The sequence below is a fragment of the Sphingomonas sp. T1 genome (assembly GCF_902506585.1).
Lineage (GTDB): Bacteria > Pseudomonadota > Alphaproteobacteria > Sphingomonadales > Sphingomonadaceae > Sphingomonas > Sphingomonas aerolata.
This window is the reverse complement of record NZ_LR733876.1, coordinates 1-56,347: the sequence shown is the minus strand read 5'-3', so window position 1 is coordinate 56,347 and position 56,347 is coordinate 1. Positions and strand designations below refer to the sequence as shown.

The 56,347-nt window shown below is 64.3% G+C and carries 58 protein-coding genes (1 of these 58 cut by a window edge); 34 read left to right on the top strand and 24 right to left on the bottom strand.

From position 1 onward, the window contains the following. The 5 genes in view from GV027_RS17845 to GV027_RS17825 are tightly spaced (at most 57 nt apart) and all read right to left on the bottom strand, a layout consistent with a single transcriptional unit that may run on beyond the window. A protein-coding gene (locus GV027_RS17845) for an efflux RND transporter permease subunit (RefSeq protein ID WP_151989791.1) crosses the window boundary here: on the bottom strand, positions 1 to 54 show its 5' portion. 3,165 nt of this gene lie to the left of the window's left edge; the window shows 54 of its 3,219 coding nt (coding positions 1–54); its start codon is at positions 52 to 54; its stop codon lies off the left edge, out of view. A gap of 4 nt (positions 55 to 58) precedes the next feature. Continuing rightward, positions 59 to 1,231 (bottom strand): efflux RND transporter periplasmic adaptor subunit, encoded by a 1,173-nt coding sequence (locus GV027_RS17840; protein WP_151989792.1) that lies wholly within the window; start codon positions 1,229 to 1,231, stop codon positions 59 to 61. Next, complete coding sequence (locus tag GV027_RS17835; RefSeq protein ID WP_151989793.1) at positions 1,228 to 2,541, bottom strand: TolC family protein; 1,314 nt, start codon at positions 2,539 to 2,541, stop codon at positions 1,228 to 1,230. The genes GV027_RS17840 and GV027_RS17835 overlap by 4 nt, the downstream gene beginning before the upstream one ends. Positions 2,542 to 2,598: 57 nt before the next feature. Next, positions 2,599 to 2,931 (bottom strand): hypothetical protein, encoded by a 333-nt coding sequence (locus GV027_RS17830; protein ID WP_151989794.1) that lies wholly within the window; start codon positions 2,929 to 2,931, stop codon positions 2,599 to 2,601. Between the two features lie 32 nt (positions 2,932 to 2,963). Further along, positions 2,964 to 3,614, bottom strand: coding sequence for a cation transporter (locus GV027_RS17825; RefSeq protein WP_151989795.1), 651 nt, complete (start codon positions 3,612 to 3,614; stop codon positions 2,964 to 2,966). A 70-nt stretch (positions 3,615 to 3,684) separates the two neighbouring features. Here GV027_RS17825 and GV027_RS17820 point away from each other — a divergent pair, with 70 nt between their 5' ends. Beyond that, on the top strand, positions 3,685 to 4,077 hold the full coding sequence (locus GV027_RS17820) for a MerR family transcriptional regulator (protein ID WP_151989796.1): 393 nt from the start codon (positions 3,685 to 3,687) through the stop codon (positions 4,075 to 4,077). A gap of 320 nt (positions 4,078 to 4,397) precedes the next feature. On the opposite strand, the gene GV027_RS17815 is transcribed toward GV027_RS17820, so the two are convergent. Further along, complete coding sequence (locus tag GV027_RS17815) at positions 4,398 to 4,781, bottom strand: MerR family DNA-binding protein (RefSeq protein ID WP_151989797.1); 384 nt, start codon at positions 4,779 to 4,781, stop codon at positions 4,398 to 4,400. After that, positions 4,778 to 7,039: a heavy metal translocating P-type ATPase gene (locus GV027_RS17810; protein ID WP_234422476.1), complete on the bottom strand. Its 2,262-nt coding sequence runs from the start codon at positions 7,037 to 7,039 to the stop codon at positions 4,778 to 4,780. The genes GV027_RS17815 and GV027_RS17810 overlap by 4 nt, the downstream gene beginning before the upstream one ends. Here GV027_RS17810 and GV027_RS21295 point away from each other — a divergent pair. Both GV027_RS21295 and GV027_RS17805 read left to right on the top strand, forming a co-directional pair. Continuing rightward, the gene (locus tag GV027_RS21295; protein WP_201302697.1) at positions 6,989 to 7,135 is read left to right on the top strand and encodes a hypothetical protein; all 147 of its coding nucleotides are present in this window, start codon (positions 6,989 to 6,991) and stop codon (positions 7,133 to 7,135) included. The two genes, GV027_RS17810 and GV027_RS21295, sit on opposite strands and share 51 nt — an antisense overlap. A gap of 318 nt (positions 7,136 to 7,453) precedes the next feature. Next, positions 7,454 to 7,786, top strand: coding sequence for a four-helix bundle copper-binding protein (locus tag GV027_RS17805; RefSeq protein ID WP_145147227.1), 333 nt, complete (start codon positions 7,454 to 7,456; stop codon positions 7,784 to 7,786). A gap of 34 nt (positions 7,787 to 7,820) precedes the next feature. On the opposite strand, the gene copD is transcribed toward GV027_RS17805, so the two are convergent. Together copD and copC are read right to left on the bottom strand one after the other, a co-directional pair. Further along, entirely contained in the window at positions 7,821 to 8,750 is a 930-nt protein-coding gene (copD, locus tag GV027_RS17800; protein WP_151989798.1) for a copper homeostasis membrane protein CopD, read from the bottom strand. Positions 8,751 to 8,752: 2 nt separating this feature from the next. Then, positions 8,753 to 9,124: a copper homeostasis periplasmic binding protein CopC gene (gene copC, locus GV027_RS17795; protein ID WP_151989799.1), complete on the bottom strand. Its 372-nt coding sequence runs from the start codon at positions 9,122 to 9,124 to the stop codon at positions 8,753 to 8,755. A gap of 119 nt (positions 9,125 to 9,243) precedes the next feature. Between copC and GV027_RS17790 the strand changes: the two genes are divergently transcribed. From GV027_RS17790 to GV027_RS17730, 13 genes are all read left to right on the top strand, one after another. Continuing rightward, a complete protein-coding gene (locus GV027_RS17790; RefSeq protein ID WP_151989800.1) occupies positions 9,244 to 9,516 on the top strand; it encodes a hypothetical protein in 273 nt (90 codons plus the stop codon). Next, positions 9,513 to 9,953 (top strand): periplasmic heavy metal sensor, encoded by a 441-nt coding sequence (locus GV027_RS17785; protein WP_151989801.1) that lies wholly within the window; start codon positions 9,513 to 9,515, stop codon positions 9,951 to 9,953. Before GV027_RS17790 ends, GV027_RS17785 begins: the two co-directional genes overlap by 4 nt. Further along, positions 9,950 to 10,543, top strand: a complete 594-nt coding sequence (locus GV027_RS17780) for an RNA polymerase sigma factor (protein ID WP_151989802.1) — start codon at positions 9,950 to 9,952, stop codon at positions 10,541 to 10,543. Before GV027_RS17785 ends, GV027_RS17780 begins: the two co-directional genes overlap by 4 nt. A 46-nt stretch (positions 10,544 to 10,589) precedes the next feature. Then, positions 10,590 to 12,566 carry a copper resistance system multicopper oxidase gene (locus tag GV027_RS17775; RefSeq protein ID WP_151989803.1) on the top strand — a complete coding sequence of 659 codons (1,977 nt, stop codon included), beginning with the start codon at positions 10,590 to 10,592 and terminating at the stop codon, positions 12,564 to 12,566. 65 nt (positions 12,567 to 12,631) lie between these two features. Continuing rightward, on the top strand, positions 12,632 to 13,780 hold the full coding sequence (locus GV027_RS17770) for a copper resistance protein B (protein ID WP_151989818.1): 1,149 nt from the start codon (positions 12,632 to 12,634) through the stop codon (positions 13,778 to 13,780). Further along, a complete protein-coding gene (locus GV027_RS17765; protein WP_151989819.1) occupies positions 13,771 to 14,526 on the top strand; it encodes a PepSY domain-containing protein in 756 nt (251 codons plus the stop codon). The genes GV027_RS17770 and GV027_RS17765 overlap by 10 nt, the downstream gene beginning before the upstream one ends. Further along, positions 14,523 to 15,116, top strand: a complete 594-nt coding sequence (locus GV027_RS17760) for a DUF305 domain-containing protein (protein WP_409349185.1) — start codon at positions 14,523 to 14,525, stop codon at positions 15,114 to 15,116. Before GV027_RS17765 ends, GV027_RS17760 begins: the two co-directional genes overlap by 4 nt. An 81-nt stretch (positions 15,117 to 15,197) precedes the next feature. Next, positions 15,198 to 15,572 carry a DUF305 domain-containing protein gene (locus tag GV027_RS17755; RefSeq protein WP_151989804.1) on the top strand — a complete coding sequence of 125 codons (375 nt, stop codon included), beginning with the start codon at positions 15,198 to 15,200 and terminating at the stop codon, positions 15,570 to 15,572. A 184-nt stretch (positions 15,573 to 15,756) separates the two neighbouring features. Beyond that, positions 15,757 to 16,077 carry a DUF411 domain-containing protein gene (locus GV027_RS17750; protein ID WP_236559361.1) on the top strand — a complete coding sequence of 107 codons (321 nt, stop codon included), beginning with the start codon at positions 15,757 to 15,759 and terminating at the stop codon, positions 16,075 to 16,077. Positions 16,078 to 16,563: 486 nt separating this feature from the next. Next, positions 16,564 to 17,793 (top strand): TolC family protein, encoded by a 1,230-nt coding sequence (locus GV027_RS17745; RefSeq protein ID WP_151989806.1) that lies wholly within the window; start codon positions 16,564 to 16,566, stop codon positions 17,791 to 17,793. Between the two features lie 11 nt (positions 17,794 to 17,804). After that, the gene (locus tag GV027_RS17740; protein WP_234422475.1) at positions 17,805 to 19,259 is read left to right on the top strand and encodes an efflux RND transporter periplasmic adaptor subunit; all 1,455 of its coding nucleotides are present in this window, start codon (positions 17,805 to 17,807) and stop codon (positions 19,257 to 19,259) included. Next, positions 19,256 to 22,396 (top strand): efflux RND transporter permease subunit, encoded by a 3,141-nt coding sequence (locus tag GV027_RS17735; protein ID WP_159513019.1) that lies wholly within the window; start codon positions 19,256 to 19,258, stop codon positions 22,394 to 22,396. The genes GV027_RS17740 and GV027_RS17735 overlap by 4 nt, the downstream gene beginning before the upstream one ends. After that, positions 22,393 to 22,719, top strand: coding sequence for a copper-binding protein (locus GV027_RS17730; RefSeq protein ID WP_159513018.1), 327 nt, complete (start codon positions 22,393 to 22,395; stop codon positions 22,717 to 22,719). Before GV027_RS17735 ends, GV027_RS17730 begins: the two co-directional genes overlap by 4 nt. 238 nt (positions 22,720 to 22,957) lie before the next feature. Here GV027_RS17730 and GV027_RS17725 read toward each other — a convergent pair whose 3' ends face one another. The 4 genes from GV027_RS17725 to GV027_RS17710 form a co-directional block, all read right to left on the bottom strand. Next, a complete protein-coding gene (locus tag GV027_RS17725) occupies positions 22,958 to 24,907 on the bottom strand; it encodes a cytochrome c/FTR1 family iron permease (RefSeq protein WP_159513029.1) in 1,950 nt (649 codons plus the stop codon). Positions 24,908 to 25,057: 150 nt separating this feature from the next. Further along, the gene (locus tag GV027_RS17720) at positions 25,058 to 26,122 is read right to left on the bottom strand and encodes a retropepsin-like aspartic protease (RefSeq protein WP_236559360.1); all 1,065 of its coding nucleotides are present in this window, start codon (positions 26,120 to 26,122) and stop codon (positions 25,058 to 25,060) included. Positions 26,123 to 26,395: 273 nt separating this feature from the next. Beyond that, on the bottom strand, positions 26,396 to 27,169 hold the full coding sequence (locus tag GV027_RS17715; RefSeq protein WP_159513016.1) for a transporter: 774 nt from the start codon (positions 27,167 to 27,169) through the stop codon (positions 26,396 to 26,398). A gap of 67 nt (positions 27,170 to 27,236) precedes the next feature. Next, positions 27,237 to 27,635, bottom strand: coding sequence for a MerR family transcriptional regulator (locus GV027_RS17710; RefSeq protein ID WP_145147252.1), 399 nt, complete (start codon positions 27,633 to 27,635; stop codon positions 27,237 to 27,239). Positions 27,636 to 28,001: 366 nt separating this feature from the next. Here GV027_RS17710 and lpdA point away from each other — a divergent pair, with 366 nt between their 5' ends. Then, positions 28,002 to 29,411: a dihydrolipoyl dehydrogenase gene (gene lpdA / locus GV027_RS17705; protein WP_159513015.1), complete on the top strand. Its 1,410-nt coding sequence runs from the start codon at positions 28,002 to 28,004 to the stop codon at positions 29,409 to 29,411. Then, positions 29,408 to 31,540: an NAD(+) synthase gene (locus GV027_RS17700; protein WP_159513014.1), complete on the top strand. Its 2,133-nt coding sequence runs from the start codon at positions 29,408 to 29,410 to the stop codon at positions 31,538 to 31,540. The genes lpdA and GV027_RS17700 overlap by 4 nt, the downstream gene beginning before the upstream one ends. A 63-nt stretch (positions 31,541 to 31,603) precedes the next feature. On the opposite strand, the gene arsH is transcribed toward GV027_RS17700, so the two are convergent. The 9 genes from arsH to merC form a co-directional block, all read right to left on the bottom strand. Then, a complete protein-coding gene (gene arsH / locus GV027_RS17695) occupies positions 31,604 to 32,347 on the bottom strand; it encodes an arsenical resistance protein ArsH (RefSeq protein WP_159513013.1) in 744 nt (247 codons plus the stop codon). A gap of 30 nt (positions 32,348 to 32,377) precedes the next feature. Further along, entirely contained in the window at positions 32,378 to 32,701 is a 324-nt protein-coding gene (locus GV027_RS17690; protein WP_151989808.1) for a YnfA family protein, read from the bottom strand. Further along, complete coding sequence (locus GV027_RS17685; protein ID WP_151989809.1) at positions 32,698 to 33,984, bottom strand: arsenic transporter; 1,287 nt, start codon at positions 33,982 to 33,984, stop codon at positions 32,698 to 32,700. Before GV027_RS17685 ends, GV027_RS17690 begins: the two co-directional genes overlap by 4 nt. Further along, positions 33,984 to 34,412 (bottom strand): arsenate reductase (glutaredoxin), encoded by a 429-nt coding sequence (arsC, locus tag GV027_RS17680; RefSeq protein ID WP_151989810.1) that lies wholly within the window; start codon positions 34,410 to 34,412, stop codon positions 33,984 to 33,986. Before arsC ends, GV027_RS17685 begins: the two co-directional genes overlap by 1 nt. An 11-nt stretch (positions 34,413 to 34,423) precedes the next feature. Continuing rightward, entirely contained in the window at positions 34,424 to 34,756 is a 333-nt protein-coding gene (locus GV027_RS17675; RefSeq protein ID WP_151989811.1) for an ArsR/SmtB family transcription factor, read from the bottom strand. Between the two features lie 84 nt (positions 34,757 to 34,840). Continuing rightward, a complete protein-coding gene (locus GV027_RS17670; protein ID WP_151989812.1) occupies positions 34,841 to 36,190 on the bottom strand; it encodes a dihydrolipoyl dehydrogenase family protein in 1,350 nt (449 codons plus the stop codon). A gap of 57 nt (positions 36,191 to 36,247) precedes the next feature. Continuing rightward, positions 36,248 to 36,412 (bottom strand): GDCCVxC domain-containing (seleno)protein, encoded by a 165-nt coding sequence (locus tag GV027_RS21835; protein WP_302675749.1) that lies wholly within the window; start codon positions 36,410 to 36,412, stop codon positions 36,248 to 36,250. 56 nt (positions 36,413 to 36,468) lie between these two features. Beyond that, positions 36,469 to 36,792: a mercury transporter MerT gene (locus GV027_RS17660; protein ID WP_183937707.1), complete on the bottom strand. Its 324-nt coding sequence runs from the start codon at positions 36,790 to 36,792 to the stop codon at positions 36,469 to 36,471. Between the two features lie 83 nt (positions 36,793 to 36,875). After that, on the bottom strand, positions 36,876 to 37,415 hold the full coding sequence (gene merC, locus GV027_RS17655) for an organomercurial transporter MerC (RefSeq protein WP_151989815.1): 540 nt from the start codon (positions 37,413 to 37,415) through the stop codon (positions 36,876 to 36,878). On the opposite strand from merC, the gene GV027_RS17650 reads away from it, so the two are divergent. Continuing rightward, positions 37,414 to 37,809, top strand: coding sequence for a MerR family transcriptional regulator (locus tag GV027_RS17650; protein ID WP_151989816.1), 396 nt, complete (start codon positions 37,414 to 37,416; stop codon positions 37,807 to 37,809). The genes merC and GV027_RS17650 overlap by 2 nt on opposite strands. 114 nt (positions 37,810 to 37,923) lie before the next feature. Here GV027_RS17650 and GV027_RS17645 read toward each other — a convergent pair whose 3' ends face one another. Continuing rightward, the gene (locus GV027_RS17645) at positions 37,924 to 38,508 is read right to left on the bottom strand and encodes a recombinase family protein (RefSeq protein ID WP_159513012.1); all 585 of its coding nucleotides are present in this window, start codon (positions 38,506 to 38,508) and stop codon (positions 37,924 to 37,926) included. A gap of 390 nt (positions 38,509 to 38,898) precedes the next feature. Between GV027_RS17645 and GV027_RS17640 the strand changes: the two genes are divergently transcribed. From GV027_RS17640 to GV027_RS17625, 4 genes are all read left to right on the top strand, one after another. Next, on the top strand, positions 38,899 to 40,083 hold the full coding sequence (locus GV027_RS17640; RefSeq protein WP_151992504.1) for a tyrosine-type recombinase/integrase: 1,185 nt from the start codon (positions 38,899 to 38,901) through the stop codon (positions 40,081 to 40,083). Positions 40,084 to 40,723: 640 nt separating this feature from the next. Then, the gene (gene repC / locus GV027_RS17635) at positions 40,724 to 42,076 is read left to right on the top strand and encodes a plasmid replication protein RepC (protein WP_151992016.1); all 1,353 of its coding nucleotides are present in this window, start codon (positions 40,724 to 40,726) and stop codon (positions 42,074 to 42,076) included. A gap of 183 nt (positions 42,077 to 42,259) precedes the next feature. Then, complete coding sequence (locus GV027_RS17630; protein WP_151992017.1) at positions 42,260 to 43,147, top strand: replication initiator protein A; 888 nt, start codon at positions 42,260 to 42,262, stop codon at positions 43,145 to 43,147. A gap of 92 nt (positions 43,148 to 43,239) precedes the next feature. Continuing rightward, positions 43,240 to 43,515, top strand: a complete 276-nt coding sequence (locus GV027_RS17625) for a hypothetical protein (RefSeq protein WP_151992018.1) — start codon at positions 43,240 to 43,242, stop codon at positions 43,513 to 43,515. Here GV027_RS17625 and GV027_RS21830 read toward each other — a convergent pair. Then, positions 43,482 to 44,429: a lytic transglycosylase domain-containing protein gene (locus tag GV027_RS21830; RefSeq protein ID WP_328799505.1), complete on the bottom strand. Its 948-nt coding sequence runs from the start codon at positions 44,427 to 44,429 to the stop codon at positions 43,482 to 43,484. The genes GV027_RS17625 and GV027_RS21830 overlap by 34 nt on opposite strands. A gap of 188 nt (positions 44,430 to 44,617) precedes the next feature. Between GV027_RS21830 and GV027_RS17615 the strand changes: the two genes are divergently transcribed. The 11 genes from GV027_RS17615 (at position 44,618) to GV027_RS17570 (ending at position 56,241) form a co-directional block, all read left to right on the top strand. After that, on the top strand, positions 44,618 to 45,295 hold the full coding sequence (locus tag GV027_RS17615) for a ParA family protein (protein ID WP_151992019.1): 678 nt from the start codon (positions 44,618 to 44,620) through the stop codon (positions 45,293 to 45,295). A 188-nt stretch (positions 45,296 to 45,483) separates the two neighbouring features. Continuing rightward, positions 45,484 to 45,606 carry a hypothetical protein gene (locus tag GV027_RS21735; protein WP_260171709.1) on the top strand — a complete coding sequence of 41 codons (123 nt, stop codon included), beginning with the start codon at positions 45,484 to 45,486 and terminating at the stop codon, positions 45,604 to 45,606. A 40-nt stretch (positions 45,607 to 45,646) separates the two neighbouring features. Further along, positions 45,647 to 46,483: a DUF7146 domain-containing protein gene (locus GV027_RS17610; RefSeq protein ID WP_151992020.1), complete on the top strand. Its 837-nt coding sequence runs from the start codon at positions 45,647 to 45,649 to the stop codon at positions 46,481 to 46,483. A gap of 59 nt (positions 46,484 to 46,542) precedes the next feature. Next, entirely contained in the window at positions 46,543 to 50,784 is a 4,242-nt protein-coding gene (locus GV027_RS17605) for a strawberry notch family protein (protein ID WP_159513011.1), read from the top strand. A 137-nt stretch (positions 50,785 to 50,921) separates the two neighbouring features. Further along, a complete protein-coding gene (locus GV027_RS17600; RefSeq protein WP_159513027.1) occupies positions 50,922 to 53,003 on the top strand; it encodes a ParB/RepB/Spo0J family partition protein in 2,082 nt (693 codons plus the stop codon). Positions 53,004 to 53,104: 101 nt separating this feature from the next. Continuing rightward, positions 53,105 to 54,067 carry an ArdC family protein gene (locus tag GV027_RS17595; RefSeq protein WP_159513010.1) on the top strand — a complete coding sequence of 321 codons (963 nt, stop codon included), beginning with the start codon at positions 53,105 to 53,107 and terminating at the stop codon, positions 54,065 to 54,067. 24 nt (positions 54,068 to 54,091) lie between these two features. Next, the gene (locus tag GV027_RS17590; protein ID WP_159513009.1) at positions 54,092 to 54,580 is read left to right on the top strand and encodes a hypothetical protein; all 489 of its coding nucleotides are present in this window, start codon (positions 54,092 to 54,094) and stop codon (positions 54,578 to 54,580) included. Beyond that, positions 54,577 to 54,771, top strand: a complete 195-nt coding sequence (locus tag GV027_RS17585; protein ID WP_236559358.1) for a hypothetical protein — start codon at positions 54,577 to 54,579, stop codon at positions 54,769 to 54,771. Before GV027_RS17590 ends, GV027_RS17585 begins: the two co-directional genes overlap by 4 nt. A 65-nt stretch (positions 54,772 to 54,836) precedes the next feature. Next, positions 54,837 to 55,481, top strand: a complete 645-nt coding sequence (locus GV027_RS17580) for a hypothetical protein (RefSeq protein WP_159513008.1) — start codon at positions 54,837 to 54,839, stop codon at positions 55,479 to 55,481. A gap of 5 nt (positions 55,482 to 55,486) precedes the next feature. Then, positions 55,487 to 55,924, top strand: coding sequence for a hypothetical protein (locus GV027_RS17575; RefSeq protein ID WP_159513007.1), 438 nt, complete (start codon positions 55,487 to 55,489; stop codon positions 55,922 to 55,924). A gap of 26 nt (positions 55,925 to 55,950) precedes the next feature. Continuing rightward, positions 55,951 to 56,241, top strand: coding sequence for a hypothetical protein (locus tag GV027_RS17570; protein ID WP_159513006.1), 291 nt, complete (start codon positions 55,951 to 55,953; stop codon positions 56,239 to 56,241). Positions 56,242 to 56,347: the final 106 nt, after the last annotated feature.

Below are 56,347 nucleotides of genomic sequence, written 5' to 3'. Positions count from 1 at the left end.
GAGCAGGACGAGCCAGCGCTTCTCAACCGCCCAATTGACGATGCGAGCGATCATGACATCAATCCTCGTGCGCCGCTTCGCCCTTGCCGAGTTCGGCCTTGAGCGTGAAGCTGCCGGTGGTGGCGATCTGCTCCTGGCCGGTCAGGCCCGAGCGGATGATGACGGTATCGCCGGCCGCGTCGCCGAGCGTGACCGGGGTCGACTGGAACCCCTTGGCCGTACGGACGAAAACGACTGATTTGCCTTCGACCGTCTGCACTGCCGTCGTCGGCACGCGGACCGCATTGCTGCCTCCGCTACCGCTGAGTTGGACCGCAGCGGTGACGGGCTCGCCGACGCGCCACTGACCGCCACCATTGTCGAGCGTCGCGATGACCGGCACCTGCCGTGTCTGCGGATCGAGGGCTGGCGACACGAAACTGATTCGAGCGCTCGCCTGCCGCCCCGGCGCCGTCACGGTAACAATATTACCTGGCTTCACCCGGCCGGCATCTTCTGGCCTGAGGTTGAGCGCCAGCGACACCCGGCTGAGATTGGCGATGCGATAGAGTTCGCTGTCTGCTGCGACCGTCTGCCCTAGCACGACCGGTCGGGCGATGACCTGACCGCCGATCGGCGCGACGATGCCGAGCCGGTTGAGCCCGCCCCCGCCCCCGCCCGCTGCCGACACCTGGCTCTGCGCCTGCCGGTAGGCGATACGTGCTTCGATTGCCGCGGTGCGCGCGGCGATCAAATCCTGCTCGGGCGACACGCGCTGCGCGAACAGCCGCTGCTCGCGGCTGAGATTGGAGTTGGCAAGCGCGAGCCGGGCACGCGATGCCTCGACCTCACCCTTGAGCTGTGCGGCCTCGCGGCTTTCGATGACGGCGATCGTCTGCCCGCGCCCGACCGATTGGCCGAGGTTGCGCGTGAGTGCCACGACACGCCCGCCGATTGCGGCCGAAACGACCTGCGTCCCCTGCGGGTCGCCCTCAATCGTCGCCGGCAGTTCGATCGTCCCCGCACCGCCCGTGAGCGGGCGACCGATCTGGACGCCCGCCGCGGTGATCTGGTCCGCCGAGAGCGTTACCGCACCCTCATCGGCATGGGCGGCTTCGTTACCGCCGGCTTCGGCACCTGCGCTGGTTTCGTTTCCGGCAGTCTCGTTGCCGCCTTCGGAGCTGCTGCCACAGGCCGCGAGCAACAGGGCAAGGCCGAACGGCAGAACGCCGCCCGTCAGGATGGTCTTCATCGGTCGGTTCCCCCGGTGTTGGTGGTCGGCGCAGGCGCGGTCAGCCGCTCCAATCGCGCACGGGCATTCTGATAGTTGGCGAGCGCGTCGATCGCGGCGACGCGCGTCTCGGCGAGCGTGCGTTCGGCATCGAGGAGATCCAGCTGGCCGAACTTGCCCTCGCGGTAGCCGATCCGCGCGATCCGCGCGGCCTCTGCTGCTGCTGCCAGCGCCGGCCCGACCGCAGCGCGCGCGGTCGTTGCCGCATTGGCGGCTTCGGCTTGCGCGTCGGTGATCGCCTGCTCGACGTCGAGCGCGGTTACGCGCCGCACCGCTTCGGCGCGCGTCCGCTCCGCCGTCGCCTGCGCGATGGCGGCGCGGCCGTTGTTGAAGAGCGGGATCGGGATCGAGATCGCGAACACCGCGGCGGTATCGTTCGTCGCTTCCAGCCGTCGGAGCGCCGGTCCGACGTTGATGTCGGGTACGCGGTTGGCGCGCGCGAGCCTGATGCCGGCATCGGCGATGGCAAGATCGGCATCCGCCGCCGCCAGCGCCAGCGTGCCGGCAGTCTGTAGCGGTGCTGCAGGGCCGAAGGTCGCCGGCGGCAACCGGTCGAGCAAGCCTGCGTCGAGCGTGCCGTCGATCGGACGGCCGAGCCGCCGCGCGAGATTGGTCCGTGCCGCCTCGGCGAGCCGGGTCAGCCGCTCGACATTGGCATCGGCATTGATACGCGCGACATCGGCGCGCTGTTGCTCCAGCGGCGACGCTCGCCCCGCCTGGACGCGCACCGCAGCCCCCCGCAGCACTTCGGCCGCGATCCGTGCCTGGTCGCGCGCCGTCACCAGCCGGCGTTCGGCCGCGATTGCCTCGACATAGAGCTGTGTGACCTGGACGCGGATATCGGCCGCGACGATCGCGCTCTGGAGTTGCGCACGTGATATTTGCGCGTCGGCAACAGCAACGCGGGCACCGCGCTTGCCGCCAAGCTCGATCGGGATCGCGACCCCCACCGTCGTCTCCGCGCTCCGCACGCCCCGATAAGGACCGGAGCCGACGACGTTCTCGACCTGCCCTTGGAAGACGGGGTTCGGCCGGAGCCCGGCCACCGTGCGGGCCGCCTGCGCCGCCTCGACCGATGCAGTAGCAGCGGCACCCGATGGCGCTGCTCCGCCCGCGGCAGACACCGCCTGATCGAGCGAGAAGCCGGGGAGCGGTTGCGCCGCGGTCGGCGTTTCAGACGGGGTGGCCGCCTGCGGCGCCGCCTCCTGTTGCGCCTGCGCTATCGATGCGCAGGACGCCGCGGCCAGCATGGCCGCGAGCATTGTTTTCATGAAATATCGATCCTGACAGAACACGTCGGGCCGGCAGATGCCGGCGAGCGGGTGTCGTCAGGCGGCCGGGGGCCTCAGCGCGGGATCGACGAGATGCGACGCGATGGCACTGGCGGGTGCGGGGAACGGATGCAGACCGTCAGCGCATGCCATCAACGGCAGCGCGTTGCTCGCTGGCAGGTTCAGTAACTGTCCGTGGCAGGTGGCATGGTGGTGCGGCACCGCCTTGTCGGCATCGCCTTGCGATTGATCGGCGTCGCCGTCGCTATGCACTGTGCCGCTGCACTCGATAGTCACCGGCCCTGCAACCTCGCGCGCGTGCACGGTCGCCGTCATCACCAGGGACGACGCAATCATGACGAGCAAAAGGGACCAGAGCCTGCGCAGCATTTCAGGCCGTCTAGTCGAAATACGTCCGAGTGTCATCGCAAGACTTCCGGTGCTACCGGCCGGGTCTCTCGCCATGCCGGGATCGCTTCGGCGAGAACACGCCACGCTGACCGCAGGAAGATGAGCGCGATGACGCCGCCCACCGCGATATCGGGCCATGCCGCGCCGGTCATGGCGATAAACCCGGCCGCAATAAGTACGCCGACGTTTGACGCCACGTCGTTGCGCGAGCACTCGAACGTGCTGGACATATTCACGTTCTCCGACCGGAATCGCCACAGCATCGCGAGGCAGGTCAGGTTGGCGACGAGCGCGGCACCGCCGAACGCCAGCATTAGTGAAGACGAGGGCGAAACGCCGTTGACCACCTTGTCGACGATCTCGAATACGACCGCGATGCCAAACATGAGGATGATGCCGCCCTTGGCCAGTGCCGCCCCGGCTTCCCAGCGGGGGCCGCGGCTCAACGCATAGAGGCTGAGTGCATAGACCACGGCATCGCCGAGCATGTCGACTGAGTCCGCCATCAGTGCGGACGACCGCGCGAACACCCCCCCGCCGAACTCGGCAACGAACATAACGAAGTTGATAACCATGACGGCGATCAGCACGCGTCGTTGATCGGTCTTACGGCCGAACTGCGCGATCGTGTCGCCTTTCCTGGAACAGCAGTCGTCCGCCATGATGCACTCGATTCGTGTGTCGGACCCCCCATATGCACCCTCATGTCACTAGAGGGTCAAGGGCTCATCCATGAAGATCGGCGATATTGCGAAGCGCACCGGGCTGAAGGTCGAGACCGTCCGCTTTTACGAGGGTGAGGGTTTGATCGCTGCACCGCGTCGGAGCGGGGGCAATTACCGCCTTTACGATGAGTCGCACCTTGATCGCCTGACGTTCATCAAGCGCTCGCGCGACTTGGGCTTTACGCTCGATCAGGTGCGTGACCTGCTCCGCCTGGCGGACGATCCGCGCGGATCGTGCGATGCAGTTGACGAGATGGCGGTGCTGCACATCGCAGAGATCGACCACAAACTCGCCGGCCTACAGACGCTGCGTGAAGAGATCGTCAAATGGGGGCGCTGCGACGCCACAACGATCGCCGAATGCCGGTTGATCGACGCGTTATCTTCACGGCTACCTTGAGCATTGGCTCGACAATGTCATCCAAAGTAAATTCGTTCGCCCCGCTCGAGTCGGTTCAACGAGAAGCCGGAAATGATCGGAAGAACCATAAGGATAAATTGAGGTGACCACCCGGCGCGGCGCGCCTTGGACGAGGAGGACGACGCCGAACTTCGGCGGCGTGTGGCTGGGAAGCAGACCATTAGCCAGATTGTCCGCGAGTTGGGTCGCACGATGGACACAATCCGCGGTCGTGTGGCGACTTTGCGGATCACGCTTCGCTTTTCGCAACGCCCGTGGCGGGACGGCGTTGCTCGTCGCGCCAGCGAGTAGGCGCGACCCTATGCTTCCATACGGCGAAGGATCGGGCAGTCCGGTCGATCATCTCCGTGGCAGCGGTTCACCAGGTCCAGCAGCGTCGATCGCATAGCTTCGAGCGTAGCCGCCTTACGCCCAAGTTCATCGGCGCGCGCCTGGGCGAGCATCTTTACTTCGCTGCTCGAACGGCTGCGATCCGACCAGAGGCCGAGGAGTGTGCGGATCTCCTCGATCGGGAACCCCAGATCGCGCGCATTGGCAATGAAGCGCAGCCGGTGAACATCGGCCTCTGAATAATCCCGGTAGCTCCCGCGCCGAGGCGGCGCAGGCACGAGGCCGATTTTCTCATAGTGGCGGATCATGCGCTGAGAGACGCCGCTGGCGTCCGACGCCGTTCCGATGTTCACAACTTCACCGCGTTGAGCCGCAGCGCGTTCAGAACGACAGTGAAAGACGAGAGCGCCATCGCCGCACCGGCTAGCATCGGCGAGAGCAGAATGCCGGCGACGGGATAAAGCACCCCCGCCGCGACCGGCACGCCGATGCCGTTGAACAGGAACGAGAAGAACAGGTTCTGGCGGATATTGCGCATCGTTGCGTGGGCGAGCTTGCGCGCCCGCACGATCGCCGACAGATCGCCGCGCGTGAGCGTCATGCCGGCGCTTTCGATCGCGACGTCTGTTCCCGTGCCCATCGCCAGACCCACGTCCGCAGCGGCAAGCGCCGGGGCGTCATTGATACCGTCGCCGGCCATCGCGACCTTGGCGCCGCTTGCCTTCAACTCGCCTATGATGCGCGCTTTGTCTTCCGGCCGCAGATCGGCGCGTACGTCATCGAGACCGCCTACCGCGCGCGCGACCGCATCCGCGGTCCCACGATTGTCGCCGGTGAGCATGACGACGCGCAATCCCTCTTTGCGCAGCGCGGCAATGGCGTCGCGCGCCGATGCCCGCACCGGATCGGCGACCGCCAGCAAGCCAGCGAGCGCCCCATCGATCGAGACCAGGATGACACCCGCGCCTTCGCTACGATGGCGATCAGCCGCGGCATCGACCGGCTTGGGATCAGCGCCGATCCGGCTCATTTGCGCGGCATTGCCGATGACGACCGAGCGGCCGTCGACCGTGGCGCTGACACCCAGGCCGGTTTGCGAGGCGAAGTCCGCTACCTTGCCGAGCTGCAATGCCCGCTCTTTGGCGGCAACGACGATCGCGTGAGCGAGCGGGTGTTCGGATTGCCCTTCGACGGCCGCGGCAAGCGCGAGCATGTCGTTTTCCGCGACTGCGCCGACCGTCTCGAACGCGACCAGCTTAGGCTTGCCTTCCGTGAGCGTGCCCGTCTTGTCGATGACGAGCGTATCGACCTTCTCTAGCCCCTGTAAGGCTTCCGCATTCTTGACAAGCACCCCGGCTGTCGCGCCGCGCCCGGTGCCGACCATGATCGACATGGGTGTGGCGAGCCCGAGCGCGCACGGACAGGCGATGACCAGCACGGCGATAGCGTTGAGCAGGGCATGGCCCATGCGCGGCTCAGGGCCGACTAGCGACCATACCACGAACGTCACCACCGAGATCAGCACGACCAGCGGCACGAACCATCCCGACACCCGATCGGCGACCGCCTGAATCGGGGCGCGGCTGCGCTGCGCTTCGGCGACCATGCGGACGATCCGCGCCAGCATCGTATCCGCGCCGACGGCGCGGGCTTCCATAATCAGGCTACCCGTGCCGTTGACGGTGCCCCCCGTGACGGCCGCCTCAACTTCCTTGAGGACCGGTGCAGGCTCGCCGGTGAGCATGGATTCATCGACCGACGAACGGCCTTCGACCACCACGCCATCGACCGGAATCGCTTCGCCGGGACGGACCCGCAGCCGATCGCCAGCGGCGACGTCGGCAAGACCGACCTCTTCCTCGGAGCCGTCAGTCCGCAGCCGCCGAGCTGTCTTGGGAGCGAGATCCAGGAGGGCTCGGATCGCGCGCCCGGTTGCCGCCCTGGCGCGCAGCTCGAGCACTTGCCCGAGCAGCACCAGCGTCACCACGACGCCGGCCGCCTCGTAATAGACCGGAACCATCCCACCGTGCATCCGGAACGTCGCAGGGAACAGGCCTGGCGCGAGCGTCGCGACCACGCTGTAGAGGAAGGCCGCGCCGACCCCGATTGCGATCAGCGTGAACATATTGAGATGGCGGGTCCGGATCGAGGTCCACCCTCGCTCGAAAAACGGCAAGCCCGCCCACAGCACGATCGGTGCGGTTAGCGCGAGCTGGACCCACGGCGAGACCGTGGGGCTGACGACATTGATGCCGAGCATCTCGGCAAACATCGAAACGACGAGGAGCGGGATCGTCAGTGCGCCGGCCACCCACAGCCGGCGTGTAAAATCGACCAGCTCGGGGTTGGGTGTGTCGTCGAGCGATGGTTCTTCGGGCTCGAGCGCCATGCCACAGATAGGGCACGTGCCCGGCCCCTCTTGGCGGACTTGCGGGTGCATCGGGCACGTCCACATCGCGCCCGGCGTCGCTGTTGGCTCAGCTTTTGGCTTATCGCCGAGATAGGCGTTCGGATCAGCCACGAACTTGGTCCGGCACCCGGCGCTGCAAAAATGATATTCATGGCCGGCGTGCTCGGCATGGTGCGCCGTTTTCGCCGGATCGACCGTCATGCCGCACACCGGGTCCGTTGCCTTGGTCGCGTCGCCGGGCACCTTGGGTCCCGAACAGCAGCCACCCATTTTGCCGGCCTGCTCGACTGGCACTGACGCGGTAGAGGCCCCAGAGCAGCATGAAGCGGGCGCGGCAGCCGGCTCGGCTGACTTTGCTGAGCAGCCGCAACCCCCGGTATGGGCATGAGAATGAGGATCGTTCATGGCGTAACTCCTTCGACCCGAAGGCATGTAGGGTCTGACACCGTGTCAGGGTCAAGGCCGATCGAGCTTAACCCGCGACAGTGCGCCCAAGCCGCCTAATATGAGCTACGCGGCCGAAGGCGTTGCCCCTCGAAAAGGGCCAAGCAGGCGAGGGAAAATGCGATCTGGCGCGTATCCCCTTTAAGGCGGGGATAAGACGGAGAATGACTGATGCATCAGATGGACCCGGCGATGAAGGCGTGCATGGACGCCTGCCACGAATGCCATATCACCTGTCTTTATATGGCGATGAACCACTGCCTTGAGGCAGGTGGGAAGCACGCCGAGCCGCAGCACATGAAAATTATGGCCGATTGCGCGCAGATTTGCGCAGTCGCGATCGACTTCATGGCCCGCAAGTCCGAACACCATCGTCATATCTGCCGCGAGTGCGCCGAGATTTGCCGGGCGTGCGCGGCGAGTTGCGAAGGGCTCGCCGGCATGGAGGATTGCGTCGCGGCCTGTAACCGTTGCGCCGAGGAATGCGAGAAGATGGCCGCCTGAGCGGCGAGGCGGGCGGCATTAGGCCGCCCGCCCCTCACATCGCCGAAGCGGGCGGTTCGAGTGTTCCCAGCCATGCGACGAGCGCCAGGATCGCCACCGCGCAGCTCGCCTCAACTGCGAGGCTGCGCCGCAGGCCGCGAAGCGCGCCATGATGATCGACCGCGGTGATCGAGCGCTCGAACGCCGGCGTAAGCCGAAAGCGGTTGAACGACGCAAGCGTGAGCATCGCGCCGAAGAGGACGAGCTTGGCGATCAGAAGCTGGCCGTAGACCGTAGCGGCGAGGTTCGGCAGATTGGCAACGCCGACCAGCAACCAGGCATTGACGATCCCGGTGACGGCAATCGTGCCGACCATTATCGTGCCCACCAAGCCAAACCCGTGCAGTGCGCGGTGCGTCAGGGTCAGATGGGCGGCGTCGACGCGACCGGCCGGCCGAGCGACGAGAAGCACGAGCCCGAGCAGGGCTCCGGCCCAGGCCCCGCCAGCGAGCAGGTGGAGAATGTCCGCGCCCAGATGCACCCAGCCGACTGCGCCCTCGTCCATCGCGCCGTGCCCTGCCCAAGCAAGCGTGGCGAGCGCCACGCCCGCAGCGAACGCCACTAGGCCGAGCAGAGCCGCGCGACCGGCCGCCACGAGGGCCGCGATCGAGGCCACCACGAGCGCAGCCACGCGCGCTTCCCACGCGGTGCCCGTCGCGGACCCGGAGAGGAGCATCCCGACCGCCTCCTGATCGACCGGCCAGAGCGGCGCCCCGGCCATCGCAGCCGCGAGCAGCGCGAGGCCGATCCCGGAGAACAGGAGGCCGAGCAGGCCGCTTCCGACGAGCCAGGGCCGCAGTGCGAGCGCATCGGCGCGCTCGCGGGCCTTGAGGCCATAGAGACTGAAAGCCGACAGGCCGAACAGCCCGCTCAGTGTCGCATAGAGCGCGAAGCGGACCGCGATCAGCGGCCAGTCGGTGTCCACCGTTACTTGACCGCGAAGGCGAAGTTGCCGGCCACCCGGTGCGTGTCGCCGGAAACCACGTGCCACGCGACGCTGTAGCGGCCCGGTGCGAGCGGCCCCTTGGGCGTGACGACGAGCGTGCGGCCATCCTCCGCGACCCCAGCCGCAGTCGCAACCTTCATAGGCGGGTGCGCGGTGCCCCGATGCGCGGTCATTATCAGATCCGCGCCCGAGAACTTCGGCATCAGCTTTTCGCTGAACCGAAGCGCGAGACGCGCGGGCTTGGCGACCGTCGCGTTCGGCGCCGGTGAGGCGGACAGCAACTTAGGGTGAGCCTGGGCGGCGCTGGCGAGCCCGAGAATGGCAAGGGCGGCAGGGACTAGGGCGCGACGCATGAGGTTACTCCGTGGTGTTCTGTCCATTCTACGCGGCGCAGGTGCGCACCCCTCACGCTAGCGATGAGGGATGATGGGCAGCGCTGCGTAACCAGTGTTAGAGGGGCGGAGTGGAAAACATGGATGATCTGGACAGAGCGTTGGCGAGGTTGGCGGGAGCACCTGTTCCGGCCGCTCTGGACGACGTCGAAGCACGTGTTCTCGCGCGCATTGGCACCCGGCCGGTCGTGCGGCAGGCCGGGCTCGGCATTGGTGTGGTGGCGGTCGCGGCATTGGCGATCGGCATGATCGGCGCCGAATTGCCGGCGACCGCGAGCCCCGCGGTGTCGCTCGCACCGCTCGGTGGGGCTTCGCCGCTCGCACCCTCAACTTTGCTGATCGGCGAGCCATGACCTCGACCAAGCGCGTCGTTCTGTGTGTCGTCCTCGCCTTTGTCGCGGCGATCGGGGGCGTGTTCGTCGGACGTGCGCTGTTGCCCCATCCCAAGCAGCCGGGTGCCGCGCTGCACGAGGTCCTGCACCACAAGCTCGCGCTCGATGCCGATCAGCAGGCAAAGCTGAAGGTTCTGGAGGACCGGTTCGCGGTGCAACGGCGCGCTCTCGAGCTGGAGTTGCGCGCGACCAATGCCCGGCTCGCCGAGGCGATCGAGGCCGAGCACGGCAACGGCCCGCGGGTCACGGCCGCGGTCGATCAGAGCCATGCCGCGATGGGCGAGCTGCAGAAGGCTACGTTGGCGCACATCTTCGCCATGCGGCAGCTTCTGCGAGCCGATCAGACCTCCCAATTCGATGCTGCGGTGGTGAAGGCGCTCACCGACGGCCAGGGGTGAGCCTCGATTGGACCACGCTGTCCGATGGCGAGCTGGCGACGCTCAGCATTGCCGGTCGGCAGGCCGCTTTTGCCGAAATCGTGCGGCGCTACCAACAGCCGGTGTTCCGGCTCGCGCGGGCTTGCGTCGGCGAACCGGACGAGGCGCTCGACCTGGTGCAGGAGACGTTCGTCGCCGCACACCAGGCTCTCCCGCGCTACGACGGACAGCGCGCCATGAAGGCGTGGCTTTCGACGATCGCGATCAACAAGTGCCGTGACTGGGCGCGAAAGCGCACGGTGCGCCGGTTCTTCTCCTTTGCGGTTCCCATCGATCGCCGCGCCGAAGCTGTGGTGGACGATCGGGTTGCGGTCGACGACGGCGCAGCCGACCGCCAGGAGTTGGACCGGGTGACAGGTGCCATTTCGACCCTGCCCATGAACCTCAAGGAAGCGCTGGTGCTGCGCACTATCGAAGGTTTAAGCCAAGCCGAAACCGCCGAGGTGTTGGGGATCAGCCAGAAGGCTGTCGAAACCCGCCTTTACCGTGCCCGTTCGCGCCTCCTCGAAAAGTTGAGCGCCGAACAAGGGATGGCCGCGCGGGACGCGTAGAAGGATTAAGACGGGCCGGTAGCGGCCCACCCTTCGAGGAGCTTTCATGTCGCGCGTTCTCGACCGCCGCCAAGTGCTGCGCGGTGCCACCCTAGCCGGAAGCGGCCTTGCATTGTCGGCCTACATGCCGGCGTGGGCGCAGCCAGTGTCCGCGGGGATCGCCAAGCCATTGCCGACCGTGTCGGGCGACGACATCACGCTGAAGGTCGCGCATCAGATGATGATGATCGACGGGCGGCAGAGCCATGCCATCGGCATCAACGGCACCGTACCCGCCCCGCTCATCCGCCTGCGCGAGGGGCAGAACGTGCGCCTCCACGTCGTGAACGAGCTGGACGAAGAGACGTCAATCCACTGGCACGGGCTGTTGGTGCCCTTCCAGATGGACGGTGTGCCCGGCATCAACTTCCCGGGCATCCCCGCGCGCTCGACCTTCACCTACGAGTTCCCGATCATCCAGAACGGCACCTACTGGTATCACAGCCACTCGGGGCTTCAGGAGCAAGAGGGACACTACGGCCCGATCCTGATCGACCCCAAGGACCCCGACCCGGTGCAGTTCGATCGCGAGCACGTCATCGTGCTGTCCGATCACAGCTTCCAACACCCGCACTACCTGTTCGACCGCCTCAAGAAGGAGTCGGGCTATTTCAACCGTCAGCGCCAGACCTTGGGCGGGCTGCTGGCCGGTAAGGATCAGCCGCTGAAAGAGCGGCTAATGTGGGGCAAGATGCGGATGGACCCCGCCGATGTCGCCGACGTGACCGCCTCGACCTACACCTATCTGGTTAACGGCCATGGCCCCAAGGACAATTGGACCGCTCTGTTCCGACCGGGTGAGCGGGTGCGGCTCCGCTTCATCAACGCATCGTCCATGACGACCTTCAACGTCCGCATCCCCGGCCTGCCGATGACGATCGTCGCGGCCGATGGGTTGAACGTGCGCCCGATCGAGATTGACGAGTTCCAATTCGGTCCGGCCGAGACTTATGACGCGGTCGTCACGCCGCCCGACATGCGCGCCTATACGCTGGTGGGCGAGAGCGTCGACCGGTCCGGCATGGCGCGCGCGACGCTCGCACCCCGCGAGGGCATGGCGGCCGAGGTCCCACCACTGCGCAAGCGCCCGCTCGCGACCATGAAGGACATGGGCATGGGCGGCCATGACATGAGCACCATGGATCACGGCTCCATGCAGGGCATGGGGAGCGGAGCAATGGGCGCGCAGGCTGGATCGATGGCGGGCATGGACCACAGCACGATGGGCCAGAGCGCGGGTGCCGGTTCGATGCAGGGCATGGACCATTCCCAGATGAACCATGGCGCGACCGGCGCTGCTGCCGGCGCCATGGCCGGGATGACCGCGCCGCAGGGTCAGAGCGGCGCGATGGCCGGAATGGATCACGGGTCGCGTGCCATGCCGGGCATGACGGATGGGCAGCCGATGGCCGGTATGGACATGGGCGGCATGAACATGCGCGACTTCTCGAAAGCCCCGAGCGTGAAGAAGGGACCAGGCGTCCAGACCATTTCGGCCATGCCCGTCGATCGCACCGGCGAGCCAGGTCAGGGACTGGAGAACGTCGGGCACCGCGTGCTCACCTATCGCGATCTGGTTGCGCTCGACCGCAATCCCGACACGCGGGCACCCGAGCGCGAGATCAAGCTCCACCTTACCGGCAACATGGAACGGTACATGTGGGGCTTCGATGGCGAGAAGCTGTCGGAGAGCCCCGATCCGATCACCCTGCTGCACGGCGAGCGGGTGCGCGTCACCCTCATCAACGACACGATGATGGGCCATCCGATTCATATCCACGGTCACTTCTTCGACCTGGTGACAGGGAAAGGCGCCTATGCGCCCCGGAAGCATACCGTGCTGGTCCAGCCAGGCGGCACGGTGAGCTGGGACGTGACAGGCGAGGAAGGCGATTGGGCGTTCCACTGCCACATGCTCTACCACATGCACGCAGGCATGATGCGCGTCGTCCAGGTCCGCAAGGCCGGGGAGGCGGCAGCGTGAACCGGTCGCTCCTTCTCGCCGGCCTCGCCTCGGCAGTCGTCGCCAGCCCCGTGTTCGGGCAGAGCATGGATCATTCCATGCACAACATGCCGGGGATGACCATGCCGGCAAAGCCCGCGGCCAAGGCGACTCCCACGCCCACACGGAAAGCAGCCGCGAAACCCGCGGCCAAGCGGAAGGCCCCTGTTCGGCGTGCGGCCCCCCGTCGTGCGCCGACCGCGCCGGCTCGGGCGGCCGATCCGCACGCCGGTCACGACATGAGCGGGATGCAGGGAATGAACATGGGCGGGCAGCAGGCCGCGCCCGCCCAGGACCCGCACGCCGGCCACGACATGTCCGCCATGCCCGGCATGGGCTCTCCGGCAGCAGCGGGGCAGGACCCGCATGCCGGGCATGACATGAGCGCGATGCCCGGTATGGCGATGGAGGGTAGTAGTCAGGCAGGCGCCAGGGTCGGGACCGACCTTCCTCCCGGCAACAAGCCCGCTCCCGCGCCGCCCGGCGATCATCTCGCCGATCGTGTCTGGGGGGCGGATGCCATGGCCAGCTCGCGAGAAAACGATCTGCGGCGCGAGCATGGCGGGATGACCTACTATCAGGTGCTCTTCAATCTCGCGGAGTATCAGGCCCGCAAGGGACGCGACGGCTACCGCTGGGATGGCGAAGCTTGGGTCGGAGGCGACATCAACCGGTTGTGGCTGAAGTCTGAGGGTGAAGGCAGCTTCGGCAAATCACTGGAAAGCGCCGAGGTGCAGGCGCTCTACAGCCACGCCCTCGATCCCTACTGGAACCTCCAGGCCGGCGTCCGCTACGACTTCAAGCCGAACCCGTCGCGCACCTATGCGACGATCGGGATCGAAGGCCTGGCTCCCTACCAATTCGAGGTCGAGGGCGCGCTGTTCCTCTCCGACAAGGGGGACGTGCTCGCCCGCGCCGAGGGCTATTACGACCAGCGCATCACCAACTACTTTGTTCTCCAGCCTAGGGTGGAGGCCAACTTTGCGGCCCAGGACGTGCGGGATAACGGGATCGGCTCCGGGCTGACGGACCTGGAGGCCGGTTTGCGGCTTCGCTACGAGGGCCGCCGTGAGTTCGCGCCCTATATCGGCGTGTCGTGGGAACGGCAGTTCGGCGACACCGCGCGCTTCTCGCGGGCGCGTGGCGACGACACGGGGGGCTTCAGCTTCGTCGCCGGCGTGAGGACCTGGTTCTGAGCCCGCGGCTCCGCCTCCACCTTGGAGCGAGCAAGATCCACCGCTGGCTTGCTCTCCTGATCGGCGCGCAGGCGATCGTCTGGTTCACCAGCGGCCTTGTGATGAGCCTGCTCCCCATCGACACCGTGCACGGCGATCATCGGATCGAACGGAACGCCGAGCCGGCGCTGTCGAGCACCCAAGGCTTCGCACCGTTGCCTGCCTTGCTCGCGTCGGTCGGAGCGCCGGTCCGACAGCTTCAGCACCGCATGCTGCTCGGGCGGCCGATCGTCGAGGCGCAGCTGGCGGATGGTCACATCCGTCTGCTGGACGCGCGCACGGCTGCGCCGCTCCCGCCACTGGATGCCAAGGCCGCAGGGACGATCGCTCAGAAGGCGTATCGAGGGAATGGTTTGCCCGCGCCCACCATCGAGCGGGTCGACCGACCCAGCACCGAGTATCGCGGGGCGTTGCCCGCTTGGCGTGCGACGTTCGCCGACAATGACGCCACCCGCATCTACGTAGCGGCCGAGACGGGACGGCTCACGTCGGTCCGGACAGGAACGTGGCGGCTGTACGATTTCTTCTGGGGTCTCCACATCATGGATTGGACGGAGCACGAGCGGTTCAACACGCCGTGGCTCAACGCTTTCGCCGCAGGCGGTCTCGTCTTTGCGGTATCCGGCGCAATCCTTCTCTTCATGCGCTGGCCGAGACGGGCGCGCCGCAAAGCCGGGGGGCATATGTCCAGACAGGGAGTCGCATGATGGATGACCACGAAGGCAAGATGAACATGGGGATGGGCTATGGTCGCTTCGCGGCAATGGTGGCGACCTCGACCGTTGTCATGTTCGGGCTGATGTACGTGAACGTCTATGCCCTCGGGCATATCGAATTCAGTCAGACACGGTTCTGGATGGCGTTCGTGATGGGCGCCACGATGGCGATCATCATGCTCCTCTTCATGTGGTCGATGTACAAGAACAAACGGACGAATGCCGCGATCATCGGGGGTAGCATCGTGGTGTTCGCGCTCGCGCTGTGGCTCGTCCGCAGTCAGGAGACGGTGGACGACGTGAGCTGGATGAAAGCCATGATCCCGCACCACTCGATCGCGATCCTGACGAGCGAGCGCGCTCACATCAAAGACCCCGAGGTTCGCAAGCTGGCGGACGGAATCATCGATGCTCAGGTTCGTGAGATCACGCAGATGAAGCGGGCCATTGCCAGGCTCGAGGCAAATCCTACGCCTGCGAATGCGCCCGACCTGCCCTCCTATCGTGACAAGCAGGTTCCCCCTCCCCCGCCTGAAACTGATGAGAGCGTCGGAGTTGATACCCTTCAGCCGATCCGCTGAATTCGATCACGGGCGTGAGGGATACGGTCCGCGCGCCCGTATCTCTCCTGTGGGCGGGGGCGTTTACCCAGGAGAGACACGATGAAGAAGATGACTGTTCTGGCCCTCGCGGCCGCGCTCGGCGCCGCTCCGGCCATCGCCCAGATGCAGGGCATGGATCATTCGGGCATGAACCACGGTCAGATGATGCAGCCGACGCCGGCGAACCCCTATCCGCCCTCTGAAATGCAGATGCATCAGAAGATGATGTCGGCCATGGGCGCCGATGCGACCGAGACCTGGGTCCGCAAAATGGTTGAGCATCATCGCGGCGGCATTGCCATGTCGCAGATAGTGTTGCGCGAAACCAAGGACGCAAAGGTCCGCCAGATGGCGACCAAGACGATCGCCGAGCAGAACAAGGAAGTCGGCGAGCTGAACGCCTGGCTGCGGGCGCACGGCAAGGCTGCACAGTGATCGGCCCCCGCCCCACCGCAGGGTTTGCCTGTGGTGGGGCGACCATCTAGGAACAGATATGACCCGCATCTGCCTTCTCGCCGCTGTTGCAGCGTTCGCCATGCCGGTTGCAGCCTTGGCTGCCGGGCCGGTGCTGATGCATCGCGATCCGGGCTGCCCATGTTGCGAGAAGTAGGCGCAGCAGGTGAAGGCTCAGTTCGGTCGCGCGGTCCGCGTCGTCGACGACGCGAACCGGCCCGCGTTCATGAAGGCCCGGGGCGTACCTGCGGACTTGGCCTCGTGCCACACGGCTATTATCGACGGCATAACGTTCGAGGGTCATGTGCCGATCGCCGATATGAAGCGGGCTCTGGCAACGCACCCGAAGGGTGTGACGGGGCTCGCGGTTGCCGGGATGCCGATGGGCTCGCCGGGCATGGAGATGCCGGGCATGACGGCCCAGCCCTACAACGTCGTTGCGTTCGGACCCGGTGGGCGGCGAGTATTCGCTCACCACGGCGGATAGTCGTTGACACCCGCACCCCCACGCCCGACCGTATCGGTGTGAAAGGTCATCTTTCCCTCCTTCTCCTCTTGGGAGCATTGGTTGGCCTGTTCGGTCAACAGGCTGCCTATGCAGGTGGGCCCGCGCTCGCGCCTGCGATGGAGGCGAGCCATGCCATGCCGACGGGAATGGATTGCGCCGGCACGGAAGGAATGCCGGAGGCCACGCACGAGCAACCCTGCAAGGGGCTCACGCTTGCGTGCATCGCGCAGATGGGATGCATGATTCCCATGACCATCCAGGACCGTCTCCCTTTGACGGCACCACGCGTTCCCCTGCCTCCCGTCGCCTACCGCGCCGTGGATGCACCCTTGGCCGGCCGCGACCTAATGCCGGAACTACAACCGCCCACCGTCTGAGCTGACCCGATCGCGGTCGTGCCTCGCCTTCTTGCCAGAGCGCGGGGCGAGCGTGTGATCGTATCATCCCTTCCAGACGGAATTAGCCATGCGCGCATCCATGATGCTGGCCGTCGCGGTGCTTTCAGCGAGCACCGCGCAGGCGCAATCTCTGACTTACGACCAAGCGATACGCGGGGCGGTTGCAAACGCCCCAGGGGCAGCCGCAGCGCGTGCAGGGGTATCAGCTGCCCAAGCAGAGGCCGGCGCCGCCGGAAGCCTCCCCGATCCACGGCTGTCGATCGGCGTCGATAACTATCCGATCTCGGGACCCCCGGCCTTCTCGCTGACCCGCGACGACATGACGATGGGGCGGGTCGGGTTTCAGCAGGACCTACCCAATCTCGCCAAGCGCCATGCCGCTCAGGCGCAGGCTCGGGCGGCGATCGTCACCGCGCAAGCGTCTCAGGAGGTCAAGTTTCGGCAAGTCCGGTTGGGGGCGGGACAGGCGTGGATGGATCTTGCCTATACTGAACGACGATTGGCAGCACTCGACGCGATCATCCGTTCGTTGCGTACGCTTCCCTCTGCTGCACGCACCGCTGTGGCGTCTGGGACGGCCCGTCCGGCCCAGAGCCTGGGTATCAACCAGGCCATCGCCGGGCTGGAGGATCGGCGCGACGAGCTGGTCGCCGCAGTTGCGCGCGCCCGCGCGATGCTGGCTCGCTGGACGGGCGTTCCGGCACCCGAGATCGCCGGCGACGTGCCGGTGATCGACCTGGTGCCGGCGAAGCTGCGGACGGCGCTTGAGCAGCATCCCGACATGGTTTCCGCCGACGCGAGCATTCATCGTGCCCAGGCTGATGTGGACGCGGCACGTGCAGAAAAGCGTCCGGATTGGGGTGCCGAAGTGGCGTACCAGCGTCGTGACCCTCGCTACGGAGACATGGTATCGGCGGGGGTGTCGATGAGCCTGCCGCTGTTCGCTCGGTCGCGCCAGGATCCTCGTATCGCGGCACGCCGATCTGCTCAAGCGCAAGCGGAAGCACAGCGCGAGGAGACGCGGCGCACTCTGGCAGCCGGCCTCGACGCCGCGCTGGCCGACCATGAGATGCACCATAGCCAATGGCAGCGGGCGCTACGCGTACTTCTCCCGCTCGCTCGGGAGCGCGCCGACCTGGAAACGGCGAGCTATGCCGCCGGTAGGGCGAATCTTACGGACATCATCGATGCCAAGACGGCCCTGGCCGACGCGGAGCTGACGGCGCTCGATCGCGAGGCGGATGTCGCTTCCGATGCCGTCCGGCTCACAATCACCTTCGGGAGCGACGACCGATGAGAGGCACGAACATGACCCGCGCCCGCCTTGCAACTGCTGCTGGTGCGCTTGCCCTTGTGGCAGGCGGCATCGGTTTTGGCATCGCGCGGCTTGGGAACACGGCCAGCTCGCCAACGCAGCAGGCCCAAACGAACCAGCGCAAGATCCTCTACTGGTATGACCCCATGATCCCGGCCGAACATCATGACGGTCCGGGTCTCTCGTCCATGGGGATGAAGACGATCCCCCGATATGCCGATGATGGCACCGGCGCGAATGCCATGCCGGGGGTCACTATCGATGCTGGCAGCATGCAGCGCCTTGGAGCGCGGATCGTGTCGGCCGAGCGAGGGACGCTCGCCAACGCGGTGACCGTGACGGGCAGCATTGAGTTCGACGAGCGCACCCTCGCCGTCATCCAGGCTCGCAGCGCCGGCTTCGTTCAACGTGTTTATGCACGCGCGCCCGGTGACGTGGTGTCCGCTGGAGCGCCACTGGCCGACCTCCTGGTTCCTGAATGGGCAGGTGCGCAAGCCGAGTACGAGGCGGTTCGGCGTACCGGGGATGCCTCCCTGACACGGGCCGCACGCCAACGCATGACGCTTCTCGGTATGACCGGTTCGACCGGCGGGCGAACGACGATCCGTACGCCGATCGGCGGGGTCATCAAGACGCTGAGCGTGCGACAGGGCATGACCTTGGCGCAGGGCCAGACCCTCGCTGAGGTGAATGGGCTCGGCACTGTCTGGCTGAACGCGGCCGTCCCCGAGGCGGGCGCCGGCACGCTGCGCGTCGGCACTCCCGTAACCGCCACGCTTGCGGCTTTCCCGGGGGAGACCTTCGCAGGCCGGATTACTGCCATTCTGCCTCAGGCGCAGGCCGAAACCCGCACGCTCACCGTGCGGATCGAACTGGCCAACAGAGGCGGCAGGCTTCGGCCGGGCATGTTCGCCAGCGTCGCACTCGGGCAGGATTCACGCGATAGGCTGCTCGTGCCCAGCGAGGCCGTGATCCGCACCGGTCGCCGCACGCTCGTCATGCTCGCTGGCCCCGGCGGGCGGTTCCGACCCGCTGAAGTGCGAACCGGCACCGAAGGTGGCGGGAAAACAGAAATTCTTGCGGGGCTCGCCGAGGGCGAGAAGGTCGTGGCATCCGGCCAGTTCCTGATCGATTCCGAGGCCAGCCTTGCAGGCCTCGATGCGCGGCCGATCGGCGGTGAAGCGAAGCCGCAACCAAAACAGCCGTCGGCTGCGACTGGTCAAGTCTATGAGACAGTCGGGCGTGTGGAGACGTTGGACGCGAGTTCGATAACGCTGTCTCATGAGCCAGTGCCGGCGATCGGGTGGCCGGCGATGACGATGAGCTTCCGCGTTGCCAATCCCGCCCTGCTGCGCGGCTACAAGAAGGGAGATCGTGTTCGGTTCGGTTTCGACCAGCCATCGGAAGGCCCGACCCTGCGCCGCATCATGCAGGAGCGCAGCCGGTGATCGCCAAGATTATCCGCTGGTCCGTCGCCAACCGGTTCCTTGTTGTGCTGGCAGCGCTCGCACTTGCCATCGCCGGCGTGTTCGCGCTGCGGGCCACGCCCGTCGATGCCTTGCCCGATCTATCGGATACCCAGGTCATCATCCGGACAAGCTGGCCGGGCCAGGCGCCGCAGATCGTGGAGAACCAGGTTACCTATCCGCTGACCACTACCATGCTGTCCGTGCCCGGCGCCAAGACCGTGCGCGGCTATTCCTTCTTCGGCGGCAGCTACGTCTATGTGATCTTCGACGAGGGCACGGACCTGTATTGGGCACGCTCCCGCGTGCTCGAATATCTGAGCCAGGTTCAAGGTCGGCTGCCACAAGGGGCACAGGCCGCCCTCGGCCCGGACGCCACCGGTGTGGGCTGGATCTACGAATATGCGTTGGTGGACCGCAGCGGCCGCCACGACTTGTCTCAGCTTCGATCGCTGCAGGACTGGTTCCTGCGCTACGAGTTGAAAACCCTCCCCGGTGTCGCTGAAGTGGCCAGCATCGGGGGCATGGTGAAGCAGTACCAGGTGCTGCTCGACCCGACCCGGCTTGCTTCGCTAGGCGTCACCCACGCCCAGACGGTGGAAGCCATCCGCCGCGCCAATCAGGAGGCGGGCGGTTCGGTGCTGGAGATGGGTGGGGCGGAGTATATGGTTCGCGCGTCGGGCTATCTTCGTACCGTCGATGATTTTCGCGCAATTCCGCTGAGGGTCGCCGGGGCCGGTGTCCCGGTGACGTTGGGCGACGTCGCCACCATCCAGATCGGCCCTGAGATGCGACGGGGCATCGCGGATCTCAATGGCGAGGGAGAGGTAGCGGGCGGTGTCGTCATCCTGCGCCAAGGCAAGAACGCCCGGGAGACGATCGAGGCGGTGAAAACCAAGCTGGTCGAGCTGAGGCGAAGCCTTCCCCCCGGCGTGCAGGTCGTCACCACCTACGACCGGTCGCAACTGATCGATCGCGCGGTCGAGAATCTGTCGAGCAAGCTCCTCGAGGAGTTCGTCGTTGTGGCGATCGTGTGCGGGCTGTTCCTCTGGCACGTTCGATCGGCCTTGGTCGCGATCGTCACCCTGCCGCTCGGCGTACTCGCCGCCCTGCTCGTCATGCGCGTCCAGGGCGTTAACGCCAACATCATGTCCTTGGGCGGGATCGCCATTGCGATCGGTGCAATGGTGGATGCGGCCATTGTCATGATCGAGAACGCGCATAAGCGGATCGAGCATTGGGAGCATGACCACCCTAGCCAAGCGCTCGCAGGCGAGGAGCGCTGGCAGGTCATCACCGAAGCTGCCGCGGAAGTCGGTCCGGCGCTGTTCTTCAGCCTCGTCATCATCACGCTCTCGTTCGTGCCCGTCTTTACGCTTGAAGCTCAGGAAGGCCGGCTGTTTGCACCGCTCGCCTTCACCAAGAGCTATGCGATGGCGGCAGCTGCCATTCTCTCCATCACGCTCGTCCCAGTGCTGATGGGGTGGCTGATCCGGGGTCGCATCCCTGCCGAGCAGGACAACGTCATCAACCGAGGCCTGACCCGCCTCTACCGGCCCGCCCTGGACCGGGTGATGGCGCGCCCCTGGGTGACGATCGCGGTCGCCATTGTGGTACTGGCAACGACAGCCTGGCCGCTCGCGCGGCTCGGAGGCGAGTTCATCCCCTCGATGGATGAGGGCGACCTGCTTTACATGCCATCGGCGTTACCGGGCCTCTCTGCCGCCAGTGCTTCCGATCTGCTGCAACGAACCGATCGCCTCATTAAAACCGTGCCTGAAGTCGCAACCGTGTTCGGGAAGGCCGGCCGGGCCGAAACGGCGACCGACCCCGCCCCGCTGGAGATGTTCGAGACGACGATCCAGTTCAAGCCACGCGACCAGTGGCGCGCGGGGATGACGCCAGCGAAGCTGGTGGAGGAGCTGGACCGAACGGTTCGCGTTCCCGGGCTCACCAATGTCTGGGTGCCGCCCATCCGAAATCGGATCGACATGCTGGCGACGGGCATCAAAAGTCCGATCGGCGTCAAGGTGTCGGGCGCCGATCTGGCCGAGCTGGACCGGATAGGGGCTAGCGTCGAGCGCATTGCAAAGACCGTGCCGGGCGTCAGTTCCGCCCTGGCGGAGCGGTTAACCGGCGGGCGCTACGTCGACGTGGACATCGATCGGGCGAGCGCTGCCCGGTACGGCCTCAACATTGCCGACGTTCAGGAGATCGTCGCGGGCGCAATTGGGGGCGAGACGATCGGGGAAACGGTCGAGGGCCTGGCGCGCTATCCCATCAGCGTTCGCTATCCGCGCGAGTTGCGAGACAGCCTGGAAGGGCTGCGGACGCTTCCCATAGTGACTGCCACGGGTCAGCAGATCACGCTCGGCACGGTCGCGGCGGTGTCGGTCGCCGAGGGGCCGCCAATGCTCAAGACCGAGAACGGGCGACCATCGACATGGGTCTATGTCGACGTCCGCGACCGTGACCTGGCTTCGACCGTTGCCGACCTGCAGCGCGCTGTTGCGAAGGGGGTGCGACTCAGCCCCGGCGTATCGATCGCCTATTCGGGGCAGTTCGAGTATCTGCAGCGTGCCGAAAGCCGGCTGATGCTCGTCATTCCAGCGACGCTCGCGATCATCTTCCTGCTGCTCTACCTGACGTTCGGCCGGCTCGACGAGGCGGCGTTGGTCATGGGGACCCTGCCCTTCGCTCTGGTCGGAGGCATCTGGATCCTCTGGCTGCTCGGCTATGCGCAGTCGGTCGCGACGGGGGTGGGGTTCATCGCCCTGGCGGGTGTCTCTGCAGAGTTCGGCGTCGTGATGCTGATCTATCTGAAACACGCCCTCGCCGCTCGCGGTCCTTCGCCTACGAAAGAGGAAGTCGTCGAAGCAATCCGCGAAGGCGCTCTGCTGCGGGTTCGGCCCAAGGCGATGACCGTTGCCGTCATCATCGCCGGCCTGCTCCCCGTCCTTGTCGGACACGGTGCCGGTTCAGAGGTCATGAGCCGCATCGCGGCACCGATGATCGGCGGAATGCTGACGGCTCCCCTCCTATCCCTGTTCCTCTTGCCCGCCGCCTACATGCTGTTGCGGCAGCGAGGTCTCACCAGTTCCAAAAGGAGTGCATCATGAAAGTCTCGTCTATACTTCGGGCAGGTCTTGTCCTGCTTCTCACCCCCCTCACCGCCAACGCTGTGGCCGCCCCAGCATCGCCGGCCGCGTCGGCCGCAAAGGTCGGCAAAGGTACGGGTACGATCACGGCTCTCGACCCGCGGGCAGGAACCGTCACGATCAAGCACGGTCCCATACCGGCGATCGGTTGGCCGGCGATGACCATGGCCTTCCGCGCCTCGCCTCCGGCTTTGCTCAAGAACCTTCGGGCGGGGCAGCGGGTCGCCTTCACGGCAAAGGCACAAGGCATGAACGCTCAAGTCACGGCGATCAGACCGCAATGAGGTAGGATGATAGCTGGTTTTCGACGGTCGCTGCCGGCGACCGTCGAAACTAGTGCTGCTTTGCGAGCACCGGGACGACCATCATCACGTTTTCGGTCAACAAGACGAAGCCCGGGGGTACATAGCTATCCCCGCCCGTGCAGGCGCACTTAAACGCGCGTTTGTGGACGGAAATCACCTCTATTCCGGAGATCCGACGTGGCTTTTACCGGCAACGGAACGACAAGGCAGATCATTCTCATTCCGCCGTTGCAACGCTCAAATTCGGCGCGGCTTTACGGCGGTTAAGGGAAAATCCGGCCAGGATTGCCAGCACCATGAGAAGCTGGGCCAAGATGGATTGCCAAGTAGGGAAGATCCCAAGGATGGATACCCGAGGCGCATCCGCAAGCGGAGCGATGTCGATGATCCCTGCCTCCTGTAGCGCCGCAACGCCTTTTCCAGCGAGCACCACCGTAAGCCCCGCCATCAGCCACGAACTGTAGGAGAAGACCTTGGCAATCGGAAGCTGGCGGCTGTAGCGGAGCATGGCCCATGCGATCACGGCGAGCAACGCGACTGCTGATCCCGCGCCGGCGAGAAGCGCACCGCCATTCCCCTGCGTCCATAGTGCGGCGTAGAACAGGATCGTTTCGAACACCTCGCGATACACCACCACGAAGGCCAGTCCGAACAGGAACCAGGCCGAGCGACCCGACAACGCGCGCGTCATCTTCTCTCGAATATAGCGCTGCCACTGATCAGCTTGCGCCTTGCCGTGCATCCATATTCCGACCGATAGCAGGACCACGGCAGCGAACAGGGAACCGAACCCTTCGGTCAGCTCTCGGCTCGCACCGCTGATCCCGATCGCATAGGTGGCGACCACCCAGGTTAACAGGCCAGCGACAAGCGCTCCGACCCAGCCACCATGGACATAGGGCAAGACTTCCGAGCGCTCCGCTTTGCGGAGGAAGGCGATCATGGCAACAACGATGAGCAGGGCTTCCAAGCCCTCGCGCAACAGGATCGTAAACGCGCCCAGGAAGGTCGATGCATCGCTGGAGGCGCCAGGGGCCAGCGCCGCTTCGGCATCGTCGAACAGATTATTCAGGACGAGCACCCGGTTCGCCAGATCGTCGGGCTCCGCACCCTGATCGACGGCAGCGCGGTATTCGCCCATCGCACCCTCGATCCGGGCGAGCAGCGTTGCATCGCGTGCGCCCAGCGTGGGTTCGATGGGCTCAAAACCATCCAAATAGGCGGACAGCGCTGCTTCCTTCGCTGCGCGACGATTGCCCTTGCGGGCGGCATCAAGGCTCGCTGCCAGCTTCTGCCGGACAATCGAGAGCGACGCAGGGGCCTGTTCGATCACAGCGTCGGGATGACGGCGTAGATAAGCCATGACCGCCAGTGCCCGCTTCTCGCCGATACTGTCGGCGAGCGCGGAAGGGGTGAGCGCCACGAGTGTCTGGAGGTCCGGCACCTGCTGGCGGAGCGACGGATCGGCCTTCCACAATCGCTCCCCTTCCCGCGCCTGTTCGTCGGTCAGTGCGAAGCTGCCGGCGCGAAAAGCCAAGGCCCAGCGATCCCCGTTTGAGAGCTCCGCAAAGCTCTGCATCGCCGTTCCGTCGATGCCTTGGGTTATCGCCTGATAGAGTGCAAATACGCTGCGCTGGCGGGCGCGTTCGACATCCGTGAACGCGATCGGCGGCGTCGTGAGCTTGGCCGCGTCGGGGCCATGTCCGTTGCCGGTCATGCCGTGACAGGCTGCGCAGGTGGAGCCAAACAGCGTCACCCCGCGAGCAAAGCTCGGTGGTGCTGCCGGGGCGAGCGGCACCGGGTAGGCTTTCAGTAGATCGGCTGCGAGCCCGTGTGCGAGCGTCCCGACTTCCTGCGGCGTTCCCTTGCGCCCGATCACGCTCTGGAGGCGCGCCACACCCGCGATCAGCGCCGCCCGCTCGGGCTTTGGCGGCAGCGCCGCAAGCCGCTGTGATACGGAGCCGGCAAACTCCGTCATCTCGGCATATTCGGCTGCGCTCTTTATCCGGCCGCCCTCGACCGCGCCGTTGTAATCGACCGCTACATAGTCGAGCAGGCGCCACGCGGTTTGGACGTCGTTCGGATCTGCGTTGGGCGCGGCATGCAGTGCCGTCAGCGGGATGAGCAAACCCATTAAGATCGCGAGCGCGACGGCAATGAGCCGCATGGAGGCGGCTTGGATCATGCGACCTGGAGGTGCGGCATCGATATTCAAAGGAAGGTTGAGCGGCGACATGCCGACCCCTTACAACCTCTAGCCGCTGTAGGAGCAAGCGATTTGAGACCCGCTCGCAATAACATGCTCAACGCGCAAGCGTCAGTAGTAGTCGCCAAGTTTGAGCGTTCGTGTCGTACCATCGGTGAGTGTCAGCGCGACCTTCTCTCCGGCAGGCCCATAGCGCCACTGCCACAGCGTGCCACGTGTGTAAGACGTGTCGATCGCAAGGCCCTTCACTGCCGCGATCCGATCGCCGGCCGCCCACCCCGATCGCGCCGCGGGACCCCCAGCGGCCACATGAACGACAGTCAGTTCCGTTGATGACGCGGCAAGTCCAAGGCCGCTTCTATCCTTCAGCATCGGCAAACGGGCTTTCACGGGGATGGGCCGCAACCACAATCGCCCCTGAGAAATGTCGAGCACGATATCGAACTGCCCCAACAGCGGCATGCCGATATTTCCCACGGTGCTTTCGGATGTCCAGCGATCATGAGCGAGCGCCGGAACCGAGGCTACTTGGAGCGCGCCCAGGCCCACCTTATCGGCAGTGAATGTTTTGACGATGTGCACTCCCTCGATTCCTCCGAGGGCCGCTGTCGACGTGATCTTGCCGGCTAAAAGGGAGTGGGCATCAGTATAAGCTGCGGACAGCATCAAGGCCGACGAGCTGCCGAAGTCGAGCATCAGCGCGACCGGATCCAGGCCCGCGATCGAGGCGAGCACGAACAGCTCTTTTTTGGTGCCATGACCGAGCACCAAAGACGTCCAATCGGGGCCGGGGGCGAAGCTGCCCGCTTTTTCAAAAGCGAAACGTCTGGTCGCGAAGTCCAGGGCAACGCAGCCGCCGGCAAGGACGTCGGCTCCGAGCATCATGTCGATCGGCCGACCGAAAGCAGCCGAGATCGCTCCGAGATCGGCCACAATCGCGAACGGCAGGACATGCGTCTGGCCGGCGAGCACCACCTCGACGTTGCGAACCAAGCCAACTTCTGCCTTGCCACCCAGACCGTTGATCCTTCGTGGTTCCAGGTTGGTCATGCCGAGCTTCGCGGCCAGCGATTTGCTGATCATCGTCGCGCCGCTGCCGCTGTCCAGGACCGCCTCGATAACGGCACCGGCCACGGTTGCCGACGTAATCAGCGTATCGCCTGTTCCGATCTCCAAGCGGCGCCAGACTGGCGGGGAAGCGAAGCCCTGCCAAGGTCGCGCCGGCTTGGTTGCCGCTCCCCATGATCGTACCGGAATTATCGTCGCGATCACTCCGCTACCCAGACGAGCCAGAGCAGTTCGCCGACCGACCCCCCCGGTTGGTGCCGTTTCGACGCTGCGTTTCACCACAATTCAATCGATTCCTACTTCTCGTAGCGCGTTCAGTCTCACTTACATGCTACAGTCACTGGAGGAGCAAGCCTCAATGTGAGAGAGGTGCGAGGTCGTCTAGAATCGCTTCGAGAAGCCAGCGGCGAGGAATGGATGTGGCGTTGTTGAACCGGCAACGCCGGTTCCGACGCTGAGATCGAGCTGGATGTCGTGGCCGATGATGTAAGCCACGCCTGCATCGATTATGACCGACGCTCTGCCACCCTTCTCCTCCGGAGCCTGGATGCCGGTATCCACGAAGAAGTTCAGCGTCTTGCTGGGATTGAAGTTCAACGTGGCAGCCGCAAGCCCTGCCGTATAGGTGCGGTTGGAGTCGTCCTGGAAAACACCAACGCCGATGTTGGGGTTCAGCGACCAGTTGTCGGCAAACGCCCAGTCGGCTGCCATCCTTAAATCTCCCGTCGTCTTGCTGTTTCGGAAATCTCCAGAGCCAGACGGTGGGAAAATACGAGCAATTGCGCCGAGTGAGACCTGCTTTGAACCTTCCGGAACATCAATGAAGTTGTATTTTAGTCCGATCGATGTGGGGGAGAAGCCATTTGAGTATGATGTATTGGTAGCGTCCTTCTGCCTCATCCATGAATAGGTGTTTCCCTCGACCCGTAACTCGACCTTGTCGACAACGCCGTAGCGGAGCAGGGTCGGAAAGAAGATTGTCCGCTCGTGTTCATCGCCGTCGTGACGAAACTCGGCCTGGATCGCGGTCTCCAATTGGAAGCGACCCTTTCCCACGGTTGTGCTGCCGTCCGCAATGCCAGGCCGATCGGCGTTGATGTAATCATCGGACGGGTCTGCGATGGCGGGCGTTGCCATCGCGATCGTAGCCACCATCAGGAGAGCTGTTGAGGCGCAGAGGCTCCGTAGTGGCATCACGTAATTTTCCGTTCTCGGTTCAGGGTTATGCGGTTGGTCCAGCGATAGCTTGGATAACGCGACACTCGGCCATCGTTTTGGCCGAACAGCCGGCAGCGCTCATTGCAGCCAGTTCATCGCGCAGCGCGCCTAGCTGGCGAAGGCGCTCCTCAACATCGGCGAGATGACGTGATGCGATCTCAGTGGCTTCCCCGCAGTCGCGGTCCGGCTGATCGGCGAGTGCGAGCAAGGAGCGGATCTCGTCGATGGAAAAGCCGAGACGCCTACCGTTTCGTATGAAGTTGAGACGATCGGTGTCCGACGCCCCGTAAGTGCGCCGGCCTGAGGTCGTGCGAGCGGGGCGGCCGAGTAAGCCGATGCCCTCATAGAAGCGGATCGTCGTGACCTTGGTCGCGGTGGCTTTCGCCAGTTCGCCGATTTGCATTCGAATGCCCGCTTTCTGCTGCCGGAATTACAATGAGCTTGATTCTACAGCTACTGTAGAATGTAGGGAAGATTGATGATGCGGCACAGGCGATTGCCTGCGGCTGCAAATTCTGACGAGAGGTGCCCGTGCCAAGTGATCTGATCAGCGCCCAGCGCACACCGGCCGGCGATACTGGAGACGGAGAGCGCTTCGTCCAAGAGGTGAGACCCTTCTATCCCTTTCTCCCCGCCTTGATGGTGCGGGTTCAGCGGACTTCACGTGGATATCTAGAGATGGGCTGAACTCGGATGTTCGCGCTGCTGGCGAAGCGGTTCCTTGCCAGCGGCGTTCAGCTCAGGTGACCGGTTTATCGAGGACGAACGAATGAACGACAGCTTCGACATCATCGTAATCGGCGGGGGCACGGCAGGCTATCCCGCCGCCATCCGCGCTTCACAGCTCGGGATGAGCGTCGCGTGTGTCGAACGTGGCGCCACGCTTGGCGGCACCTGTCTCAATGTCGGCTGCATTCCCTCCAAGGCTCTTCTCCATTCGACGGAGCTGTTTGCCGACCTCAGCGAGGGGCTTGAGAAGCATGGTATCGGCGTCAGCGGCGTTGCCCTCGACTTGGCGCAAATGATCAGCCGCAAAAATGAGGTCGTCGCTGGGCTTACCAAGGGCGTCGAACACCTCTTGAAAAAGAACAAGGTGGAATGGGTGAAGGGAAGCGCCCGTTTCACGGCACACGATCGCCTCGCCGTCGATCTGGCCGAGGGTGGCGCTCGATCTCTGACGGCAACCAAGGGGATCATCGTAGCAACCGGCTCGGATGTCGCGCGGCTGCCAGGTATCGACATTGATGAGGAGCGCGTCGTCTCGAATACGGGCGCGCTCTCGTTGAAGAAGGTGCCGGATCATCTGGTCGTCATCGGCGGCGGCTATATCGGCCTTGAACTGGGCTGCGTCTGGCGTCGGTTGGGCGCCAGGGTGACTGTGATTGAGTTCCTCGAGAGCATCGTGCCCAGCATGGATCGCGAGATCTCGCGACACCTGCTTAAAACGCTGAAGCAGCAAGGGCTAGACTTCCGGTTCCAGACCAAAGTGACGAGCGTCGAGAAGCGCCCCGACGACCTGCTTATCGCCATCGAGCCGTCAAACGGCGGTGCAACCGAGACCCTCGCGGCCGACGTCGTGCTGGTCGCAGTGGGCCGTAGACCCTACACAGACGGCCTAGGGCTGGACCAAGTCGGTGTCTTGCTCGACCCCAAGGGCCGCATACCTGTGGAGCTTGGTTTCAAGACTGTTGTCCCCGGAATTTACGCTATCGGCGACGTTATCGCGGGACCGATGCTTGCGCACAAAACGACGCTGGATGGGGTGCGCTGCGTGGAGGGGATCGCCGGCCGCTATCCAGGGGTCGACTACAACACCGTACCCGCCGTCATCTACACCTCTCCCGAGGTCGCGAGCGTTGGCAAAACGGAAGAGGAACTGAAGGCAGCCGGCGTCGACTACAAGTCCGGCACATTCCCGTTCCTGGCGAACAGCCGCGCGCGATGCAACGGCGACACCCGCGGGCTCACGAAGCTGCTGGCAGACGCGAAGACCGATCGCCTGCTCGGCGCTCACATTATCGGGCCGGACGCCGGAACGATGATCCACGAGGCCGTACTGGCCATGGAATATGGTGGGACGACTGAGGACATCGCGCTGACGACGCACGCCCATCCCACCTTGCCGGAGTCGCTGAAGGAGGCCGCTCTCGTCCTGCTCGGCCAAGGCATGCACATATGATCCAGAGCAAGGGCGCCGAGGCCTTTCTTTCCATCTACCGCCAAGGCTTTGTGCGAGTCGCTGCCTGCCGGCCGCGCTGCCGGGCCGCCGATCCCACGTTCAACCTCGCACAAACCATGGAACTAGCCCGCGAGGGCGACGCTCAGGCAGTAGCGCTGATGGTTTTCCCGGAACTGGGACTTTCGGGCTACTCAATTGACGATCTCCTGCTTCAGCGCGCGTTGCTCGACGAAGTTGAAGCGAGGATTATAGATCTGGTCGAGGCAAGCCGGACGTTGAGGCCGGTTCTCCTCGTGGGAGCGCCGTTACGGCGCGAAGGTCGGCTCTACAATTGTGCTGTCGCCATCCACCGGGGTCGGATTCTTGGTGTGGTACCAAAAGGCCACCTTCCCAATTACCGTGAGTTTTATGAGAAGCGGTGGTTCGCCTCCGGCCGTGACGTGCGTGGCGAGATCTATGTTGGAGGCGAGCCAGTTCCTTTCGGAATGGATTTGCTGTTCCAGGCTGACGACGTCGACGGCCTGATCTTCCACACTGAAATTTGCGAGGACGTTTGGGCTCCTGCACCCCCAAGCGACTTTGCCGCGCTCGCCGGCGCGCTGATCCTGACGAACCTTTCGGCAAGCAACATCGTGGTGGGCAAGGCGGACACACGACGGCGCCTCTGCGAGCTGCAGTCCGGCCGCTGCTGGGCAGCTTACATCTACTCCGCGGCCGGATACGGAGAGTCGACCACTGATCTCGCTTGGGATGGCCAGGCCTGCATATACGAGCTGGGAGCTCAGCTCGCGGAAACGGAGCGGTTCAGCGTCGCGTCCCAGATGGTCATTGCGGACATCGACGTGGAGCGGTTGCAACTAGAGCGCATGCGGACCGGCACCTTCAACGAGGCCGCTATCGCAAACGGGATGCCGGACCGGCGATTCCGACGTGTGTCCTTCCATCTCGATCCCCCGATGGGCGATCTCGGGCTGAGACGGAACATCGATCGTTTCCCCTTCGTACCTGATGATCCGGCCCGTCTCGACCAGGACTGCTACGAGGCGTTCAACATCCAGGTCAGCGGGCTTGCGAGGAGGCTGGAAGCAACCGGTTTAGCCAAGATCTGCATCGGCGTGTCCGGAGGGTTGGATTCGACCCATGCCTTGATCGTCGCGGCAAAGGCGTTCGATTTGCTTGGGCGTCCACGTACCGACATTCTCGGATTTACAATGCCTGGCTTCGCCACCAGCGCCAGGACGAAGTCCAATGCCCACGCCTTGATGAGTGGGCTCGGTGTGACCGCCGAGGAGATCGACATCAAGCCGCTTGCCAACCAGATGCTAGCGGATTTGCAGCACCCGTTCGCAACCGGCGAACCGGTCTACGACACGACTTTCGAAAACGTGCAGGCGGGACTCAGGACGGATCTTCTGTTCAGAGCTGCCAACCAGCGTAACGCCTTGGTGCTCGGCACCGGCAACATGTCGGAGCTTGCACTTGGCTGGTGTACCTACGGTGTCGGCGACCACATGAGCCACTACAACGTGAATGGCTCGCTTCCGAAGACTCTCATTCAGCACCTGATCCGGTGGACGGCTTCGAACCGGCTGTTCGATACCAATGTCACAGACGTCCTTCTGGACGTTCTCGGGACTACGATATCGCCCGAGCTCATCCCGCAGGCGAGCGAAGGAGAATCGCAGAGCACCGAAGGCAAGATCGGACCGTATGAGCTCCACGATTTCTGGATCTACTATTTCACCCGGTTCGGGCTGCGGCCCTCGAAGATCGCTTTTTTGGCATTCCACGCTTGGCAGGACGTTAGTGCGGGAAGCTGGCCGCCGGGGTTTCCCGAGGAGCAAAAGCGCGCCTACGAGGTGGGCGTCATCCGCGCCTGGCTTGAGGTGTTCTTACACCGCTTCTTCGCTAACCAGTTCAAGCGCTCTGCTCTGCCGAATGGACCCAAGGTCACGACCGGCGGATCGCTATCCCCACGCGGCGACTGGCGCATGCCTTCGGACGCGCATGGACAGGTCTGGATCGACGAGCTGCGTCGCAACGTGCCCGAAGGCCTTGACGTTATGGCCGATCCCTCGACGCAAACAGCGATTATTGTACCGGCTGAAGCCAAGCCTATCGTGCGGTAATGTTGCACTCGCTACGCTATTGCGGGCGTGGGCGGCAGTCTTCCCCGGCGGACGGGCTTAGCTTCAGACGCGGGCCGTCGCGATGCTTGATAGATCGGTTGTCGGATCCATCGGCACCCCGGCTTCCTTGCGCTCGGAATAGCGATCGATAAGCTGGTCAGCATGTGGACGGAGCAAGACGGTGAAGCGGACCAACTCCTCCATCACGTCAACGATGCGATCATAGTAACTCGAGGCCTTCATCCGCCCGGCGTCGTCAAACTCGTTGAACGCCTTGGCGACCGATGATTGATTGGGGATGGTGAACATCCGCATCCAGCGGCCGAGCACGCGCAGTGTGTTGACGCTGTTGAACGACTGCGATCCCGCTGACACCTGCATCACCGCCAGCGTGCGCCCCTGCGTAGGGCGCATGCCGCCCATGTTCAGCGGCAGATGGTCGATCTGCGTTTTCATGATGCCCGTGATTTGACCGTGTCGCTCGGGGCTGCACCAGACCTGTCCTTCCGACCATAGAGAGAGCTGCCGCAACTCATGAACGGCCGGGTGGTCGTCGCCCGCCACTTGATCGGGCAACGGTAGCGTCGACGGATCGAAAATCCTCGTCTCGCACCCGAAAAAGTGAAGAAGGCGCGCAGCTTCCTCGATGCATAGCCGCGAGAAGGAGCGCTCGCGCAAACTTCCGTAGAGCAGCAGGATGCGCGGTGCGGGATCAGCCGGACCGAGACCGAGCGCAGGCCGCTGGTGGGCATAGGCCGGATCGAGTGCGGGTAGATGGTCGGGTTCGGACAGGTCGCGAAGAGGCATTGAACATTCCAAAGTCAGATAGGGCCGGCGTTACGCACCACGCGGCGCGAGCAGGATCACGCAAGTTCCGATGAGACATAGGGCCGCGCCACCCACGTCCCAGCGGTCGGGCCGAACGCCCTCGACGCTCCACAACCAAAGCAGTGAGGCGCAGATGTAGATGCCGCCATAAGCGGCGTAGGCGCGCCCTGCCGCATCGCTGTCCACGCGGGTCAGCAGCCAGGCAAAGACGACGAGGGACGCTATGCCTGGCGCGAGCCACAGGGGTGACTTTCCCATGCGCAGCCAAGCCCAGAAGGCAAAGCATCCCCCAATTTCAGCAAGCGCCGCTGCGATGTAGATCAGGGCTGTCATCCAAGAGTGATCCTCAATGCCAAGGCGCCGAGCGTGATGAGCAGTACCGGCACGGTCAGCGTGACGCCGACGCGGAAATAATAGCCCCATCCGATCCGCACGCCCTTCTGACCGAGAACGTGAAGCCACAGCAACGTCGCGAGAGACCCGATCGGCGTCAGCTTCGGGCCGAGGTCGCAACCGATTACGTTTGCGTAGATCATTGCTTCCTTGACCGCGCCGGTCGCGTGCGCCGCGTCGATCGACAGCGCCCCGACCAGCACGGTCGGCATGTTGTTCATCACCGACGAGAGAATGGCCGCGATGATGCCCGTTCCGAAGGCCGCACCCCACACACCGCCTTGTGCCGTGCGATCGAGCAGCGCGGCGAGGTGATCGGTCAGGCCGGCGTTCCGCAGGCCGTAGACGACCAGGTACATGCCGAGCGAGAAGATCACGACCTGCCACGGCGCGCCTCGCAGTACCTTCCGTGTCTCGATTACATGGCCGCGCCCGGCGATCACCAGGAGCAGGATCGCGCCGGCAGCGGCAACTGCGCTTACCGGTACGCCGAGGGGCTCGAGTAGGAAGAAGCCGGCGAGCAGAAGCGCCAGGACAACCCAACCGGCGCGGAAGGTCGCGGCATCACGAATAGCCTCATGGGGCGCGCGCAGCGCTCCGACATCATAGGCTTGTGGAATGTCACGGCGGAAGAACAGCATCAGTGCGCCCAACGTGACGGCGATCGACACGAGATCGACCGGCACCATCACGGAGGCATATTCACCGAAGCCGACTTTGAAGAAGTCGGCCGACACGATGTTGACGAGGTTGGAGACGACCAGCGGCAAACTTGCCGTGTCGGCGATAAAGCCGGCCGCCATGACGAACGCCAGCGTCGCCTTGTCCTTGAAGCCCAGCGCGCGCAGCATGGCGATGACAATCGGCGTCAGGATCAGCGCCGCGCCGTCATTGGCGAACAACGCGGATACTGCCGCGCCCAGCAGCACGATGAGAACGAACAGCCTCAGGCCATGCCCTCTGCCCCAGCGTGCGACATGGAGTGCTGCCCATTCAAAGAACCCGGCCTCGTCGAGCAGCAGACTGATGACGATGATCGCGACGAAAGCAGCGGTCGCGTTCCAGACGATGCCCCACACCACCGGCACGTCCGAGAGAGTGACGACGCCAGCGAGCAAGGCGACGACGGCACCGCCCATCGCGCTCCATCCAATGCCCAGCCCTTTCGGTTGCCAGATGACGAGCGCGATCGTGGCGACAAAGATCAGGACGGCAAGAAGCATCAGGCGACGCGCTGACCCGAAGCGTTCACGACTTGCTCGCCATCCTCCTTGACGAACGCGCCTTGCTGGCCTGTCTGCAGCAGATCGAGGACCGCTTCCGACGGGCGGCATAGTTTCACGCCCAGCGGTGAGACGACGAGCGGACGGTTGATGAGGATCGGGTGCGCCATCATGGCGTCGATCAGCGCGTCGTCGGAGAGCGACGTGTCACCCAGCCCCAGCTCCGCATAAGGCGTTCCCTTCTCGCGCAGCAGATCGCGCGGGGTGATGCCCGCACGGTCTATCAACTCGACTAGCAGCGCGCGCGAGGGCGGGGTCTTTAGATATTCGACCACGTGCGGCTCAATCCCCGCATTGCGAATCAGGCCAAGGACATTGCGCGACGTGCCGCACGCGGGGTTGTGGTAGATGACGATATCGGTAGCCACAGGGTGTCCTTTCAGCAGCAAGGATCGAGTTCCGCGAGGAGCGGCGCACACAGCTCGGGCGATCCGGCGCAGCAATCCTTGACGAGGAACAGCATCAGCGCGCGCAAGCCGTCCAGGTCGGCGCGGTAGACGATCGAGCGGCTGTGCCGGTCGGACCGGACCAGACCGGCACGTGCGAGAATACCGAGATGCGCCGACATGGTGTTCTGTGGCACGTTGAGCTGACGAGCAATCTCACCCGCGGCCAAGCCATCGGGTTCGTGCCGCACCAGCAGACGGAACACGTCCAGGCGTGTACCTTGAGCCAAGGCACCCAATGCAGCGATAGCCGAATCACTTTCCATATATCCAGCATAATGGATATTAAGTGTCGGGCCACGCCTTATTGGTGGACCGTTACCGCGTCATGTTGTTCTTCGAGGCCACCTTCATCCAAGCATCGAGCCGATATCCGACGCCCCAGTTGGATAGGCGAACATGGTTGATCGCAAGTCGCCTGCCGTGAGATGGTGCCGGATTGCGAGCGCAAACAGGTTGATGACCTCTTCTGCGTGGGGTCCGACCAGGTGAGCGCCGACTATGCTGTCGTCGCCTTCATCGACCAGCACCTTGAACCCATAGACCGGTTCGGCCGCTTGCTTCGCGGTATACCAGCCAGGCACGAAACTGCTGTTCACGCGAAAGCGTATTCCTCGCTTGCGCGCTTCGGCTTCGCCGAGGCCAACCGACGCAATGGGAGGAAGTGTGAAGGCGACGCTTGGGACGCCCCGATAGTCTGGCTGGAGGTGATTTCCCTCCAGTATGTTGCCGGCGACCACCTTGCCATCGTGGCTCGACACCGGCGTCAGTGGCGGCCCCATCTGGGCCGCGTCGCCGGCTGCATACACTGCCGGGTTGGACACGCTTTGCAGATGCTCGTTAAGCGTGAGGCGGCCGTGCTCGTGCGCGATCCCCGCCGCATCCAGGTCGAGTGCTTCGAGCGCCGGCCTGCGCCCGGCGGCATGAACGACCAGGTCGGCCGCGAAGCTCTTGCTTTCCCCGCCCGTGGAGGCGCGGACTAAGAAGCCGTCGCCTGTCTTGTCGATCGCCTCGACCACCGTATCGAGCTGCACGTCGATCCCTGCGTCGCGCAGGCGCGGCGTCAGCCAGCCAACCAGATCGGGGTCGAAGCCGGTCAACATGCGCGGCCCGCGCTGGAGGATCGTCACCTCCGCCCCGGCGTTCGCCGCAATCGTCGAAAACTCGGCCGCGATGTAGCCCCCCCCGACGACCACGATGCGCCGGGGCAGGCGCTCCATTGCCAGGAATGCCTCATTGTCGATGACATGCTCTTCGCCGGACAATCCGAGCGGGACCGGCTCGGCACCGCTGGCGATGAGGACGTGTCGCCCGGTGAGGGTCTTTCCCTCCACGACAAGGGTGTTCGCGCCGGTGAAGCGGACCGAGCCATAAAAGGTTTCCACCCCCGCGTCATGGTAGCTCTGTTCCTGCTTGCCCGGCACCGGATCGGTGAAGGTGCGCTTGAACGCCATCAGCTCGCGCCAGTCGATGCGGTCCTCGCCCACCACCCCGTTGCGGCGCATCCGGCGCGCGTTGTCGATGACGGCCGCACCGTGGCGCAGCATCTTCTTGGGGTCGCATCCGCGCAGCGCGCAGGTGCCGCCATAAGGTCGGCAGTCGATCACGGCGACGCTCTTGCCTGCCTTGCGGACGCGCATGGCCGCGACCCGCGCCGCGGTTCCCGCGCCGATAACGACCAGATCATAGGTTTCGGGCATGAGCTTCTTCCCTGCTGCGGGTGTAAATGGCGCTCAGGTGTTGATCGCCAGACGCGATCAGGTGCAACAGCTCGCCGTTGATCCGGACGCGCGCGCCTCCTGAATCGGGGGGCATGGCACGTCCCCGAACGAGCAATAGACGCAGCAGTCCCCGGCATTGGGGCGGAGCACCGCAGCGCAACCCTTGCAGTCGTAGAAGAACTGACAGGCATCGGTCGGCATGGTGTCTGTCGATTGGTGGCCGCACTTCGGACAGGTCAACGTGGAGGTAAGCAGCACTACAATATCCACTTCATCAGCAAAGGCTCAATCGAATCCCAAATAGCAGCCAACCCGACCAGCGCCGTCGCAGCGATCAGAAGGCCGATGGCGCGGCGCGGCGCGGCATCGGCCGCGCAAGCGTCTCCCGCCGTGCAAGCCGTTTCGCGTTTGCGCCACCACATGATCCAGGCGACCACGAGTGCGACCCCGCTCAGTACAAGAAGCGGCGTCCGGATGCTCGCCAGCTCGGCGAGGCTACCGGCGAGCCCGGCACCCACGCCGATCGAGGCGAGCGCAAGCGGCAGGACGCAGCAGGCAGCGGCAGCCGTAACCGCGCTCAAGCCCAACGCACCCGCGATTGATGCGACACCCCAAACGGGCGGCGCATCCGGTGCCGAGGGTCGCCTTGCGGCGGTATCCGTCATTATCTGTTCCTCGACGGGACCGGATTGCTGAATCGCCGCCCCGGAGGGGAAACCAGATCGACAATCGAGACCCCGATCATCAACACCAGCCCCGCATAAAGCACCCATTCCGCCCGGATGCCACGAAGCGACATTAGCAGGGCGGCGATCAGGACGAGCACAGGGCCAATAACCCCAAGGGCTAGGCGGAGCCAAGTTTTGTGTCGAAATCCGCTGCTAAGGTTTGCCGCCAAAACGACGAGAGCGGAGAGCGGCAATATGTACCGGATGAAGGGGCCTTCATACTGACTTAGAAAGCTTAAGCCGATCCCGGCACCGAGGCTGCCAAGAGCCGGAAAGCACGCTGCACAACCGAAAGAGGCGATGATCGCACCGATCACGCCCGTCTTGTCGGCTGTCCGCGTCAGAGCGTCTTCAGTAGGCACATCGTTTCCTTTTTCCCGCTCCGCCGAAGCGACACGCACGTCGTCTAGCTTCTCGACAAGATCCTCGTCCTCGTCGCATATGCACCCTCCAGTAACTGTAGGGTCAAGGGCCATGGCTCTAAAAATCGGTGACCTCGCGAACGCGACCGGCACGAAGGTGCAGACGATTCGCTATTACGAAGAGATCGGATTGCTGCCTCCGCCCGCGCGAACCGAAGGCAACTTCCGAACCTATGACAAGGGGACCCTTCGCCGGTTGTCATTCATTCGCCGCTCGCGCGGCCTTGGGTTCAGCCTTGATCGGGTCCGGGAGCTACTTGGGTTAGCCGACCATCGCGATTGGTCATGTACCGCAGTCGAGACGATCGCCCGTGAGCACCGTAAGGCAATTGAGCGCAAGATCGCCGACCTATCAGCGCTTGATCACGAGTTGGCCCAAATCATTGAGAAATGCGGGCACGGGACGGTTGCCGAGTGCGGTATTCTTGAAGCGCTGTCTCCGTCCTAAGTCACCTCTGAGAACAGGTGTCAAAAACGGACGGTTTCGACGCAACCGACCAGCTCACAGAGTTGCATGGGTTTAGGGCGTCATAACCTCACGTCAGAAGAGACGATGGGAGTGCTATGCGTTGGTCCCTTCGGCGCTGATCGCTGCCTGCTCCGGTGCGGGCAAATGGCGATAGAGGGTCGGAACAGAAACACCGATGCTCGGCGCAATCTCGCGAATGGTCATTCCGGAAGCCAAAAGTTTGCGCGCTGCTTCCAGCCGCTTGGGCGTCATTACCGTCTTTCGACCGCCTACCCTGCCCTGACGCCGTGCCACCACTAAGGCAGCCGTGGTGCGTTCGCGATTAAGCTCATGTTCCATTTCTGCCATTGCGGCCATGATGTGGAAGACGAGCTTGCCGGCAGTGCCAGCGGTATCGATCCCGTCGGTCAGCGATCGAAACCCGACACCACGCTCAGCTAGATCAGCGGCCAAGTCGACCAACCCCTTCATCGTTCGGCCTAGGCGGTCTAGCTTCCAAACGACGAGCACGTCCCCGTTACGTGCGTGGGAGAGAGCATCGGCTAATCCGATGCGGTTCGCCTTGGCGCCACTGGCCTTGTCACTGAACGTCCGCTCGCAACCTGCCTCGCGCAGTGCATCGAGCTGAGGCGTCAGGTCCTGTTCCGGCGTCGAGACCCTGGCGTAGCCGATCAGCATAGAATTTTCTCAAAACTCATCTCGCGTGCCTAACACGAACCCGATCAATCGAGAATGTGTTTTGATACGCCTGCTACCCCTGCTAGATGTTCTCACATGGTGGCGCATCAAAATCGATCGTTTGCGAGAGATGCGGCTGCGCTCGCGCAAAGGGAGCCGCGCGGCTCAATCGGCGCCCATGGCTGACTGCGAGCATGTCACGAGTGGGTTAGATGGCTCCGTCGCCCACTATTTTAGGTGCAAGTCCACCGTCTCAGGTGACGATCGCACGGTGCAGAACGTCCACCCTATTAGGGAAACCGACAGCTGTTCGGCTACTGATTCAGGATCGAACCAGGACCGATCGACCAGAACGAGCGAGCCTGATCCACTTTGCGAGGCGGCGCAGTGATGGTCACAGATAGCGAGCCTGCGTACCACGACGATGAGATCGTCGCATCGTTCTTGGTCACGGCTGCGAACGAACCGGCAGGCCCAACACCCAAGGATGATCGTCCGGCCGATCTCGACGCGATCATCAACGGAGCACTCACTGTCCTCGACCGCGTCGAACCTCAGGACCTCTACCTTCCCGATCTTGCGCCCGACGACCAAGAGCGCGTCGACCAGTTCCTGCGCCGCGGCCGCGCCGAGGCGACGCTGCAATCCTATCGATCTGACTGGGACCTGTTCCTCGCCTGGTGCACTGAGCGCCGCTACCGTCCGCTACCGGCAACGCCGGCAACCGTCGCCGCATTCCTGACGGAGCTCGCCACGTCGGGCTTCGTGCCGGCAGCTGACCAGTTCACCAAGACGGGCAAGCTTCGTATGCGGCGGGTGCCGAAGCCGCTGACCAGGGCGACAATCGACCGCCGTCTGGCGGCGATCGTCTTCGCGCACCGGATGGCCAAGATCGAACCGCCGACGTCGCAGCCCGGCGCGGGCGACCTGGGATTGGTCGTCGGCGGCATCCGCCGAACCAAGAAGGACGACGAGATCAACAAGAAGCGCGCGGCCGATGGCGACATCCTACGCGACATGCTTCGCAGCATCACCGGCGACGATCTGCGCGCACACCGCGATCGCGCGCTGCTTGCGATCGGAATGGGCGGAGCGTTCCGCCGTTCGGAGTTGGTGGCGATCACCGTCGCCCGCGTAACACGCGACGCCGAGGGGCTGACGATCCAGGTAAAGTCGTCCAAGACCGACCAGTTCGGCGAAGGCCAAGGCGTCGCCGTGCTCGACGGACCGAGGCTCGAGCCGGTGCGACACTATGAAGCATGGCTCGAACAGGCCGGAATCACGTCCGGCCCGGTATTTCGCAAGCTCACCCCACAAGGTCGGCTCACCGATAAGCCGATGAGCACCAAAGGCGTGGCGCTGGTGGTCAAGGCGGCCGCGGCCGCTGCTGGTTATCCGGCCGAGCTCTTCTCAGGTCACTCGTTGCGGGCAGGCTTTCTTACCGAGGCGGGACGCCAGAACGCCAACCTATTCAAGATGAGGCAGCATAGCCGGCATGCCTCGATCGACATGGTGGCGGAATATGTTCGGGACACGGAACGCTACCGCGATCACGCTGGGAAAGGCTTCATGTGATGAGGGGCCGGAAGACCCGGGTGGTTGTTCGCCGGTACTGGCGTCGGATAGCCGAATTTACAGAAATCACTTTCTGCAGCCGATAGATGGTTGGATCATGGGCATCATGACGATGCTCGTGACGTGGTCGGGCTTCCTTCAACCTGCAGTACCGCTACTCGCGATGAGCCTAGCGAGATAGATGTACTGAAAGCACGAGCCACGCATAGCGCCCGCGAATCCGGAGCCGCAAACGCTCGCAACGGTGTGTAATCGGGTTACACGCCCCCTTTCAGCCCCCTTGCCCGTCCCTCGCGCCACATAGAAATACTGAAAGCACGAGCATTTCTGGGATAGATTAACTGAAAGCACGAGCCACCGTGCAGGACGAGCAGCGATCGCGCCGTTTACGCTGCTCACGTCGTCCGCGTCTGGTCAGTTCAGGCTCGCTGCGGCCCCGCGATCACCCGATCGCGTGTCACCAAAAAGGGGAAGCCGTGCAGAAAAGAAAAACCCGGCACTAGGCCGGGCTTTTCGGAACCTCGGAAAAGGTCGTGTTGCAACGTCCCCTTAGCCGAGTCCCAATGACGCAGCAATAAGAAAGCGCAGTTCGCGCCACGGACTTCTGCGTCCGCACGGCATCCCAAAGGGGATTTGCCGAATGAACTCCTATGCTTACGCTCCGGGCGCCGGCCATAGGCGTCTTGATGAACGCACAGCTGCAACAGACCAGCTTGCGCAGCAGTTCGAGGGACTGCCGGAGGACGTCAGCCACCGGCAGGTCCTTACCGTCTTCAAGCGCGCAGCGCCTTACATCGGCATCCCTCCCCGCCTAGTCCACGCTGTCGACACGCTGATGAGCTGGTCGCGCTCGATCGATTGGGCGGACGGTCAGCGCCCGATCGTCTTCCCGTCCAACGAGAAGTTGACGCAGAAGCTCGGCATAGGTGTGCGTCAGGTGCAAAAGATGCTCGGCGCTGCGGCACGCCTCGGCCTAATCACACACCGAGATAGCGCGAACGGCAACCGGGTCGGTGCTCGTGGGAAGGACGGCCGGCTAATCTACGCCTACGGCATCGACCTCAGCCCTCTTGGCTTGCGATACGAGGAGTTCATGGCGGCCGCTACCAAAGGCGCCGAGGCGGATCTCCGAATTAAGGTGCTTCGCCAAAGACTGGCTGCGGCGCGGCGTCGTATCAGGACGCTTGCTCAGCTCGTTGATGACGAGCGGATCGACAGCATCGACGCCAGAACGGCTGTCGAGATCTCGCTTCTCGCAACAAGCCAGATGCGCCGCGTCCGTGATGAGGAGCTGTTGAGCGCTTGCGTCGACCAGATGGAGGCCCGGGCCGATGATCTTGCGAAGGCCGTCGCAGTCGCAACGCAGGGCTTTCCTGACCCTTTGATTCCACAAAAAGATTCGCCCTCGGGCGACTCTGACGACGCCCCCATTACAACTACAAAACAACCTAAAACTGCTAAAGCAGCTTACAGTAATGGCTATCCGGAAAAAAGTAGCAGAACGGAGTACGACGTCCGTTACCAGCAACCTCAAACCGAAGTTGAGGCCGACTTGGCGAAACACGGTGTTGATCCCGAGTTCATCGCCGCCGTCATCCCGGAGTTCATGCTTACCACCACGTCGAGACCGACTTGGGGTGATCTGATCAACACAGCAGAGCGATTGGTCGATCAGGCGGCGATCCACCGAAACGTGTGGCACGAGGCCTGTCGCCTTATGGGTCAAAAGGGCGCTGCAGCGTCGGTGATTGCAACCGCCCACAAACACATGCGGGGAGATGTCGATCGCCCAGGCGCCTACCTTCGAGGGATGAACAAGCACGCTGCTTCCGGGCAGCTCAACCTTGGCAGAACCTATCACGGGCTGAAGGACAGCGTCCGATCCGAAGGAATGCGGTCACTTGCGACAGGGTCGGATTCACGCTCGATTGGACAGCTTGCCGCGGCGGCGCTGGGCCTCGCTCGGGCCGGCCGCACTCAACGCTTGCTATGAGAAGATAGAAATACTGATAGCACGAGACGTGCCCCCCTGCCCCACTCTCTTAAGAGGGCGCGGCGATGTTAGCCGGGGCCACGACCGTGCAATCCTCGTGCTTTCAGTATATCTATGTCCTTCTGGGGTGATCGATAGCGCGAGCCGGGGTATGATCCTTCAGGAACTTGGAAGGGAGCGACGATGGCCAGGTCGAAAGCCATGCCGCAGCAAATCTCGCTGTTCGACATGGATAGCCCGTTGCACGGCAAGGTCCGCGGCGAGCGCTCCATTATGCACTTTCCATTTTTCGTGCTGTCGAAGAACCCCCACATGGAGCGCATCGAGTACCGTCGCGATAACGTGACGATCGAGATCCGCCCGAGCGACACCGGCGTTGCCACCATGTGGGACAAGGAGATCCTGCTCTACGTTGCCTCGCTGATCGCGCAGTCGATCGCTGACGGTCAGCCAGCCCAGGAAGAGGTGACCTTCGCAGCGCACGACTTTTTCCGGATCACAGGGGTCGAGCGTCCTTCGACTCGCGACTATAAGCGGTTCGCGGAAGCCTTGGAGCGGCTGCAGGGGACGCAGATCAAGACGAATATCGAGACCGGTTCCAAGATCGACCGGGGCTGGTTCTCATGGCTCGCTGAGGCTCAGGTCGAGTACGAGAAACTAGCCAACGGTGAGGAGGCGTTGCGGTATGTCCGTATCCGCCCCTGTAACTGGCTTTTCCGTGCGATCCAGCGCGACCAGCGGATGTACCACTACCACCACGACTATTTCCGGCTCGGTCCAATTGAGCGGCGCATGTACGAGATTGCGCACTGCTCGGGCGAGCCGATCGAAATGACCATCGAGGAGTTGCATCAGCAGGTCGGCTCGATGGGGCCGATCTCGCGGCTGAAGAGCCTCGCAAAGGAAATCCAGGCGGAGAACCGGCTCCCGGATTACGACGTCACCGTTATCAATACGATCACGGGCGAGCGCGTCGATGCGGTCGGTCGAACCCGCAAGACCAAAGGCATGGTAATCCAGATGCGGCCCAAGCACCGCACCGCCACAAAGCCCCAAGCGCTGGTGGCCTAGGCCCCCTCTCCTGTCCCGCAGAACGTTACGCAACGGGAATCGCTTCTCCTCCGTTAAGCCGGTGCCAAGGGCGTTGACGTTAAGGAGCGCTTATGTCGCAAGCTACCCTCGACGCCTGGATCTCACTCTACGCCGCAGTCGGACTGCTCGTCGCGATGTGCGCGATCATTGCAGGGATCAAAACGGTCCACGACTATCGCTCGGGAACCAGGACCCTGGCCACGACCACGGTGATGGACAAGGTTCTCGCGGCTCCCCGCGTTTGGGTTCGTTGGCAGCTCAATTACCTGCTCGGTGCGCCGGCGATACTCGCGATCGCCATGCTTTACGCCAATCACCTCGGGTTCGCGACGCTCGTCGACGTGTAGTTGAAAAGCTGGGCGCCGCGGAAGGTCGGCACACTAGTCGATAGTGACGCCGTCTGGATCGTGGCCGTCCTGAACGCGCTCGCGCTCCAGCCCCGCGTGATCGCTGAGACGTAGCCGATCGTCTCGCGAAACGGCGGGATACGCCCGTTTAGACGAACCCGACCCGGTCCTGCGTTGTAGGCCGCGAGCGCCAAGTCCACCCTCTTGAACTCGTCCAGATGCTCGCGAAGGTAGCGGGCCCCTCCCCTCAGGTTCTGCAGCGGATCGCGGGAGTTGAATACGCCAAGGTAAGCCGCGGTGCCCGGCATCAGCTGCGTAAGGCCCACCGCACCTTTCGGCGAGACGATCTGCGGATTGTACTGGCTCTCCTGCGCAACGAGCGCATCGAACAGCCCGACGGGAACCCCTGCCTCGCAGGCGACGGCCGAGATCAGCGGGTAATAGCGTGCGCGCCGCTGCTCGAGGTACATGGGTAGGTCCCCCCGGGGACGGTACGGTGAAATCGAACACGCGGCCGGGCTGTAGAGATACGGTGCCACCGCAGCCGCAGCCGCGAGACCCGATGTCGTCACCTTTCCGGTCCTCATCCAAAGGGGCACCGGGATGGACGACCGCTCGACTGGAGCCATTGCGATCGCCGGCGCGAACGACGGAGGCGGCGCCATGCCCGCGAAGTCCTGAGCAAGCATTTCCGCCGAGAGCGCCGTCGCCTCGTTGGGAAGAGCAGCCGGGATCTCGATACCAATTGGCTTCTTGCCCACCTCGATTACGACACCGTCACCGACGTTTCTGAACGGCACCAGCTCGACCTGCTGAGCGGCAGCGCTGGTGATCGTCGCTGCGCCGGCAGCGACGCCGATCAGTAAGTTCGCAACAAAGGTCAGCCTGTTCGCCATGGCGGCAAGGGACCACACCCCTTCAGGCCTGACAACGTGGAATATTTTTACACCATTGCAGTGCAGAGCGCATTACACAGCGCGGCGCAAATCAATGTGTAGTGCGATTGTGCTTGCAAGGTGTAGCTCGCTTCGCCAATCACATGCAAAGACGCATGCAACGCGCATTGCACTGTAATGCTGGTTAGCAGTACAAAGGGACCGTCATGGCTGTCATTCTCGTGGGATCCATCAAAGGCGGAGTCGGCAAGTCCACCACCGCGCTCGCGCTAGCCTCCGAAATCAGGTCTGCGGGGCAGACGGTCTACGTCATCGACACGGACCCTCAGCTCTCCCTCTATCGCTGGTACGAGGACTGGAAGCTGAAGGATGGGATCGTGGTCGAGGACGGCCACAAGATGACGCAAAAGCAGCTGGAGACAGCCGTTTACGACGCATCGCAAGATTACCCGTTCGTGATCCTCGACGTGAAGGGCGCGATCAACGAGCAGGTGATGTACGCCACCCTGCAGGCGAACATGCTCATCATTCCTCAGCGCGCGTCGGCCGCGGACCTTGAGCGCTCGATCGAGTTCCTGGACCGCCTCGAGTTCATTGAGCGCGCCCGGCAGAGGCCCCTCCCCCATCGCATCCTGTTCACCCAGCGCACGACCGCGATCACCTCGCGAGCCGAGCGCGAGATCATGGAGCAGACGCGCCAGGCGGCGCCGGTCTTCTCATCAGAGTTGTTCCTGGGCGACGCCTATCGCGCGATGTTTCTCTACCGAATGACGTTGGAGGAACTGGACGCCCATAACCTCGCGCGGACCGAGCGCGCCCGCCAGAATGTTCAAAGCCTCCTTCGGGAGATCGTTGCAATCATCACATCCGAGGTCAAAGCATGAGCGAAGCACCAGAACCCAAGAAGTTCGGCCGCGCCGCTCGTGAGCCCGCTGCTAGCGGTCTCGATCTTTCAGCAATGCGCCCTACTCCCGCCCCTCGCCCCAGCGCTGCCCCAATGGAGTTGCCCGACGAATATCAATCAGCGCCGACGGCGCGACGCCGTAGGGTGCGCGAGACGAAGAGCAAGTCCGTGACCATGAGGATTACCCCAACCACCTACACCCGCTTCAACGAATATTGCGACCGCGAGCAGCTATCCTACCCTGACGCGCTCGATCGGCTTCTGGCGCTGGCTGAAGGCGCCAAGGACTAGGAGGGAAGGGGGTGAGGTGCATCATGAGAAAGGATGCACCATGACCCTAGTCGCCCTCAAACCCACTCAGCAGGTAGTCAATATCGTAGGTGCCCTGGGCGGCACCTGGCGCGGCTATCTCGCGATGTGCCCCTGCCCTGCCCACCAGGACAAGACGCCGAGCCTCTCGGTCCGGCAGGGCAATGAAGGGATCCTCGTTCACTGCTTCGCAGGCTGCGACGCGGACGATGTCCTAAGAGAGATCTCCCGGCTGAGGCCCGGCCAACGTTACGAGCCGCCAAAGGCGGCACCGCTCGGCCGACAGCCGAATGTCGAGCGGCTTTGGAGCGAGGCCGTCCCGGTCGCCAGCACGCCTGCGGAGGCGTACCTGAGGCGGCGCGGGATCCGCGACGGGTTCGACGACCTCCGGTTTCACCCCCGATGCCCTTGGGGACCGAAGCCTACCACCCGGTTCCTCCCCGCGCTGATAGTCGCCGCCAGAGAAGGTCGAGCCCTACACGCCGTCCAGCGGGTCTTCCTCGACCTCGAACACGGAGGGTATCTCGAAAAGGTGATGCTGGGGACCCCGGCTGGCGCGAGTTGGCAGGGCATGCGCGTGACGGACACGCTGGCGCTTGCCGAGGGTTTCGAGACGGCAGCAATGTTCACGCAGCATAACGGCATCCCGTGCTGGGCGACGCTTGGCGCCGCGAGGCTCGACCGCGTCCACATCCCGGACTCAGTCAGGACGTTGATCTTCGCCGAAGACAACGATCCAGAGGGACGCCGCGCCCGTCGGAAAGCGTGGGCAGCTTACCGTCCGCGTGGCTTGAATCTCCGGCGAATGCCGCCTCCGAGGCAATTCGGCGACTGGGCCGACGTCAGAACCGGAGCATAGAGGGGAGGGGGACTGGTCTGGTGAGCTGCGTCGTGCAGCCACAGAGCCAGGAGATCCCCATGAACGACCTGTTCGACGCCGCACGCGATCGTGCGTCATGTTGCACCGCTGCGGCGATGCGGCTCGTTCCCAGCCTTGAGGGCCAGGACAAGATCACGCGCGCCTTGCTCAACGAGGCGATGACGACCGCCTTCGGCGGTTCCGACGCCGACGGCCGCTGGACCCAGCGCGAGAGCTTCGAGGTACTTGAGCTTGCACTTGCACTTGCAATGCGAAATCGCAGTACAGATCGCTTGCACGTTGCACATGATGATGTGCTGCAAGCTGCAGTGCTGCTCGATCGGCTTCCAACGCAAACCGTGAGAAGCGAGGAGCAGATCGAGTGGCAACAGTTCTCGACACCCCTCGACCTAGCTGCTGTCGCCCTGATCCTGGCGGCTCCCATGCCCTCCGACATCGTCCTCGAGCCGAGCGCTGGCAACGGCTTGCTGGTGGCCCAGCTTCCCACGGTCACGGCCCTCCAGCTCAACGAGATCGACCCTGCCCGGCGCGCCCGGTTGCAGGCGGTCTTTCCAGAAGCGCCAATCTCGGCTCATGACGGCGCAACGATCGGCAGCGCGATGGCAGCGTCGACCCGCCCGACACTGATCATCATGAACCCGCCATTCTCGCGCTCGATCGGGCACGGGACGGACTCGCTTGCCGCGGTTCGACATCTCCAGGCAGCGATCCGGCGCGTCCGCCCGAACGGCCGCGTGGTGGCGATCATGCCCGACTGGTTCACGAACTCCGCGCGCATGGGCCAGATCTGGACGACCACGCTGGAGCAGGTGACGGTCAGGACCTCGATCCGCCTCACCGACGCATACGGCAAGCACGGCACCGGCGTCGCGGTCCGCCTCTACGTTCTCGACAAAGCGGTCGGCCAGAGCAACAACGTGACGATCCAGCGAGGGACCGTGCGCGAACTCCTCCCGGAGATCAGCGTACCCGAACGCCTGGAGTTCTCGGACGAGGTCGAGAAGCCTGCCGCTGCGAGGGGAGGGGCCGTGTCCCTCTTCCGAAGCGTCCGATCGAAGCCCGCGACCGCGCCTCGCGTCTTCCGCGCGCGCGCCCGGAACGAGGTCGCGCCCGTGACGTACCAGGTCCTGGAAACCCCGGCACCGCTTGCGGAGCAGACGGGCGTCTATCTGCCATACCGGCCGAGCCGCATCGTCTTCGACAGTGCCGGCGAGCACCCGACCGCACTCGTTGAATCGGTCGCTATGGGCTCGATCCCCGCGCCGATCCCCACCCACGTCCCGGCGTTGCCGGAGCGGACGGTCAAGGACCGCCTCCTGTCCTCCTCGCAGCTGGAAACCGTGGTGTACGCCGGTCACGCGTGGACGCAGTTCATTCCCGGCCGTTTCCGTCCCGATCCCGAAGGCGTCGGCCTCATCATTGACGAGAACGGCAGCCGGTATCGCAAGGGCTTCTTCTTGGGAGACGGCACCGGCGCGGGCAAAGGCCGCCAGGTCGCGGCCGTGATCCTCGACAGCTGGCTCGCCGGGCGTCGCCGCGCCATCTGGGTGTCGAAGAACGAGGCCCTGCATGCCGACGCGATCCGTGACTGGACCGCACTTGGCGGGCTCGCAGCCGATGTCCAGCCGCTCTCCCGCTGGAAGATCGACGAGCCGATCGCGATGAGCGAAGGTGTTCTCTTCGTCACCTACCCGACTCTGCGCTCCACACGGGGTGATGCGAGCCGGCTCGAGCAGATCATCGCTTGGGCTGGCGACGACTTCGAGGGCGTGATCGCATGGGACGAGGCCCACGAGATGGGCGGCGTCGCGGGCGGCGAGGGGAGCATGATCGCTAAAAAGGGCTCCCAGCAGGGGATTGCCGGCGTCGTGCTGCAGAACCGCTTGCCCGGAGCGCGTGTCCTGTACGCGTCCGCAACCGGCGCCTCCGAGGTGAATAACCTCGCCTATGCCGTGCGGCTCGGCCTGTGGGGTCCCGAGACGTCGTTCGCTAACCGCGAGGCGTTCATCACCGAGATCAGGCAGGGCGGGATCGCCGCGATGGAGCTCGTCGCCCGCGACCTCAAGGCCACCGGCCTCTACACCGCCCGCGCGCTCAGCTTTGCCGGCGTCGAGTACGACATCCTGCGACATGAACTGACCCCTGAGCAGGTGGAGGTGTACGACGCCTACGCTGACGCCTGGGGCATTATCCACCGCAACATGGAGAAAGCCCTGGAGCTCACTGGCGTAGTGGATCCTTTGAAGGGCGACACGCTGAACTCCGGTGCCAAGGCGGCTGCGCGCTCGCGGTTTGAGAGCTGCAAACAGCGTTTCTTCGGTGCGGTGCTTCTATCGTGCAAGCTGCCGACCGTGATCGCTGCAGTGCGCCAGCACCTGGAGGCCGGTCAGTCCGTCGTACTCCAATTGGTCAGCACCGCCGAGGCGATCCTGGACAGGCGCCTAGGCGAACTCTCGCCGGACGAACGGGCCGAGCTCGACCTCGACCTTTCCCCGCGAGAAGCGATCATCGACTATCTGCAGCGTGCATTTCCCGTTCAGCAGATGACGCCGTACCGTGACGACACCGGTGAGATCCGGTCCCGGCCGATGTTCGACGAACGTGGCACGCCCGTCACCAATCCCGAAGCAGAAGCGGCCCGCGACGATCTGATCGAGCAGCTCTGCGCGCTCCCACCGATAGCGGCCGTGCTCGATGGCGTGCTCGAGCATTTCGGTCACGACAACGTCGCCGAGGTTACCGGGCGGACCAAGCGGCTCGTCAGCACCGCGAACGGCACCCAAAGGCTGGAGTCCCGTTCGGCCCGCGCGACCCAGGCGGATGCCGCTGCCTTCATGGCAGGGACCAAGCGCGTACTCGTGTTCAGCGACGCCGGAGGCACCGGCCGTTCCTACCACGCAAGCCTCGACGTCAAGAACCAGGAACAGCGGGTACACCTGTTGCTGGAGCCGGGTTGGCGCGCCGATCGCGCTATCCAGGGGCTGGGCCGCACACACCGTACCCATCAGGCCTGTACGCCGCTCTTCCGGCCCGTCACGACGGACTGCAAAGGCGAATTGCGGTTCACGTCGACGATCGCGCGGCGTCTGGACAGCTTGGGCGCGCTGACGCGCGGGCAGCGCCAGACAGGCGGCCAGAACCTCTTCGACCCGGCCGACAATCTCGAATCCGAGTACGCCAAGGCGGCCCTGATCACCTGGTATCACCTCTTGATCGCCGGCAAGCTCACCAGCACGAACCTCGTAGACTTTACGCACCGGACCGGGCTCGAACTGCAAGACAAGGACGGCGTCCTGAAGGACGACCTGCCACCCATTCAGCGCTGGCTCAATCGCCTCCTCGCGCTTCCGATCGGCTTGCAGAACCTCATCTTCGACGAGTTCCTAGCGCTCGTCGAAACCCGTGTCGCGGCAGCCCGGGATGCCGGCACGCTCGACGTAGGTGTCGAAACGATGGCCGTCGACACCGCGACCGTGCTCGACGACACGATCCTGCGGACCGATGCCGTTACGGGTGCAACCTCGCACCTCCTTACCATCGAGGTGACCCGACGGCGCCAGCCGGCGTCGCTCGACCTGGTGCTGCGCATCGCCGACAGCGACGGCACCGCCGTGTTCCTGCACAACGGCCGATCGGGGAAAGTCGCGCTGCGGACCGCCTCCAGGTCGGGGATGACCGACGAAGGTGTCGCGGTCGAACGGGTCGAGCTGATGCGGCCGACGCGTCGAGAATATCTAACGATGGACGACATGTACGAGACGGCTTGGGAGGAGTGCTCACGCGAGACCTTCCAGAGGGCTTGGGAGGTGGAGACTGAGGAAGCCCGCACCAAGGTCGACACCGAGACGATCCGGCTGGCCACCGGCTTGCTCCTCCCGATCTGGTCGGCGCTACCGAGCGATCACCTGGCGGTGAACCGCGTCGTAGACGGAGAAGGCCGTTCCTGGCTTGGCCGAATGGTCTTCCCCCGGGATCTTCACGGGTTGTTCAACAAACTCGGCCTGGACGAACCCCAGGTCCTCAGCCCGGACGAAATTACGAAGGCCGCGCTGGAAGGCGGCTCGATCGTCCTCAAGCGACCATTCGCATGCGAGGTGAAGCGCGCTCGGGTCAACGGCAAGCCTCGGATCGAGGTTGTCGGTGCTCCCGCCGCGCAACTGCCGTGGCTGAAGTCGATCGGCTGCTACACGGAAATCGTCTCGTACAAGACGAGGCTCTTTGTACCCAACGAGGGTGCCTCGGAGGTGATCGCCCGCCTGACGGCACAATCGGACGGCTGACGCCGCCACATTGCAAAGCGCGGTACAAGGCGCAGTGCATGTCGCTGCGCGAGCTACGGAGCAGAAGGGAAGGGGGAGCGGGGAGGGTGTTCGGCGAGGGATTTCGTCGGACACCAACCACGCTCAGGAGACTGGCAATGACCCAGACCGTCAAACTCGCGAAGCTGAAGCAGTCCGAGAAGAACGTCCGCACGACGCAGCCCAAGAACATCCCCGCTATGGCCGCCAGCATCCGGGCGCGCGGCATCATCCAGAACCTGCTGGTCACGCCGTCGAAGCCCCGCGGCTCGTTCGAGGTGATCGCCGGCGAACGCCGTTTCCTCGGAGCCATGATGCTCGCCGAGGCGGGTGAAATCGTCGCGGCCGACTACGACGTGCCCGTCAAGATCGTCGTCGGTGACGACAACGACCTGCGCGAGCTCTCACTGACTGAGAACTTCCAGCGCGAGGTGATGACGCCGGCGGAGGAGTGCCGCGCGTTCCAGCACTTCCTGCAATCGGACGGCGACATCGATGCTGTCGCCAAGCGCTTCGGCCAGACCCGCCGCTTCATCGAGGGTCGCCTCCGGCTCGCCAACCTCGCGGAACCGGTATTCGAGGCGCTGGCGAACGGCGAAATCACCCTGGACATGGCGAAGGCCTATGGTTCGACCGAGGACCGCGCGAAGCAGGAGCGCGTCTTCGCCCAGTATCGGCACAGCGCCTACATCAACGCCGACCAGATCCGCCGCGCCATCTCGAACGACACCATGAAGGCGACTGACCCTGTCGCGATCCTGGTCGGCGCTGACGCCTATGTCGCCGCTGGCGGGCGCATCGAGCGCGAACTGTTCAACGAGGACGGCGACCGCTGGTCGGATCCCGAGATCGCGCAGTCGCTCGCCGGCACGATCATGGAAGCCGAGGCCAAGCGTCTCGGTGAGGAACAGGGGCTCGCCTGGATCCGGCCGATCGTCACGACCAACCTTTATGGTGCAACAGCGGACCTCCACCGGGTTCCACTGGCGGCCGCACCGCTCAGCGAAGCCGAAGAAGTCCGCGCTTTTGAGATCTCCGAGCGGATCGAGGCCATCTCCGAAGAGATGAACGACGAGAGCCTCGACGATGCCGCCTACGGCGCGCTCGAAACCGAGACGGAGCAGCTCCAGCAGGAATACGAGAACATCCACAACAAGCCGCCCGTGCTGCCCGACGAGATCAAGGGGCAGGTCGGCACGTTCCTGATGCTCGACCGGACCGGCAAGCTCGTGCTCGAGACCACCTACTACAGCGAAGCGCCGCTGCGCGCGCCGGGCGACGAGGCGGACACCAAGCCGGCAGGATCGAGCCGCGACACCACCTCTCTGCCGCCCGAGGCCGTCGCGCCGGGCGGAAAGCCGCTCAGCGCCCGCCTCCACGACGAGCTCGCGGTCCAGCGACGCGACATCCTCGCCGCCTCGATCCTGGGCGATCCCGGGCTCGCGCTCGACTATGCGCTGTTCGCCATGGTCGACCGCACCCGCAACTACGGGCGTTCCGGCACGACCATCACTGCGGGCCGGCCGAACGATCCGCAGATGCCGGCAGAGTTCGCGCCCACGCAGGCTCGGATCGCGATCGCCGAGGCGCGCGAAGCGCTCGATACCAGCTGGACCGAGCTGGGCTCTCCGGTCGAGCGGTTCGAGGCGTTCCGCGCGCTTTCCGACGATGCCAAGGCGGCCTGGCTCGCCATCATGGTCGCGGACTCGCTTGAGGCGAAGCAGGAATACGGCGCGGTCACGACCAACCCGCTTCACGCCCGTCTCGCCTCCATCTTGGAGATCGACGTCGCCAAGTGGTGGCGGCCGACCTGCGAGAACTTCTTCGACCGCGTCTCGAAGGGCACGCTGCTGGCGACCCTCACCGAGGTGGGGGGCTCCACTCTCGCGGCCCGCTATCTTGGCTCCAAGAAGGGCGAGATCTCGACGAGCTGCGAAAGGCTGTTCGCGGGCGAGGCGATCACCGAGGCGGAGACCAAGGAGGCGGCGCTCGCATGGGTGCCCGACGCCATGCGCTTCGACGCCGTCGGTACGGCCGAGCTGGTCGAAGACACCGGGCCCGGTGACGACGACAGTGGCACCGGATCGGACGACCACGACCCGTCCGGCGACGAGGTCAATGACGACACCGACGACACCGGCGACACCGACGCGGATGCCGGCGCGGTGAACGACGAGAACGAGCTCGTCGCAGCCGAATAACCCCTGCCCGACTGTCTCCTGGGCAACCTTGCGGCCGCTCCGATGGGGCGGCCGCTCTTTTTTCGCGAGGGCGCAACGCCGCCCCTTGGGGAGTTATCGCCATGACCTTTCGCCGCAAGCCCGACGCGCCACGCCGCGACGTCGCCGCCGAAATTACCAACCTGATCATCGAGAAGCTCGAAGCCGGCGTTCTGCCTTGGTCACGTCCTTGGGGACTGACCGGAGCAGGCGGCCGACCGCTGCGTCACTGCGGTACGCCCTACACGGGGATCAACACCCTCTACCTGTGGGCAATCGGCGACGCTCGTGGCTACAACAGCCGCACCTGGATGACCTATCGCCAGGCCGAAGAGCTGGGCGGCCAGGTCCGGCGCGGCGAGCGCGGGTCGCTGAGCGTGTACTTCTCCAGCTTCTCAAAGACCGAGACGGACCGCGTCACCGGCACCGAGGCGACCAAGAACATTCGCTTCCTGCGGTCCTACATCGTCTTCAACGTCGATCAGATCGACGGGCTGCCGACCTACTACTATCCAACCGTCGCGCCGCCACAGCCGCGGGTCGAGTCCGAACACCGCGCGTCGATCGATGCCTTTTTCGGGGCTTTGCCGGGCACAGTCCGGCATGGCGGCGACCAGGCGTATTTCTCGCCCATCGGCGACTACATCCAGATGCCGAACCGCGGCGCGTTCCGGTCGGACGATCATTACGCCAGCACCCTGGGGCACGAATACACCCACTGGTCGGGTGCGGCGTCGCGTCTCGCACGCGAGTTCGGCAAGAAGTTTGGCGACAGCGCTTATGCGTTCGAGGAACTGGTAGCGTCGATCGGGCAATGCCTCGTCTGCGCCGAGCTGAGCTTGCCCGGCGACCTGCATGACAACCACGCCAGCTACATCGAGCACTGGCTTCGCATCCTGAAATCGGACTCGAGCGCGATCATCAAGGCCGCGTCGAAGGCCGAGCAGGCATTCAACTACCTGAGGGACCTTGCGCGGCCTGCCAGCGCGTCCCCGGCCGACGGCGAGATGGCAGAGTGGCACGAGCCCGAGGCGCTCGCCGCATGATCCCCCGTGCAAGGAGACGCAACCATGCGTATCGAGCTGAAGAAGCTGAAGGTCGTCAACGCCCTCTCCGAGGAGACGACCTGCTATACCGCCGAGATCTGGGTAGATGGGGCGCGCGCGTTCCTGGCGTCCAACCGAGGCCATGGCGCCGCGGACGACTTTCATCAGGTCGGCGTTGTCAGCGAGCCGTCGGTCAACGCCTGGCTCGCCGCAAATCGGCAGCCCACGCGCTTCGGCGACACCGTTCTCGAGCACACGCTCGAGTTCGAGGTCGCGGCGCTGATCACGAAGACCGAGGAGGCAAAGCGGCTCCGTCGCTCTTTCAAGAAACAGCTTGTCGTGATCGATGACGGCAAGGTGTTCGGCTACCCGCTGAAAGGGCGTTCAATGAGCGCCGTGGCCGACGCCGTGCGCCGCACCCGACCGGGCATTCGTGTCGTGAACGACGATGAGACGGCTGTGGAGCAAGCGGTCGATCTGCTGATCGCGCAATCCGAACAGGCCCAATCGTGAAGCTCGACCTCATGCAGCTGCTCGGCCCGACCCGACCCGACCCGGTTTGGCAGGCCGAGCGGGCGGGCTGGCGTTGCTACGTCTTTGGTAACGGCTGCGGCTACCGAGCAGGAACCCGGCTTGCGGCCGCCTGGGAGCGGGGGTTCGCGGCAGCGGCGCGATCCTCCGATCCGATGGGCCTGATGCTCTGAAGGCGGGAAGGGGAGGGGGAAGCGGGATGGTGAGCGCGAGACGCGCTCAGGACCCGGAGACCGCCATGCCCTACGACGTGCCTTTCCGCCACCAGCAGGCGCTCGATCCCAGCGCACTCACCACGATCACAACCGGCCTTCACGCGCTGTCGCGCGCGATCGACGACTGCCGCAACGCGGGCGTCAGCCTTGAGGCAGACGCTGCGGTAATCCTGCTGGCTCGCCATCTCGGCACCCTCACACAGACCATGCCCGACGACGCCGTACTGCGGCGCCGTGCCACGGAGAGCATCGCCGAGCTGCAGCGCTTCCCGGCGCTGCTGACGCTGGCAATCCGGGGCGTCGCATATGATGCGGCCGCCAAGGATCTCTTCCACGCCGATGGGCGACGCGCGATGCTCAAGCTGGCCGCTGCTCTCTGCCTTCCCGACGGCAGCTATTCCATTCGGTCAAACCGATCGGGTCCGGCTGTCTCCGGCGAGATCACGCTTCACGGCGAGGAGGTCTGGGTTCAGCTCTCGCTTGGAGCGCTTGGACCCGACTACGAAGTTTCGTTCCGACGCGTCAAGAGCCGCGACGACCATCTTGGCGATCGACGCCGGTTCGCAGCGATCCGCGAACTCCTCAACCCCGAGCGCTTTGCCGAACGGGTGCGCCGCGAGTTGCGGCTGGCACCCGCTTCGGCCGAACGCGTCACCCTGTTCGGCTGACCCGGATGGAACTGCTCGCCACCCGAGCCCGCGTGACGGGGATTCACCCTCAATACCAGTACCGGCTCTACGCCTCGTTCGCCACCCTCTCGCCGGAACGCGTGTTCCAGATCCACTACCATAGCGACTTCGGCCACGGGCGAGGTCTGTTGGCCAAGATGAGCGAGGTGATCGCTCCGATCGCGTGGCTGGCCATGCCGCCCGGCCGGGAGAAGTCCCTGCAGGCAAGGGCAATTCATCTGATGGCCGCGAGGATCGAGACGGCCGTCCTGTCGACAGTGTTCCCCGAGGCCATGGTCGACCCGATCCCGCTCTTGCTCGAAATTACCAACGAACTGCCGGACGAGCGAGTGTCCGTCGAGATCGCTGACATCATGGGCCGATACCAGCCGCTCGCCGACGATCCGGCGTTGGCCGACCGTCTTGACCCCCGCCGCCTCTGACGCGGCCCAACTGGAAAGGATTTACCATGGGCTGGCTCACCATGCCGTTGTCGTCGATGCACCCGCACACGACCCCGAAAGCCTATCTCGACGCCCAATTCACCTATGACCGACGGGATGACGCCGGAAAGGGCAGGGCGCTTCGGATCGTCGCGTCCTCCTGGCTCCGCAACCAGGTCTATTACGCGGCCGCGGTGCCGAGCACCGATGGGGTCGATGAGCCGACCTTCGCCGTCGTCTGCCTGGTCAAGTGGAACCCTCGCGACAAGGAGGGCTACGTCTTCGGCTTCAAGGATAGTGCGCCGTTGTGGCGCTGAAAGGAGTATCAGTAATGATGAGGTAAGTTGAGGAAACCTCTGCCCGCCAAGCTAACCTTGGGTTCGAAAGACCTGAAATCCGGAAACGGACAGGGGACAATAGCAT

Bases quoted from the DNA above. Each gene is read 5' to 3' on its own strand.
- GV027_RS17605 (WP_159513011.1), top strand. From the start codon at position 46,543: ATGAACGACCTGTTCGACGCCGCACGCGATCGTGCGTCATGTTGCACC.
- GV027_RS17760 (WP_409349185.1), top strand. From the start codon at position 14,523: ATGATGGATGACCACGAAGGCAAGATGAACATGGGGATGGGCTATGGT.
- GV027_RS17570 (WP_159513006.1), top strand. From the start codon at position 55,951: ATGGGCTGGCTCACCATGCCGTTGTCGTCGATGCACCCGCACACGACC.
- GV027_RS17825 (WP_151989795.1), bottom strand. From the start codon at position 3,614: ATGGCGGACGACTGCTGTTCCAGGAAAGGCGACACGATCGCGCAGTTC.
- GV027_RS17630 (WP_151992017.1), top strand. From the start codon at position 42,260: ATGGCCAGGTCGAAAGCCATGCCGCAGCAAATCTCGCTGTTCGACATG.
- GV027_RS17785 (WP_151989801.1), top strand. From the start codon at position 9,513: ATGACCTCGACCAAGCGCGTCGTTCTGTGTGTCGTCCTCGCCTTTGTC.
- GV027_RS17670 (WP_151989812.1), bottom strand. From the start codon at position 36,190: ATGCCCGAAACCTATGATCTGGTCGTTATCGGCGCGGGAACCGCGGCG.
- GV027_RS17640 (WP_151992504.1), top strand. From the start codon at position 38,899: ATGGTCACAGATAGCGAGCCTGCGTACCACGACGATGAGATCGTCGCA.
- arsH (WP_159513013.1), bottom strand. From the start codon at position 32,347: ATGCCTCTTCGCGACCTGTCCGAACCCGACCATCTACCCGCACTCGAT.
- GV027_RS17700 (WP_159513014.1), top strand. From the start codon at position 29,408: ATGATCCAGAGCAAGGGCGCCGAGGCCTTTCTTTCCATCTACCGCCAA.
- GV027_RS17715 (WP_159513016.1), bottom strand. From the start codon at position 27,169: ATGGTGGCTACGATCGCGATGGCAACGCCCGCCATCGCAGACCCGTCC.
- GV027_RS17770 (WP_151989818.1), top strand. From the start codon at position 12,632: ATGGATCATTCCATGCACAACATGCCGGGGATGACCATGCCGGCAAAG.
- GV027_RS17790 (WP_151989800.1), top strand. From the start codon at position 9,244: ATGGATGATCTGGACAGAGCGTTGGCGAGGTTGGCGGGAGCACCTGTT.
- GV027_RS17685 (WP_151989809.1), bottom strand. From the start codon at position 33,984: ATGCTTCTTGCCGTCCTGATCTTTGTCGCCACGATCGCGCTCGTCATC.
- GV027_RS17755 (WP_151989804.1), top strand. From the start codon at position 15,198: ATGAAGAAGATGACTGTTCTGGCCCTCGCGGCCGCGCTCGGCGCCGCT.
- GV027_RS17625 (WP_151992018.1), top strand. From the start codon at position 43,240: ATGTCGCAAGCTACCCTCGACGCCTGGATCTCACTCTACGCCGCAGTC.
- GV027_RS17745 (WP_151989806.1), top strand. From the start codon at position 16,564: ATGCGCGCATCCATGATGCTGGCCGTCGCGGTGCTTTCAGCGAGCACC.
- GV027_RS17820 (WP_151989796.1), top strand. From the start codon at position 3,685: ATGAAGATCGGCGATATTGCGAAGCGCACCGGGCTGAAGGTCGAGACC.
- GV027_RS17835 (WP_151989793.1), bottom strand. From the start codon at position 2,541: ATGAAAACAATGCTCGCGGCCATGCTGGCCGCGGCGTCCTGCGCATCG.
- GV027_RS17830 (WP_151989794.1), bottom strand. From the start codon at position 2,931: ATGCTGCGCAGGCTCTGGTCCCTTTTGCTCGTCATGATTGCGTCGTCC.
- GV027_RS17805 (WP_145147227.1), top strand. From the start codon at position 7,454: ATGCATCAGATGGACCCGGCGATGAAGGCGTGCATGGACGCCTGCCAC.
- GV027_RS17730 (WP_159513018.1), top strand. From the start codon at position 22,393: ATGAAAGTCTCGTCTATACTTCGGGCAGGTCTTGTCCTGCTTCTCACC.
- lpdA (WP_159513015.1), top strand. From the start codon at position 28,002: ATGAACGACAGCTTCGACATCATCGTAATCGGCGGGGGCACGGCAGGC.
- GV027_RS21295 (WP_201302697.1), top strand. From the start codon at position 6,989: ATGGCCGGCGTGCTCGGCATGGTGCGCCGTTTTCGCCGGATCGACCGT.
- GV027_RS17590 (WP_159513009.1), top strand. From the start codon at position 54,092: ATGCGTATCGAGCTGAAGAAGCTGAAGGTCGTCAACGCCCTCTCCGAG.
- GV027_RS17650 (WP_151989816.1), top strand. From the start codon at position 37,414: ATGGCTCTAAAAATCGGTGACCTCGCGAACGCGACCGGCACGAAGGTG.
- GV027_RS21835 (WP_302675749.1), bottom strand. From the start codon at position 36,412: ATGCCGACCGATGCCTGTCAGTTCTTCTACGACTGCAAGGGTTGCGCT.
- GV027_RS17775 (WP_151989803.1), top strand. From the start codon at position 10,590: ATGTCGCGCGTTCTCGACCGCCGCCAAGTGCTGCGCGGTGCCACCCTA.
- copC (WP_151989799.1), bottom strand. From the start codon at position 9,124: ATGCGTCGCGCCCTAGTCCCTGCCGCCCTTGCCATTCTCGGGCTCGCC.
- GV027_RS17810 (WP_234422476.1), bottom strand. From the start codon at position 7,039: ATGACGGTCGATCCGGCGAAAACGGCGCACCATGCCGAGCACGCCGGC.
- GV027_RS17675 (WP_151989811.1), bottom strand. From the start codon at position 34,756: ATGGAAAGTGATTCGGCTATCGCTGCATTGGGTGCCTTGGCTCAAGGT.
- GV027_RS17610 (WP_151992020.1), top strand. From the start codon at position 45,647: ATGACCCTAGTCGCCCTCAAACCCACTCAGCAGGTAGTCAATATCGTA.
- GV027_RS17645 (WP_159513012.1), bottom strand. From the start codon at position 38,508: ATGCTGATCGGCTACGCCAGGGTCTCGACGCCGGAACAGGACCTGACG.
- GV027_RS17600 (WP_159513027.1), top strand. From the start codon at position 50,922: ATGACCCAGACCGTCAAACTCGCGAAGCTGAAGCAGTCCGAGAAGAAC.
- GV027_RS17725 (WP_159513029.1), bottom strand. From the start codon at position 24,907: ATGCGGCTCATTGCCGTCGCGCTCGCGATCTTAATGGGTTTGCTCATC.
- GV027_RS17840 (WP_151989792.1), bottom strand. From the start codon at position 1,231: ATGAAGACCATCCTGACGGGCGGCGTTCTGCCGTTCGGCCTTGCCCTG.
- GV027_RS17740 (WP_234422475.1), top strand. From the start codon at position 17,805: ATGACCCGCGCCCGCCTTGCAACTGCTGCTGGTGCGCTTGCCCTTGTG.
- GV027_RS17575 (WP_159513007.1), top strand. From the start codon at position 55,487: ATGGAACTGCTCGCCACCCGAGCCCGCGTGACGGGGATTCACCCTCAA.
- GV027_RS17690 (WP_151989808.1), bottom strand. From the start codon at position 32,701: ATGACAGCCCTGATCTACATCGCAGCGGCGCTTGCTGAAATTGGGGGA.
- repC (WP_151992016.1), top strand. From the start codon at position 40,724: ATGAACTCCTATGCTTACGCTCCGGGCGCCGGCCATAGGCGTCTTGAT.
- merC (WP_151989815.1), bottom strand. From the start codon at position 37,415: ATGGCCCTTGACCCTACAGTTACTGGAGGGTGCATATGCGACGAGGAC.
- GV027_RS17595 (WP_159513010.1), top strand. From the start codon at position 53,105: ATGACCTTTCGCCGCAAGCCCGACGCGCCACGCCGCGACGTCGCCGCC.
- GV027_RS17710 (WP_145147252.1), bottom strand. From the start codon at position 27,635: ATGCAAATCGGCGAACTGGCGAAAGCCACCGCGACCAAGGTCACGACG.
- GV027_RS17615 (WP_151992019.1), top strand. From the start codon at position 44,618: ATGGCTGTCATTCTCGTGGGATCCATCAAAGGCGGAGTCGGCAAGTCC.
- GV027_RS17580 (WP_159513008.1), top strand. From the start codon at position 54,837: ATGCCCTACGACGTGCCTTTCCGCCACCAGCAGGCGCTCGATCCCAGC.